Source organism: Actinoplanes subtropicus (assembly GCF_000721705.1).
GTDB lineage: Bacteria > Actinomycetota > Actinomycetes > Mycobacteriales > Micromonosporaceae > Actinoplanes > Actinoplanes subtropicus.
The window spans coordinates 1-51,242 of record NZ_JOJL01000049.1 but is presented as its reverse complement, the minus strand read 5'-3'; the positions used below and the strand labels follow the sequence as shown (position 1 = coordinate 51,242).

General features: G+C 72.1%; 41 protein-coding genes and 3 pseudogenes. 19 read left to right on the top strand and 25 right to left on the bottom strand.

Annotated elements, in window-relative coordinates:
- Both IH26_RS0146685 and IH26_RS0146680 read left to right on the top strand, forming a co-directional pair.
- Positions 1-298: pseudogene (locus IH26_RS0146685) on the top strand (hypothetical protein); the annotation flags it as partial.
- 115 nt (positions 299-413) lie between these two features.
- On the top strand, positions 414-1,337 hold the full coding sequence (locus tag IH26_RS0146680; protein WP_030442764.1) for a DUF4037 domain-containing protein: 924 nt from the start codon (positions 414-416) through the stop codon (positions 1,335-1,337).
- Here IH26_RS0146680 and IH26_RS0146675 read toward each other — a convergent pair.
- The 3 genes and pseudogenes from IH26_RS0146675 to IH26_RS54870 all read right to left on the bottom strand — a co-directional run bounded on the left by IH26_RS0146675 (position 1,334) and on the right by IH26_RS54870 (position 3,110).
- Positions 1,334-2,005 carry a lysophospholipid acyltransferase family protein gene (locus IH26_RS0146675; RefSeq protein WP_245665996.1) on the bottom strand — a complete coding sequence of 224 codons (672 nt, stop codon included), beginning with the start codon at positions 2,003-2,005 and terminating at the stop codon, positions 1,334-1,336. The two genes, IH26_RS0146680 and IH26_RS0146675, sit on opposite strands and share 4 nt — an antisense overlap.
- A gap of 1 nt (position 2,006) precedes the next feature.
- On the bottom strand, positions 2,007-2,534 hold the full coding sequence (locus tag IH26_RS0146670) for a TetR/AcrR family transcriptional regulator (protein WP_245665995.1): 528 nt from the start codon (positions 2,532-2,534) through the stop codon (positions 2,007-2,009).
- 205 nt (positions 2,535-2,739) lie between these two features.
- Positions 2,740-3,110, bottom strand: a pseudogene (locus tag IH26_RS54870) (VOC family protein).
- A gap of 178 nt (positions 3,111-3,288) precedes the next feature.
- Between IH26_RS54870 and IH26_RS0146660 the strand changes: the two are divergent.
- Positions 3,289-4,464, top strand: coding sequence for an alginate lyase family protein (locus IH26_RS0146660; RefSeq protein ID WP_030442761.1), 1,176 nt, complete (start codon positions 3,289-3,291; stop codon positions 4,462-4,464).
- A gap of 6 nt (positions 4,465-4,470) precedes the next feature.
- On the opposite strand, the gene IH26_RS0146655 is transcribed toward IH26_RS0146660, so the two are convergent.
- Positions 4,471-5,370, bottom strand: coding sequence for a quinone oxidoreductase family protein (locus IH26_RS0146655; protein ID WP_030442760.1), 900 nt, complete (start codon positions 5,368-5,370; stop codon positions 4,471-4,473).
- 78 nt (positions 5,371-5,448) lie between these two features.
- Here IH26_RS0146655 and IH26_RS0146650 point away from each other — a divergent pair, with 78 nt between their 5' ends.
- Complete coding sequence (locus tag IH26_RS0146650) at positions 5,449-5,916, top strand: MarR family winged helix-turn-helix transcriptional regulator (protein WP_030442759.1); 468 nt, start codon at positions 5,449-5,451, stop codon at positions 5,914-5,916.
- A 23-nt stretch (positions 5,917-5,939) separates the two neighbouring features.
- On the opposite strand, the gene IH26_RS0146645 is transcribed toward IH26_RS0146650, so the two are convergent.
- The gene (locus IH26_RS0146645) at positions 5,940-6,536 is read right to left on the bottom strand and encodes a TetR/AcrR family transcriptional regulator (RefSeq protein WP_030442758.1); all 597 of its coding nucleotides are present in this window, start codon (positions 6,534-6,536) and stop codon (positions 5,940-5,942) included.
- A gap of 49 nt (positions 6,537-6,585) precedes the next feature.
- Here IH26_RS0146645 and IH26_RS0146640 point away from each other — a divergent pair, with 49 nt between their 5' ends.
- Positions 6,586-8,256, top strand: coding sequence for an FAD-binding dehydrogenase (locus tag IH26_RS0146640; RefSeq protein WP_030442757.1), 1,671 nt, complete (start codon positions 6,586-6,588; stop codon positions 8,254-8,256).
- On the opposite strand, the gene IH26_RS64145 is transcribed toward IH26_RS0146640, so the two are convergent.
- A complete protein-coding gene (locus tag IH26_RS64145) occupies positions 8,257-9,162 on the bottom strand; it encodes a ricin-type beta-trefoil lectin domain protein (protein ID WP_030442756.1) in 906 nt (301 codons plus the stop codon).
- 303 nt (positions 9,163-9,465) lie between these two features.
- Between IH26_RS64145 and IH26_RS0146630 the strand changes: the two genes are divergently transcribed.
- Positions 9,466-11,202 carry an alpha/beta fold hydrolase gene (locus IH26_RS0146630; RefSeq protein ID WP_030442755.1) on the top strand — a complete coding sequence of 579 codons (1,737 nt, stop codon included), beginning with the start codon at positions 9,466-9,468 and terminating at the stop codon, positions 11,200-11,202.
- A 56-nt stretch (positions 11,203-11,258) separates the two neighbouring features.
- Here the strand turns inward: IH26_RS0146630 and IH26_RS0146625 are convergent, their stop codons facing one another.
- Both IH26_RS0146625 and IH26_RS0146620 read right to left on the bottom strand, forming a co-directional pair.
- A complete protein-coding gene (locus tag IH26_RS0146625; protein ID WP_030442754.1) occupies positions 11,259-13,646 on the bottom strand; it encodes a VIT domain-containing protein in 2,388 nt (795 codons plus the stop codon).
- Complete coding sequence (locus IH26_RS0146620) at positions 13,643-14,260, bottom strand: MerR family transcriptional regulator (protein WP_030442753.1); 618 nt, start codon at positions 14,258-14,260, stop codon at positions 13,643-13,645. The genes IH26_RS0146625 and IH26_RS0146620 overlap by 4 nt, the downstream gene beginning before the upstream one ends.
- A gap of 96 nt (positions 14,261-14,356) precedes the next feature.
- Between IH26_RS0146620 and IH26_RS0146615 the strand changes: the two genes are divergently transcribed.
- Entirely contained in the window at positions 14,357-15,166 is an 810-nt protein-coding gene (locus IH26_RS0146615) for a cyclase family protein (RefSeq protein WP_030442752.1), read from the top strand.
- On the opposite strand, the gene IH26_RS0146610 is transcribed toward IH26_RS0146615, so the two are convergent.
- The 4 genes from IH26_RS0146610 to IH26_RS0146595 all read right to left on the bottom strand — a co-directional run bounded on the left by IH26_RS0146610 (position 15,150) and on the right by IH26_RS0146595 (position 19,499).
- Positions 15,150-17,336, bottom strand: coding sequence for a M6 family metallopeptidase (locus IH26_RS0146610; protein ID WP_245665994.1), 2,187 nt, complete (start codon positions 17,334-17,336; stop codon positions 15,150-15,152). The genes IH26_RS0146615 and IH26_RS0146610 overlap by 17 nt on opposite strands.
- Positions 17,337-17,383: 47 nt before the next feature.
- Complete coding sequence (locus IH26_RS0146605; RefSeq protein ID WP_030442750.1) at positions 17,384-17,653, bottom strand: hypothetical protein; 270 nt, start codon at positions 17,651-17,653, stop codon at positions 17,384-17,386.
- Between the two features lie 259 nt (positions 17,654-17,912).
- Entirely contained in the window at positions 17,913-19,163 is a 1,251-nt protein-coding gene (locus tag IH26_RS0146600) for a dipeptidase (RefSeq protein ID WP_245665993.1), read from the bottom strand.
- A 138-nt stretch (positions 19,164-19,301) separates the two neighbouring features.
- Complete coding sequence (locus IH26_RS0146595; RefSeq protein ID WP_030442748.1) at positions 19,302-19,499, bottom strand: hypothetical protein; 198 nt, start codon at positions 19,497-19,499, stop codon at positions 19,302-19,304.
- Positions 19,500-19,651: 152 nt separating this feature from the next.
- On the opposite strand from IH26_RS0146595, the gene IH26_RS54865 reads away from it, so the two are divergent.
- Positions 19,652-22,207, top strand: a complete 2,556-nt coding sequence (locus IH26_RS54865; protein ID WP_051809780.1) for a putative bifunctional diguanylate cyclase/phosphodiesterase — start codon at positions 19,652-19,654, stop codon at positions 22,205-22,207.
- Between the two features lie 12 nt (positions 22,208-22,219).
- On the opposite strand, the gene IH26_RS0146585 is transcribed toward IH26_RS54865, so the two are convergent.
- The gene (locus IH26_RS0146585; protein ID WP_030442746.1) at positions 22,220-22,855 is read right to left on the bottom strand and encodes a DUF998 domain-containing protein; all 636 of its coding nucleotides are present in this window, start codon (positions 22,853-22,855) and stop codon (positions 22,220-22,222) included.
- Between the two features lie 103 nt (positions 22,856-22,958).
- Between IH26_RS0146585 and IH26_RS0146580 the strand changes: the two genes are divergently transcribed.
- Both IH26_RS0146580 and IH26_RS64340 read left to right on the top strand, forming a co-directional pair.
- Positions 22,959-23,279 (top strand): YciI family protein, encoded by a 321-nt coding sequence (locus IH26_RS0146580; RefSeq protein WP_030442745.1) that lies wholly within the window; start codon positions 22,959-22,961, stop codon positions 23,277-23,279.
- A 6-nt stretch (positions 23,280-23,285) separates the two neighbouring features.
- Positions 23,286-25,247, top strand: a complete 1,962-nt coding sequence (locus tag IH26_RS64340; RefSeq protein WP_030442744.1) for a DUF6596 domain-containing protein — start codon at positions 23,286-23,288, stop codon at positions 25,245-25,247.
- Here IH26_RS64340 and IH26_RS0146570 read toward each other — a convergent pair.
- The 6 genes from IH26_RS0146570 to IH26_RS0146545 form a co-directional block, all read right to left on the bottom strand.
- Positions 25,208-26,128 carry an alpha/beta hydrolase gene (locus tag IH26_RS0146570; protein WP_030442743.1) on the bottom strand — a complete coding sequence of 307 codons (921 nt, stop codon included), beginning with the start codon at positions 26,126-26,128 and terminating at the stop codon, positions 25,208-25,210. The two genes, IH26_RS64340 and IH26_RS0146570, sit on opposite strands and share 40 nt — an antisense overlap.
- A 1-nt stretch (position 26,129) precedes the next feature.
- Positions 26,130-27,239, bottom strand: coding sequence for an NAD(P)-dependent alcohol dehydrogenase (locus tag IH26_RS0146565; RefSeq protein ID WP_030442742.1), 1,110 nt, complete (start codon positions 27,237-27,239; stop codon positions 26,130-26,132).
- A 29-nt stretch (positions 27,240-27,268) separates the two neighbouring features.
- Positions 27,269-28,723, bottom strand: a complete 1,455-nt coding sequence (locus IH26_RS0146560) for an aldehyde dehydrogenase family protein (protein WP_030442741.1) — start codon at positions 28,721-28,723, stop codon at positions 27,269-27,271.
- Between the two features lie 85 nt (positions 28,724-28,808).
- A complete protein-coding gene (locus IH26_RS0146555; protein WP_030442740.1) occupies positions 28,809-31,073 on the bottom strand; it encodes an ATP-binding protein in 2,265 nt (754 codons plus the stop codon).
- 9 nt (positions 31,074-31,082) lie between these two features.
- Positions 31,083-32,315 (bottom strand): benzoate/H(+) symporter BenE family transporter, encoded by a 1,233-nt coding sequence (locus IH26_RS0146550; protein WP_051809778.1) that lies wholly within the window; start codon positions 32,313-32,315, stop codon positions 31,083-31,085.
- A 65-nt stretch (positions 32,316-32,380) separates the two neighbouring features.
- Complete coding sequence (locus tag IH26_RS0146545) at positions 32,381-34,309, bottom strand: glycosyltransferase family 39 protein (protein ID WP_030442738.1); 1,929 nt, start codon at positions 34,307-34,309, stop codon at positions 32,381-32,383.
- Between the two features lie 148 nt (positions 34,310-34,457).
- Here IH26_RS0146545 and pgi point away from each other — a divergent pair, with 148 nt between their 5' ends.
- From pgi to IH26_RS56740, 7 genes are all read left to right on the top strand, one after another.
- The gene (gene pgi, locus IH26_RS0146540) at positions 34,458-36,086 is read left to right on the top strand and encodes a glucose-6-phosphate isomerase (RefSeq protein WP_030442737.1); all 1,629 of its coding nucleotides are present in this window, start codon (positions 34,458-34,460) and stop codon (positions 36,084-36,086) included.
- Between the two features lie 45 nt (positions 36,087-36,131).
- The gene (locus IH26_RS0146535; protein WP_030442736.1) at positions 36,132-37,202 is read left to right on the top strand and encodes a winged helix DNA-binding domain-containing protein; all 1,071 of its coding nucleotides are present in this window, start codon (positions 36,132-36,134) and stop codon (positions 37,200-37,202) included.
- Positions 37,203-37,955: 753 nt separating this feature from the next.
- Positions 37,956-38,504: a hypothetical protein gene (locus IH26_RS0146520; RefSeq protein WP_030442734.1), complete on the top strand. Its 549-nt coding sequence runs from the start codon at positions 37,956-37,958 to the stop codon at positions 38,502-38,504.
- Between the two features lie 137 nt (positions 38,505-38,641).
- Positions 38,642-39,631 carry an ABC transporter ATP-binding protein gene (locus IH26_RS0146515; protein WP_211268888.1) on the top strand — a complete coding sequence of 330 codons (990 nt, stop codon included), beginning with the start codon at positions 38,642-38,644 and terminating at the stop codon, positions 39,629-39,631.
- Positions 39,628-40,434 carry an ABC transporter permease gene (locus tag IH26_RS0146510; RefSeq protein WP_030442732.1) on the top strand — a complete coding sequence of 269 codons (807 nt, stop codon included), beginning with the start codon at positions 39,628-39,630 and terminating at the stop codon, positions 40,432-40,434. Before IH26_RS0146515 ends, IH26_RS0146510 begins: the two co-directional genes overlap by 4 nt.
- Before the next feature lie 2 nt (positions 40,435-40,436).
- Positions 40,437-41,225, top strand: coding sequence for an ABC transporter permease (locus tag IH26_RS0146505; protein WP_030442731.1), 789 nt, complete (start codon positions 40,437-40,439; stop codon positions 41,223-41,225).
- Positions 41,226-41,311: 86 nt separating this feature from the next.
- The gene (locus tag IH26_RS56740) at positions 41,312-42,070 is read left to right on the top strand and encodes an SHOCT domain-containing protein (RefSeq protein ID WP_030442730.1); all 759 of its coding nucleotides are present in this window, start codon (positions 41,312-41,314) and stop codon (positions 42,068-42,070) included.
- A gap of 16 nt (positions 42,071-42,086) precedes the next feature.
- Here the strand turns inward: IH26_RS56740 and IH26_RS0146495 are convergent, their stop codons facing one another.
- The 5 genes from IH26_RS0146495 to IH26_RS0146475 form a co-directional block, all read right to left on the bottom strand.
- Positions 42,087-42,449 (bottom strand): MmyB family transcriptional regulator, encoded by a 363-nt coding sequence (locus tag IH26_RS0146495; RefSeq protein WP_245665992.1) that lies wholly within the window; start codon positions 42,447-42,449, stop codon positions 42,087-42,089.
- Positions 42,450-42,507: 58 nt separating this feature from the next.
- Positions 42,508-43,467, bottom strand: a complete 960-nt coding sequence (locus IH26_RS0146490) for a hypothetical protein (protein WP_030442728.1) — start codon at positions 43,465-43,467, stop codon at positions 42,508-42,510.
- A complete protein-coding gene (locus IH26_RS0146485) occupies positions 43,460-43,987 on the bottom strand; it encodes a SigE family RNA polymerase sigma factor (protein ID WP_030442727.1) in 528 nt (175 codons plus the stop codon). Before IH26_RS0146485 ends, IH26_RS0146490 begins: the two co-directional genes overlap by 8 nt.
- 11 nt (positions 43,988-43,998) lie before the next feature.
- The gene (locus IH26_RS0146480) at positions 43,999-44,946 is read right to left on the bottom strand and encodes an endo alpha-1,4 polygalactosaminidase (RefSeq protein WP_030442726.1); all 948 of its coding nucleotides are present in this window, start codon (positions 44,944-44,946) and stop codon (positions 43,999-44,001) included.
- Positions 44,947-45,047: 101 nt separating this feature from the next.
- Positions 45,048-46,568 (bottom strand): hypothetical protein, encoded by a 1,521-nt coding sequence (locus IH26_RS0146475; RefSeq protein WP_030442725.1) that lies wholly within the window; start codon positions 46,566-46,568, stop codon positions 45,048-45,050.
- 85 nt (positions 46,569-46,653) lie between these two features.
- On the opposite strand from IH26_RS0146475, the gene IH26_RS0146470 reads away from it, so the two are divergent.
- On the top strand, positions 46,654-47,184 hold the full coding sequence (locus tag IH26_RS0146470; RefSeq protein ID WP_030442724.1) for a hypothetical protein: 531 nt from the start codon (positions 46,654-46,656) through the stop codon (positions 47,182-47,184).
- Between the two features lie 3 nt (positions 47,185-47,187).
- On the opposite strand, the gene IH26_RS0146465 is transcribed toward IH26_RS0146470, so the two are convergent.
- Positions 47,188-49,188, bottom strand: coding sequence for a WD40 repeat domain-containing protein (locus IH26_RS0146465; protein ID WP_157437760.1), 2,001 nt, complete (start codon positions 49,186-49,188; stop codon positions 47,188-47,190).
- A gap of 239 nt (positions 49,189-49,427) precedes the next feature.
- Between IH26_RS0146465 and IH26_RS0146460 the strand changes: the two are divergent.
- Positions 49,428-50,402: pseudogene (locus IH26_RS0146460) on the top strand (carbohydrate-binding protein); the annotation flags it as partial.
- Positions 50,403-51,242: the final 840 nt, after the last annotated feature.

Sequence of the window (51,242 nt, the reverse complement as noted above, 5' to 3'; positions counted from 1 at the left end):
CGGCCTGACCTGGCCCGGCCTGACCCGGCCCGGCCTGACCTGGCCCGGCCTGACCCGGCCCGGCCTGACCTGGCCCGGCCTGACCCGGCCCGGCCTGACCTGGCCCGGCCTGACCTGGCCCGGCCTGACCTGGCCCGGCCTGACCTGGCCCGGCCTGACCCGGCCCGGCCTGACCCGGCTCGGCGACGGGTTCGGCGCCCGCGGCGGTGGCCGGGCCCAGGAGCGCGAGCGAGGTGGCGGCCGCGACCGCCGCGAGGCGCCTTCCGAACGAGAAGCTCTTCATGGGACCTCTGCCTGATGTCGTGGACGGGCGTCGGCCGGACAGATCGGTCATGCGGGTGCGATCACTGACGCTTCACTCCGGTTCGCAACCGAAGACACACCCGTTGTGCGGTCTGATAGGTCTTGGTGCCATGAACGGCATCGAGATCTCCCGCCGCTACTACCTGTCGTCGGTGGCGCCCGGCCTGGCCGGGGTGCCGCATGCGGCGGCGCTGCTCGGGCCCGGGTCCGAGGTGCTGGGGTACGACGACGAGGTGTCGCCCGATCACGACTTCGGCGAGCGGGTGCAGATCTTCTACCCCGGCCGGGAGACGGTGGGCGAGTTCTTCACCGCCTGGCTGGGCGTCGACCCGCTCGGCGGGATGACGGTCGCCGACTGGCTGCTGACGCCCACCCAGATCCTGGCGAGCCTGACCCGCGGCGCGGTCTTCCACGATCCTGACGGCGAGCTCGCCCGGCGGCGGGCGGCGCTCGCCTGGTATCCCGACGACGTGTGGCGCTACGCGCTCGCGGCCGGCTGGCTCAAGGTGCGGCAGGAGGAGTCGTTCGTCGCGCGGGCCGGCTCGACCGGGGACGACCTGGGCTCCCGCGTGCTGGCCGCCCGGCTCGTCCGGGAACTGATGCGACTGGCGTTTCTGGCGGAACGGCGCTGGGCCCCGTACGGCAAATGGTTGGGGAAGGGTTTCGGTGAGCTGAAGCTCGCCGCCCGGCTGAACCCACCGCTGGCCGGTGCGCTCAGCGCGCAGACCTGGCGGGAGCGGGAGGCGATGATCGGTACGGCCGGGAGCCTGCTCGCCGCGGCCACCAACGAGCTCGGCCTGTGCCCGCCGCTGGACCCTTCGCCGCGCCGGTACTACACCAGGGACAGCCACGTACTCTTCGCCGACCGGTTCACGACCGCGCTGGCCGCGGAGATCGCCGACCCGGTGCTGCGTGGCCTCCTCGACCGGGTCGGTGTGCATCTGCCCGGCACGATCGACCAGGCCGTCGACTCCACCGACATCCTCGGCGACACCGCCCGGCGCCGAGCCGCCGCGCCGATGCTCGGCCTCTAGATTCCGCCCGAGGAGAGCTCGTTGTAGCCGGGCGCCACTTCCTGACCGGAGAGCTCGGCGATCGCGGCCATGATGCGGTCGGTCGCCGCGCGCCGGGCCGGGGCGAGCCGGCCGTCCGCCGGCCTTGGAAAGATCATCGGCTCGCCGAACCGGACCACCAGCTTGCCCGGTTTCGGCAGGCGGGCGCCGACCGGCTGGATCCGGTCGGTGCCGAGCAGCGCCACCGGCACCACCGGCGCGCCCGAGGCGATCGCGAGCCAGGCCACGCCGGTTCGCCCGCGATACAACCGGCCGTCCCGCGAGCGGCTGCCCTCCGGGTGGATGCCGAACGCTCCGCCGCCCTCCAGCACCCGCAGCGCGGCCTCGAGCGACTCCTGCGCCGCCCGGTAGCCGCCGCGGGGCACCGGGATCGCGTCGATGCCCTCGATGAACGCGCGGGTGACCCACTGCCTGGGGTTGCCCGCGCGGAAGTACTCCTCCTTGGCCAGGAACGACACCCGACGCGGCGTGACCAGCGGGATGAGGAAGCTGTCCACGAACGACAGGTGGTTGGCGGCGAGGATGACCGGGCCGACCCGCGGCACGTTCCCGGCGCCGTGCACCTCGGGCCGGAAGGCGAGCCGGGACAGCGGCAGCAGGACCGGCCGGAGCATCGGGGAGAGGTGCACGTCAGCCTTCCAGGTGCGCGTCGACGGCGGCGACCAGCAGCGGCTCCGGCGTGTCCAGACCGGTCACCACCTGCAGCGTTCCCCAGTGCCAGAGCTGCGCGATCCCGTGCAGGGCCGCCCAGAGCGCCGCGGCGTTGGCCGTGGGTTGCAAAAGCCTTTCGAGTACGCCGAAGAGAGGCGTGCTCTCGTCCCGGAGTCCGATGTTGTTCCCGCGCAGCAGGTCGTGCCGGAACATGAGGGCGAACATGCCGGGTTCGTCACGCGCGAACTCGACATAGCGCCGGCCGAGCGCGAGCAACGCCTCCCGCGGGTCCGCGCCGGCCTCCCCGATCGTCTCGGCGACCAGGCGGCCGAGCTTGCGGTACCCCTCCCGCGCGATGGCGGCGAGCAGCGCCTGATGGGTCGGAAAGTAGCGGCGCGGCGCCCCGTGCGAAACCCCGGCGCGGCGAGCGATCTCCCGCAGCGAGAGCGCATCCGTCCCGGCCTCGGCGAGCAGCTCCACGCCCGCTGCCACGAGGCGCGCTTCCACGTCGCTTTGCATAGACACTGTCTACCAGAGCGAGTAGACACTGTCTACGACGCCCGTGCTTGTCCTGTGTAAGCTTGCGCTATGACACCGGTGCTCGACAGCTGAGGGCGGATCCTCGTCGTGCTCGCATCCTTTGGCGGCCGCTGGATGGCACTCGCGCTCGACCCGGCGAGACGGCGGCTGAGCTCCGGGCGATCCGGGCCGGTCAGCCGACCGGGGGTGCCCATCCGGGGCGGGGGATCAGGCAGAAGGGGTGGCCGGCCGGGTCGGCGTAGACGCGGTCGCCGCTCAGGGGCGTGGCGCCCAGGGCGAGGACCTGGTCGTGGGCCGTATGGAGGTCGTCGACCATGACGTCGAAGTGGATCTGCTGGGGGATCGCCGGGTCGGGCCAGGTGGGTGGGCGGTGGCCGGGGGAGCGCTGGAAGGCGATGCCGGAGGTGTGGTCGTTGGGGCCACCACGGCGAAGTCCCCGTCGGTGTAGGTGATCGGGTGGCCCAGCAGGTCGCGGTAGAAGGCGGCCAGGGCTACGGGGTCGGGGCAGTCGAGGATCACGTGGTGGAGGCGGCCGATGGGCATGGTCACCATCGTCGTCCAGGCCAAGATGCCTAGCCTCCTAGGACGTGTTGCCCGCTGTGATCGGTTCGGAATATTTACAAATACTTAAGTCGATGGAGCATGGCTTGACCGGGTGGTTGTCGGCGAGAACTGTTAAGCCACTTTCCGGTTTTCCCATCCCCACCCGGGAGACATCCCCATGCGCAGACGCGCCCTTCTGGCGGCCTTCCTCGCCCTCGTGGCGGGGGTCGCGGCCTTCGGTGTCCACCTCGTGACCGCCGATGCCGCGCCGATCAAGTTCAACCACCCCGGCGTCCTGGTGAGCCGGACCCAGCTCGACTTCGTCAAGGGCCGGGTCGCCGCCAAGGCCCAGCCCTGGCTGGCCGCGTACAACCAGATGCTGGCCAGCCCGTACGCCTCGCTCTCGCGCACCCCCAAGCCGCGGGCGACGGTCGAGTGCGGCTCCTACTCCAACCCGAACAACGGCTGCACCGACGAGCGCGGCGACGCGATCGCCGCCTACACCGACGCGCTGGCCTGGTATCTGAGCGGCAACGCGGCGTACGCGAGGAAGTCGATCGCGCTGATGGACGCCTGGTCGGCCACCATCAAGAACCACACGAACAGCAACGCTCCGCTGCAGACCGGATGGGCCGGGTCGGTCTGGCCGCGGGCCGCCGAGATCATCAAGTACACCTACTCCAGCTGGCCGAACCAGGCCCGGTTCGCGACCATGCTGCGCACCGTCTACCTGCCGGTGGTGATCGTCGGGAGCGGCGGCAACGGCAACTGGGAGCTGTCGATGATGGAGGCCGCCGTCGGGATCTCGGTGTTCCTCGACGACCGGGCGAGCTACGACCGGGCGATCGCCAAGTTCAAGGCGCGGGCGGCGGCCTACATCTATCTCTCGGCCGACGGCGCGCAGCCGAAGTATCCGCCGACCGGCAGCGTGAACACGCCCAGCGAGCTGGTCACCTACTGGCACGGGCAGAGCACCTTCGTCGACGGGCTGGCCCAGGAGACGTGCCGGGACTTCGGGCACACCGGCTACGGCATCTCGGCGATCAGCCACGTCGCGGAGACCACCCGGATCCAGGGCGGCGACCTGTGGCCGTCGCTGCAGGAGCGGATGCGGCAGGCGCTCGGCTTCCACGCGAAGTTCGAGAACGGGGCCGCGGTGCCGTCGACCATCTGCGGCGGCAAGGTGAACAAGGGGCTCGGGCCGGTCACCGAGGTGGCGTTCAACGCGCTGCACAACCGGCTCGGGATCGCCATGGCGAACTCGCAGCAGTACACCGAGTCGCACCGGCCGCAGGGGACGGACAACCATATGGCCGCCTGGGAAACCCTGACCCACGCCGACAACCCGGCCTGAGTCCGCTCAGGGAATCAGGACCGTACGCTCGCCCGGCGCGTCCTGGTGGGCCCACGCCCGCTCGACGTCGGACAGCGGAACCGGGCGGGGCGCGATCGCGATCGTGCCCCGCCCGATCTCGTCGATCAGGGCCGGCAACTCGGACAGATACGCCCGGGCCGAGACCGCGCCCTGCCCGTTGCCCTGCAGCCGGAAATTCGCCGAGCGCAGAGCCGCCGACGGCAGCTGGACGGTCGGCCCGGCGACCGAGCCGATCTGCACCCAGTTCAGCTCGCGGCCGCGGTCGGCCCGGTCGGTCAGGATCGCCACGATCGCCTCCTGGGCCGGCTCGCCCCACAGGTAGTCGAGGACCAGGTCGACCTCGGCGGCCTTGGCCACCTCGTCGAGGGCGAGCAGGCCGTCGCCGGGGCGGCGTGCGGCGCCGAGCACCTCGCCGGCGCCCAGCAGCTTGGCGATGCGCATGGCCATCGACCCGGCGTTCCCGGCCGCGCCGAGGACCAGCACGCTCTGCCCGGGCCGGAGCGGCACCCGGCGGCGCAGCGCGACCCAGGAGGACATCGCCGGGTTCATCGCCGCGGCGATCCGGGCCGGGTCGGCGCCCGCGGGCAGTTCGATCGTGCGGCGCGGGTCGACCGCCACCCGCTCGGCCATGGTGCCGATCACGTCGTCCTCGGCGACGAAGTAGACCAGCCTGCCGTCGGCGCGGCGGCCCACGCCGTCGACGCCCGGGATCATCGGCAGCTTTCCGCTGCTCGTGTAGTGCTGACCGGCCGCGCCGCTGCGGGTGCGGGGGTGCAGGCCGACGGCGACCACGTCGAGGGTGATCTCGCCGTCGCGCGGCTGGGGCACCGCGAAATCCTGGTAGTGCGGGGGCTCGGCGTACGAGGTGACGACTGCGGCCTTCATGTGCGGATTCCTCCATTTAGTTGGTGACACGAACCAATGTAGTTGGTGCCACGTACTAAAACAAGTAGGATCTTCCGCATGCCAAGCCTCAGTCCCGTCGACGGCCTCGCTCAGCTGTCGTTCCTCGTCCTGGGCACGCTCGAGCGCCGTGCCGCCGAGCACGACGTGTCGATCGTGCAGACCCGGCTGCTGGGCGTGCTCCGTGATCGCCGGCCCACCATGCAGGAGCTGGCCAAGCTGCTGGGGCTGGACAAGTCGAGCGTCTCCGGCCTGGTCGACCGCGCCGAGCGGCGAGGGTTGGTCGCCCGGGTCCCGTCGGCCGCCGACCGCCGCTCGGTGCTGGTGAGCCTCACCGACGCGGGCCGGCGACTGGCGGCCACGGTCGGCGCCCAGTTCGAGGCGGACGTGACGGCGCTGCTCGAGTTCCTGCCGGCGGCCGACCGGGCGAGGCTGTCCGGGCTGGTCAGCGGCATGCTGGTGGCGCACGCCGCGGCGCACGGCGTGGACCTTTTCGACACCCTGCCACCGACTGGTCGTCCAGATTGACGCCGCGCGAGGAGTGCTGGCGGTCAGCGGACGAGCAGGGCGGTCAGCAGCTGGGTCAGCCAGTCCCGGGCGGCGGGGAGGTCGCCGTCCAGCAGGAGTTGGACGGTCACTCCGTCGTAGGCGGCGACCACCGCGTGGGCGGCCGCCGGCACGTCGGCGACGCCGGGCGGGAGGGCCAGCCGGCCCTGCACGGCGCGCAGCCGGGACTCGATCGCGGTGCGCAGGTCGGCGCGGTGCGCGGCCAGGCGGGTCGCCACCTCGGGGTGCCGGGCGGCGTACAGCAGGAAGTCGGTTTTGACCAGGAGCCAGTCGCGGTCGAGCAGCAGTGTCGCGGCGGTGCGGGCGATGACCGCGTGGATCGAGGGCTCGATCGGCGCGGTGGCCTCCGTTGTGAGGGCGTCGGTCACCTGGCGGGCGATGATCGCGGCGCGTTCGTCGTAGAGGGCGAAGAACAGCTCGTCGAGCGTGCCGAAGTTGGAGTAGAACGCGCCGCGCGTGTAGCCGGCCGCCTCGCAGACGTCGTCGATCCGGGCCGGGCCGAAGCCCTTGGCCGCGAAGACCCGGAACGCGGCGTCGAGCAGCCGGGCCCGGGTCTCCGCCCGTCGCTTGGTGATCCGCATGCGGCGAACCCTATCCAATACGTTCCTGCATCCGATACATTTCTGAATCGTGAATGCGGACGTGATCGTCGTCGGCGCCGGCCTCGCCGGTCTGGCCGCCACCCATGAGCTCACCGCGGCCGGCAAGCGGGTCGCCCTGGTCGATCAGGAGAGCGCGGCCAACCTCGGCGGGCAGGCGTTCTGGTCGTTCGGCGGGCTGTTCCTGGTGGACACGCCCGAGCAGCGGCGGCTCGGCGTGCGCGACTCGTTCGACCTGGCCTGGCAGGACTGGCTGGGCAGCGCGCAGTTCGACCGGCTCGATGATCAGGACGCGTGGGCGGTCAGATGGGCCCGGGCGTATGTCGAGTTCGCGGCGGGGGAGAAGCGCTCCTGGCTCGCGTCGCTCGGGATGAGCTGGCTGCCGACCGTGGGCTGGGCCGAGCGCGGCTCGCTGCGCGCCGACTCGCACGGCAACTCGGTGCCCCGCTTCCACGTCACCTGGGGCACCGGCACCGGCGTGGTCGCGCCGTTCGCCGCGTCGGTCAAGCGGGCCGCCGACGCCGGACTGGTCACCTTCCATCACCGGCATCGGGTGGATGAGCTGGTCGTTTCGGCGGGAGCGGTGTCGGGCGTACGGGGAAAGGTGCTCGCGCCCGACGCCGGCGCGCGCGGGGTCGCCTCGAATCGCGACGAGATCGCGGATTTCGAGCTCACGGCCCAGGCGGTCGTCGTCACCACGGGCGGTATCGGCGGCAATCATGACCTGGTGCGACGGTTCTGGCCGTCCCGGCTGGGTTCGCCGCCGCAGAGCATGATCACCGGGGTGCCGGAGTATGTCGACGGGCGCATGCTCGACATCGCCGGCGTGGCCGGGGCGCGCCTGGTCAACCGGGACCGGATGTGGCACTACACCGAGGGCATCCGCAACTGGGACCCGATCTGGCCCGGGCACGGCATCCGCATCCTGCCGGCGCCGTCGTCGATGTGGTTCGACGCGCTCGGTCGCCGGCTGCCCGACCCGTGCCTGCCCGGTTACGACACCCTTTCGACGCTGCGTCACCTGCGCACGACGCCGGACATCGCCGCCTACGACCACTCCTGGTTCATCCTCACCCAGAAGATCATCCGCAAGGAGTTCGCGCTGTCGGGGTCGGAGCAGAACCCGGACATCACCGCCAAGGACCGGCGGGCGTTCATCCGGTCGCGGATCCTCGGCAAGGGGGCGCCCGAGCCGGTGGAGGCGTTCAAGCGGAACGGCGCCGATTTCGTGGTGTCGGGCGACCTGGACGAGTTGGTGGCCGGGATGAACAAGCTGACCGATCAGCCGCTGCTCGACGCGGGCCGGATCCGGGAGCAGATCGAGGCCCGGGACCGGCAGGTCCGCAACCCGTTCAGCAAGGACTCGCAGATCCAGGGGATCCACAACTCGCGCCGGTACCGGGGCGATCGGCTGGGGCGGACGGTGGCCCCGCACCGGCTGCTGGACCCGGCGGCCGGCCCGCTGATCGGGATCAAGCTGCACATCTTGACCCGGAAGTCACTCGGCGGCATCCAGACGGACCTTTCGTCGCGCGCCCTGGCACCGGACGGCAGCGTCCTGCCGGGTCTGTACGCGGCGGGCGAGGTGGCCGGCTTCGGCGGCGGCGGGGTGCACGGGTACAACGCGCTGGAGGGCACGTTCCTGGGCGGCTGCCTGTTCAGCGGTCGCGCGGCGGGGCGGGCGCTGGTCGCTTCGCTCTAGTCAGGGTAGTGACCAGCGTTGGCTCGCGCCGCCGCCGCACGGGGTGACCTCGACCGTGGTGCCGGGGTGGGTGCCGGCGGAGGGGTCGGTGAGGCATTCGCCGTTCGCGGCGTTGATCAGGAGTTGGCCGTCGGCGCGCCACTGGGCGGTGGTGCGGGTGTCGCAGGTGCTGATGTGGACGGTGTCGTCGCCGACGATCAGGGCGCACATGCCCTCGACGCGCAGCGTGCCGTCGGTGGCGAGGGTCCAGGTCTGCGCGGCGGCTCCGTTGCAGCCGGCGACCTGGATCTGGTTGAAGGCGACCGCCGCGCCGCCGGTGAGGTCGAGACAGAGGCCGTTCTGACCGCGGATCGTGCCGGTGCGGGCGATGGCCGGCTTCAGGTCCGCGGACGGCGAACCGGTCTTGCGGCCGCTCGCGCCGGCTCGCGTGGACGGCTTCGCGCTGGTCTTCGCGCCGGTCGCGGGCGCGGAGGACGACCGGTGGGCCGACGGCTTGTGCGTCGGGGTGACCGCGACGCTGCTCGGCTCGGCGGCCGGAGCGGCGGGGGAGGCGGGGACCAGGCCGGTCAGGGCCGGGAGCGGGGCATCGGGCTGCGGGGCGGAGATCGCCGGGCGGGCGGCGCGCATCGCGGCGAACCCGGCGGCGGTCGCGGCCAGCAGCACGGCGGCGCAGGCGGCGAGCACCAGGACCAGGCGGCGCGGGACACGGCGGCGGGTCACCTCCGGCGGCACGATCGGGATGATCGCGGTGGGGTCGTCCGCGCCCTCGAGAGCGCGCTGCGAGCGGACCTCGCGGGTGGTGGCGGCCGGCCAGGTCTGGGCGGAAGTGTCGGCGTCGGCGTCGTTGTGCAGGTAGGGACGGACGAGCAGGGGGTCCCGCACCTCGCCGTGGTCGTCCGTCACCATCCATCGCCACCAATCGAGCCGCCACACGATCGACCGCCCAACCTACCCCGGCCCCGGCGCGACACGCTGACCCCCGAAGTTCCGACTTTCCGCGCGATGCGGCCGTTGGGGCCGTTGAGGCGGTTGGTGGACACGTCGACCGGCGGCGATGCGCCGGTGGCGGGACAGGCGGTCGGATAGGCGACATCGGACGGAAGCGGCAACGCAGCCGCACCACGACGGCGAACCGAGCGGATCCACCGCGAACCTACCTTTCTGTACATCCGGAGCGACACGGGCGCCGGCCTACCAGGAAGGTCACGCATGCCGCTCCCCTCCCGTCTGCTCGCGGCCGGCGCCGCGGGCCTCGCCCTGCTCGTCGCTCCGCCGGCGGCCGGCGCCGTGCCCGCTCGCGCCGCCGTCTCGATTTCCGCCACCGCCGCCCGGACCAGCGCGTTGGAGGCGCGCCGGGTCGATGCGGTGCCCACCCCGAAGCTGGGTTGGTACTCCTGTTACGGCTGGGCGGAGTGCGCGACGGCGAAGGTGCCGCTCGACTACGACCGGCCGCACGGCAAGCAGATCTCGCTGGCGCTGCTGCGGGTGAAGGCGCGCGACCAGAAGCACCGGATCGGCAGCCTCTTCGTCAACCCGGGCGGGCCGGGCGGCTCCGCGGTCACCATGGCGCTGTCGGCGCCGTACTTCCTGAGCGACGCGCTGCTCGACCGCTTCGACGTCGTCGGCATGGACCCGCGCGGCATCGGATACAGCCAGCAGGTCGACTGCTTCGGCAGCGCCGCGCGGCAGATGCCCACGCTGGCGGCGCTGAACATGGGCTTCCCGTGGGGCGCCGCGCAGGAGAAGGCCTACGTGAGGGCGGCCGGCCAGGAGGCGCGCGCCTGCTCGACCACCGGGCGGGAACTGGCCGGCGCCATGTCGACGGCCGAGGTGGCCCGCGACATGGACGTCATGCGCCGGGCGGTCGGCGACAAGCAGCTGACCTACCTGGGCTTCAGCTACGGCACCGCGCTCGGGCAGTACTACGCCGACATGTTCCCGGACCGGTTCCGGGCGATCGCCGTCGACGGCGTGATCGACCCACAGGCGTGGGTGGGCAGCGCCGCGACCGCCGGCCAGATCCAGGACGACCGCCTCCGGTCGGCCGACGGGGCGTGGAAGGCGCTCGCCGAGATCCTGCGCCGCTGCGCCGCGGCCGGCCCGGACTACTGCGCGTTCAGCGAGAGCCCGCTGCGCCGCTTCGCGGAGCTTTCGGAGCGGCTCCAGCGGCAGCCGATCACCGTGGGCACGACGACGGTGACCTACGCGTCGTTCATCGGGATGGTGCTGAGCGCCCTCTATCTGCCGAACGCCGGGGCCGAGGTCACCGAGCTGGCGGCCGAGCTCTACGAGCACGTCACCTCGGGCTCCGCGGCCGGTCTGCCGGACCGGATCGGCCGGCTGCGGCAGGGCCGGGCCTTTCCCTACGACAACAGCTTCGACGCGTACGCCGCGGTGATGTGCACCGACGGCCGCCACCCGGCCGGCGCCGCCTCCTGGCCGAAGGCCGTCGCGCGGGCCGACAGGCGGGCCACCTACTTCGGCCGCGCCTGGGGCTGGGCGAGCGTGCAATGCGCCCGGGACAACTGGACGGTGCACGACGAGGACGCCTACACCGGACCGTTCACCAGACACACCAGGTACCCCGTTCTGTTCGTCGGAAGCTACTGGGATCCGGCCACCAACTACGCCGACGCCGTCTCGTCGTCGAAGCTGCTGCCGACCGGCCGCCTGCTGTCGAGCGACAACTGGGGCCACACCGCCTACGGCACGTCGGCCTGTGCAACGGGTGCGACCGACCGTTACCTCCTCTACCGCTCATTGCCCGCCGCGGGCACCGTCTGCGTCGGCGACAACCAGCCATTCCGGACGCCGCTGAGCTCCCCGGCATCCCCGGCGGCGCAGGCGGCCGGAGTGATCGACCTGGCCAGGGCCACGGCTCCGGAGATCGCGGCGCAGGGGCTGCCCGCGCCGGGCTCGCCGAAGGTGCTGCCGCCGGCGCTCTGACGTCCCTCCCCGCTTGGATGCCCGTCCCCGGTCCTGGGGGCGGGCATCCGCCGTCCTCAGCGTTTCCAGAACTGCTTCCGGCTGGGCTGTTCGGCCGCCGATGCCGCTGGTGCCGCCGTCGCTCCGCCGCCGAACGCGGTCAGCGTGGCCACGGCCGCCGCCCACTTCTCGTCGAGCGAACCGTCGCCGCCGAGCTTCGCGATCAGGTCACGCAGCGGGGCGAACTCGTCGCCCTGCACCGGGCCGAGCAGGACGGTCAGGCGGCTGGCCAGGTCGTCGAGCAGGTCGCGCCGCTCGTACCCGGGCAGCCCGGCCGCCTCGCGCAGCCGGCCCGCCTCGACGGCGGCGATCTCGCGCACCTGGTCGAGCGTCGGCACCGCGCCGCCCGCGACGATCGCCTTGCCGGCCCGCATCGCTCCGGTCACCGCCGCGAAGGGCATCGGCCCGCGAGGGGCGCGTCCCGCGTCCCCGGCGTCGGCCCGCATCGGCGCGAACCTCGCCCGGCCCGGCGCGGCCGCTGCCGGCGGCACCGGCGCGGCCGAGGCCAGCCGCATCATGGCCGGGGCCGCGCCGCCCTCCGCGGGCTCCCACCCGGACGGCAACTCGACCGGCTGAGTCACCCGGCGCGTCTCGCCGCCCTCGTTGACCACCCGGCTGTCCACGGCCACGAACGCGGTGAACCGGCACAGCACCCCGTACCGCAGCGAGGTCGCGACGATCCGCTTCTCCAAGCCGCGGTCGCCGGCCGCATACGCGTCCTCGAGGTCACGCAGCCGCGCCCGCGCCCACTGGGCCGTGATCGCCGGCTCGGTGCGCTCGCGCACCTCCACCGTGGTGCGGAACTCGCGGTCGTCCCGGGTGCGGCCGGTGACGGTCAGGCTGCCGCCGGGCTTGCCCGCGAATCGGCCGGCCACCACGAGCGGCACGCCCGGGTAGAGGCCGGGCAGCCGGGCCGGGGTGCGCTCGTCGTCGAGCAGGCGCAGGCCGGACGCGGTCACCGTCAGGTCGGTGACGACCGGCGCGCCGATCCGGCGGTGGATCTGCTCCATCGCGGCGTCCAGCCGGTCCTCGCTCTCCACCAGCTCGGCCCGGCCGGCGCCGAGCGCGGCGAGCCGGCCGAGGAAGCCCGCGTTGACCGCCCGGTCGATGCCGATGGTGTGGACGCGGGTCCGCCCGATCATCGGGGTGACGTCGTGGACGATCTGGTCCTCGTTGCCCACCTGGCCGTCGGTGACCAGCACCAGCACCCGGTCGCGGCCCTCCACCGCCCGCAGCAGGCTCAGCCCGGCGGTCAGCGGGGCGAGCAGCTCGGTGCCGCCCCGGGCGTCGGCGCGGGCCAGATGCTCCACGGCGCGGAACCGGTTGCGGTCGGTCGCCTCGACCAGGCCCTCACCCAGCCCCTCCGGCCGCTCGACGACGTGGTCGAAGGTGAGCACCGCGAACCGGTCGGCGATGGTGAGCGTGTCGATCACCCGGGCCGCGGCCCGGCGGGCGGCCACCATCTTCCAGCCGCCCATGCTGCCGGAGCGGTCGAGCAGCAGCACCACGTCCTTGGGCCGGGCGGTGGCCGTGTCGTCGGGCGGGAGCACCACCAGCTGGTAGACGCCCTCGGGCTCGTCGGCGGACTCGTCCGGGACGGCGATCGCGGCCTGGCCGCCGCCCTCGTACCCGATCCGGAGGATGAAGTCGCGGTCGGCCCGCTCGCCCGGCGCGATGTTCAGCGTGCCGTCGTGGTCGGTGACCGTGTGCAGGCTGGAGTGCACCTCGCCGAGAGTGAGCCCGGCCGGATCGATGTCGACGCCGATGGACAGGCGCAGCGGGTTGGGGAAGCCGGGCAGCAGCACCGGCGGCGTGATGCGCGAGGCGTCCGGCACGGCGTCGGTGTCCGGCGTCTGGCCGTCCCCGACGTACGGCCCCGGCAGCGGGAGGCCGGGAACGTAGCGGGGCGCGACGACCAGCGGGAAGCGGAAGGTGGCCGCGCCGTCCTCGAACGGGAGCGGGCCGACCAGGCTCAGCTCGATCACCACGCGCTCGCCGGGCAGGATGTTGCCGACCCGCATGGTGAACACGTCGGGCCGCTCCTCCTCGGCGATCGAGGCGCGCTGACCGGCCGCGATCGCCCGGTCGTACGCCTCCCGGGCGGCGCCGCGCTCCTGCAGCTCCGCCTCGACGGTGCGGCCGTCCGCGGTCATCGTCATCGCGGTGACGGCGGCCCGGTCGGGCAGCGGGAAGACGTACGTGGCCTCGAGCGCGTCATCGTGCACGTTGAGGAACTCGGTGACCACGACGGTGCGGGCCACCAGGCCACTGATCTTGGCGCGGACGTCGAGCCGGTCGAGCGGCAGGTTGCCCCGGTCGGTCCGCAAGTTGCCGAAGCCGGCGTCGGGCAGGACGCGGACGCGGCCGAGCTCACCCGGGCTCATCGGCGTGACGGTGAAGGTCATGACGTACTCCCATCGATCAGTCCACGGGTCTCGAGCAGGCTCATCAGCGGTGCGGCGGCTGCGGCGATGTCGGCGCGGTCTTTGTCGGTGACGGGGCGGGGGAGGAGCAGGATGGCGCCGCCGCCGAGCGTGACGCCGTGCACGGGCGCGGTCTCGACCGGCCGGCTCTCCACTGCCGGCAGGTCGGCAACCCGTACGTCGGTCTGCGTTGCCGGTCTGTCTGTCTGAGTTGCCGGCCGGTCGGCCCAGAAACGTGGCCGGTGCACCACATCGGGGACGCTCGCGGGCGCGTCGTCGGCCAGCAGGTGCTCGGGGACGCGGGAGGCCTCGGTCAGGTCTCTCGGGGTGAGGAAGACGAAGTCGGCCTGGATCTGGGAGAGGCTGCGGCCCTCGGCCTGCCAGCGCTTGATCGCCACCAGCTGCTGCAGGTGGCGGGGGCCGTAGAGCGCGGTGCGCCCGCGCATGCCGAGCGGGCGGTCGACCAGGCCGATCGTCGTATACCACCGGATGGCGCGGCGGTCGGGGACATCGCGGACACGGCCGTTGGGGGCGCCGGGATATTCCGCCGCCAGGGCCTCGCGCACTCGCTCGACCAACTCGTCCAACGTCCACATGCCGACGAGTTTGACACTGTCATCGTGACAGTGTCAAGGTGGCTCCGGGAAATGGTGCATTGACGAGGGTGCCCACGAGCCGATAAGGACAATGGCATGCGACGACGCGAGATCATGGGCGCGGCCGCGGCCGGGCTGGCGGGGGCGATGATGACCGGGCAGGCGGCCGAGGCGGGCGGGCGCGACGACGTCCGGCTCGACCGGTTGCGGCTGGTCAACCTCTCCCACCTCAACGACCCCGCCACGACCAACGTCTTCCCGGGCGACCCGCCGTTCGAGTTGGAGACCATCGCCACCATCGAGCACGACGGCTACTTCCTGCAGTTCGTCCGCGAGGGCGAGCACACCGGCACGCACTGGGGCGCGCCGGGCCACTTCAACGCGGGCCAGCCGCTCGCCGACGAGCTCGACCTCGAGGATCTCTTCCTGCCGGCCGTGAAGATCGACGTCCGGGAGCAGAGCGCCAAGAACGCCGACTACGAGGTCACCATCGCCGACATCAAGGCCTGGGAGCGCCGCCACGGCCGCATCCCCGACGAATCCATGGTGATCATCTGGACCGGCTGGGACGCCAGGTGGGGCACCAACGCCTACTTCAACTTCGACGCCGACGGGGCGATGCACCAGCCCGGCTTCGCGCTGGACACGGTGCGGTGGCTGGTCGACACCGGCCGGCTGGGCCGACGCGGCGGCACCGGCACCGACACGTTCAGCCCCGACGTCGGCACCGACACCACCTACGCCGTCTCGCTGCTGGTCTACCAGCGGCACCGGATCAGCCTCGAGGTGTTGGCCAACCTGGCCGCGCTGCCACCGACCGGGGCGCACATCCTCTGCGGCGGCCACATCAACAAGAACGGCGCCGGCTCGACGGCCCTGATCTACGGCATCATCCCGCCGGGCTGACCGGTTTGGTGGAACTGGCCGGCCGGGGGTCCCTGGCCGGTTGGCTGTCACTGACCGGATTGGTGGCACCGGCCGATTTCGGGTCGGTGCCACCGCCGGGCTGAAGCACGCCGTTGACCACCAGGCGATAGGGGGCGTACTGGGAGTACTGCTCGGTCGGCTCGTCGTAGGCGACGATCGCGACCACCGTGGGATATCCCTTGAGCTGGGCGAACTGCTTCACCGGCACCAGCCGCGCCCGCTTGCCGCCGATGCCGACCAGCGACACGTGCCAGGCGTGCACCGGGGTCGGGACGATCATCGTGGGCGACCGCCAGCCCTCGAGGCTGGTGCCGTCGCTCACGACCTGGTTCCCGAGAGTGATCCTGCCGATCCGCCAGCCGCCGCGACTGACCGCGCCGTCGGTGACGTAGCGCAGACCCAGAAGGACCTTCTTCCCGGCGTACGCCTTGAGGTCGTAGCCGGCCGTGACCACCGTCCCGCCCGTCCCCGTGCCGCTGGTCCCGGTCAGCCCGGGGCCGAGCGGGCCCGCCGTGGTGCGGTCGCCGGTGACCGTGGTGTAGGACTTGCCGCCGTCGGTGGAGATCATCACGTACCCGAAGTCGTAGGCGTCCTCGATCGCGTAGGACGTCTCCAGGCGCAGGGTCGCCGATGCGGCGGCCGGCACGGTGACCGGGAGGACGGCCTGCGAGTCGAGGTCGTCGGCGTTGCCGGAGAAGAGCGTCCCGTCGGCGACGCTCCAGCCCATCGCCAGCGGCGGCAGCGTCCTGGACCCGGTGAACTCGACCGAGGTCACCGGCGTGGGCAGCGGCACGTAGTCGGCGCCGTTCGGGGCGGCGCCCGGCCAGTCGTAGTCGTCCTCGTTGGTGAGGTTGATCGTCGAGCGCAGGCCCGGCGCGGTGACCCGATCGATCGGCACGCCGAGCATCCGGCCGCCGCGCTGTCCGACGATCTTGTCGACCAGGGTCATCGTCTGGTAGTCGTGCAGCACGTCGTAGAGGTTCGTCCCGGCCGGCAGCGCGGCCTGCACCCCGGCCAGCCCCTGCCGCAGGCCGTCGCGGTGCAGCATGGAGATCGTGCCGAGGCCGAAGCGGTCGCTGAGGTAGATCATGAACTCGTACGCGTTGCCGTAGTCGGCGAGCACCTCGCTCGGCGCGCCCTCGTTCCACAGGGTCAGTGAGTTCTGCGGGCCGCCGCAGTGGCGCGGATTGGCGTTGTACTTCGTCTTGACAATGCCGAAGCCCTGGTAACAGATCAGGTGGCCGTCGTTGCCGCGGTCGTAGACGGTCGCCCGGCCGTCGACGTAGCCGACGAGCGTCTGCGCGAAATCGGACAGCCCCTCGTTGACCCAGGACACCTCGGCCGGATCGGCGTAGTACTCCAGCAGGTGCTGCCACTCGTGCGCGAACGTCCCCTCGTACATCCGCGGCCGGGCCGGCCGGCTGGTGCACAGCTGGCCGGTCGGGTCGTCGGCCGGGTCGGCGCCGAGGCGGTGCTTCCAATCGTACGCGTCGATGGTCATGACATTGCGATCGAAGAGCTCGTTGAGCTGCGGCGAGAAGAACCCGGCCACGTACGTCTCGGTCTTGGGGAAGGTGAAGTAGTTGTCGTCGCGGATGTTGTCGACCAGGGTGACCGTCTTGTCGCCGTCGCCGGTGAAGTCGCCGGCCATCCCCGCGTTGGTCCCGTCCCGGTTCGGCGGGGTGCTGAAGGTCGCCGTCTCCTTCGGGTAGATGGTCTCGTCGAAGTCCTTGATCAGCTCGGCGATCTCGGGGTCGGTGACGTCGAGGGCGTCCTTCCGGCAGTCGTTCTTGGGAAAGGCCAGGTCGTCGGCGACCCACACCTCGATGTGCTTGCCGACCGCGCGCAGTTCGTACGTCTTCGGGTAGTACCTGCCCGTGGTGTCGTCGAGACCGAGCCACTTGCGCTGGGTGCCCACCGGCGGGGTGGCGACCGCGGCACGCGTCTCGGGCTGCCGGTGCGGGTGGTAGCGCGGATGGTCGGGCAGCGCCTTGCCGCCGAGGGTGAAATGCGTGCGATCGAGCTCGCGTATGTCGGAGGCCGCGCCCGGCCGCGCGGAGTCGGTGCCGGGGGCGGCCGAGGCCGGAACTGACATAAGCGGCGGCACCAGAGCGATCACCGCAAAAGCTGCGAAGCGGACGCGATCCATGAAAAAGGACGCTACCCGCCGTTTTACCAGGGGAAAGGCAACACGCGCTATTCGAAGAGGGAGTGGTGACTGTCGCCGCCCTCGGCGCGGCGCCGGGCCCGCCGGCGCAGCTGCACGATCACCATGTCGACCACCGCCACGGCGGCCCAGGCGAGCAGCAGCCAGCCGGGCACGGCCCAGCCCATGTGGAAGAGCCAGATCGCCAGCAGGGTGCAGACCACGAAGCCGAACGCGGCCAGGACCAGCCGCAGGTTCAGCGCGCTGTACGGCTCGTCGACCGTCCCGCGGCGGCCGGGCGGCTGAGCTCCGATGGGCATGCCGGAGCGTACCCGGTGCCATCAGGCGCCAAACAAGGGCGGGGCGGAGGCGTCGAATCATGCCGCTCAGCGTTCCGGGACGCGCCGGGGCGCCGCGTCGGCCGGAGGTCGACGGCGGCGGACTTCGGTCTGTCGAACCGTCGACTTTGGTCGGTATCGGCGCCGGCGCCGCCCGGCGTAACGTCGGCGGCACCTCGGGAACGCGGCAAACCTTACGGAGGCGGCGTCCCTGGGGCACCCCGGGAAGACGCTCGTGCGGTCAGCGAGCGGGGGTGCGGGGCCACAGTGGCTCCTGAGCAAGACGCTCGCTATCACGCAGCACGCGAAGGACGTTGCGGCCGGACAGCTTGTCCAGGTCGGCGCCGGACCAGCCGCGGGACGAGAGCTCGGCCAGCAGCCGGGGGTATCCCGACACGTCGGACAACCCCTCCGGCAGATCGGTCGTGCCGTCGAAGTCGCCGCCGAGGCCGACGTGGTCCACGCCGGCCACCTCCCGGGCGTGCTCGACGTGGTCGGCGACCTGGGCGATGGTCACGACCGGCCGGGGGTTGGCCGCGAGCCACGGGCGGAAGGCCGCCTCGGCCGCCACGTCGACGCCCACGCGCGGCGGGACGGCGGCCGGGTCCTCGGCCGGGCGCGGGGCGCGGGGGAAGGGCGGGTACGGGTCGGGCAGGCCGAGCCGGGCCCACTCGGCCTCGGCGGCGTCCTGCCAGGCGCCGAACTCGGCGGAGACGAAGGGGGAGACGAAGGTGAGGTGAAGGACACCGCCGTTGTCCCGGAGGCGGGTCAGGACGTCGTCCGGGACGTTGCGGCGGTGGTCGTGGAGGGCGCGGGTGCCGGAGTGACTGAAGAGGACGGGAGCGAAGGCCGTGTCCAGAGCTGCGTGCATGGTGATGGGAGCTACATGGGAGAGGTCGACGAGCATGCCGATCCGCTGCATCTCGCGGACCACGGCGCGTCCGTCGTCGTTGAGGCCGTCGACGGCGGGCTCGGCGGCCGCGGAGTCGGCCCAGGAGGTGTTGTGGTTGTGCGTCAGGGTCAGGTAGCGGACGCCGAGACGGGCGAAGGCACGCAACACGCCCAGCGAGGTCGCGATGCTGTGGCCGCCCTCGATGCCGATCAGCGAGGCGATCCGGCCCTCGCCGATGACGCGCTCGACGTCGTCCGCGCTGCAGGCGATCGCGAGGTCGCCGGGGTAGGCGGCGGCCATCCGGTACACGGCGTCGATCTGCTCCATCGTCGCCACCACGGCCTCGGGCTCGGGCAGGTCGGAGGGGACGTAGACCGACCAGAACTGGCCGCCGACCCGGCCCGCGCGCAGCCGGGGGATGTCGGTCTGCAGGCCGGGGCGGGAGCGGGTGAGGCCCTCGACCCGGTAGCCGTAGCGGGCGCGCAGTTGCATGGGGAGGTCGTTGTGCCCGTCGATGATCGGCATCATGACGACCTGGCTACTCCGCCGCGTGGTGTCGCGCAACTGGTTCGCGCGATCGGCGCCCGCCCCGAGCGGCATGCCCTGCCCATTACCGGCCCCGCGAGTGCGCTGGCTTTCTTGCGTCCCTTTGCGGGGTGCTCAACCGGGTTTGACCCTGATCATCTCAGCGTTTGTTCATCTTGGGACGCATACAAGACAGCTGGCATTTCCGTAGTGTTAACCCACGGCCGCCGCCGGCTCGGCGGCCCGCGCGTTGCGGAATCCGTTGTCGCGCAAGGCCGGCCGGGAGGCCGACAGCGTCGGAGGGAGGCCCACCATGGCGAAGAAGTCGAAGAAGTCGAAGAAAGACAAGAAGAACAAGAAGAAGAAGTGACCCCATGCGGGGCGGCGCCCGGCGTCCGGCACGCCCCGCATGCCTTCCACCCGTCCTCGCCCGCGCCGCTCGTGCCCCCGCGCCGGGTGCCAAGACCGGTGCAGAACTTCTCAAGTGTTCGAGGGGCGATCCGATTCTCCAGCCGACGGCTTGTCAGTGGCACGTGCCGCACACCGCATCGGGGAGGGAACGGATGACCCTCAGGCGTCCTCTCTCCGTTGCCGTCCCGGTGGCGTTCGCCCTTGCCGTCGTGCTGGCGACTGCTGCCGGCCCCGAGGTCACCGCTGTCGTCACCACCGTGGTTGCCCTGTGTGCGACCGTGGCCTGCCTGGTTCGGGCAGGGCGGCGGCGTGGCCGGATGCGGGTCGTTTGGGCCGCCTTCGGGCTCGGGGCCCTGGCCGGTGGCACCGCCGCCGACCACACACCGGGCTATCTGGTGATGATTCCGCTGGTGGCCGTCGGGATGTTCCTGGTGCCGATGCCGCCGCGGACCGGTCTCGAGAAGATCCGGGGAGTCGTCGACGCGCTGCTGATCACGTCCGCCCTGGTGGCGCTCAGCTATCACCTGCTGCTCGACCCCCGGCTGCACACCGGGCCGGTCTGGTCCACGTATGCGATCGCCGACATCGCGCTCGCCAACGTCGCCCTCGTCGGCATCTCCCGGCTGCGGCGGGGTGTGCCGGACGTCCGCGCCCTGACGATCGCCGGCGGCGGGCTGGCCACCCTCGCCGTGGCGAGCGGATGCGCCTTCGCCGGACACCACCGGATGGCGGCCGCCGGCTGGCTGGCCGGGTTCGCGCTCCTCGGCCTCGCCGCCGCGCGGGAGCCGGTGCGCGCCGAGCCGCAACCCACCCACGGCGAGCGCTCCGACGTCCTGCCGTACATCATCGTGGTTATCGGTCTTGTTGTCGGTTTTGTTCGGCTGGCGCTCGGCGGCACGCCCAGCGCCGTCGGCACCTGGACCCGCTCCATCTGCGTCGGGCTGATCATCTTCCGGCAGGCGCTGCTCATGCTGGAGACCCGGCGGCTCACCCGCGACCTGGAGGACCGCGTCGGCGCCCGCACCGGCGACCTGCAAGCCCGGGAGCAGCGCTTCCGTGCCCTGGTCGAGCAGAGCACCGACTCGATGGCGATCCTCGAGGCCGACTCGACCGTGCGCTACCAGTCCGAGTCGGTCGAGCGGATCTTCGGCTACCCCGCCGAGGTGCTGGTCGGGCGGCGGTTCTGCGAGCTGGCCGGGCGCAAGGTCGGCGGCCGGGTCGCGGCGGCCATCGACGAGGTCAAGGACACCCCGGGCGCCACGACCGTCTTCGAGATCATGCTGTACCACGCGGACGGGCAGGCCCGGCTCGCCGAGATGACCATCACGAACCTGCTGGACGACCCGTACGTCAATGGCCTGGTCTTCAACACGCGGGACATCAACGAGGCGCAGGAGTTGCAGGCGAGCCTGCGCCGCGAGGCCTATCACGACGCGCTGACCGGGCTGGCCAGCCGCGCCGGCTTCCGGGAGCAGCTGGCCGACGCGGTCGGGCGCAACTCCCCGGACCGGGTGGCGATCCTCTTCCTCGACCTGGACGGCTTCAAGGAGATCAACGACAGCCTGGGGCACGACGCCGGCGACCACCTGCTCGTGCACGTGGCCGAGCGGCTGCGCCGGCTGCTGCCCGCACCCCGGGTGGTGGCCCGGCTGGGCGGCGACGAGTTCGCGGTGATCGTGGAGGCGGAGAACGCCCGCGACGAGGCCGAGCTGATCGCCATGGAGATCATCGCGGCGCTGGCCGAGCCGATCGGGGTGGACGATCGCGAGCTGCACGTGAGCGCCTCGATCGGGATCGCCGCGGACGAGGCGGCCGGCGCCGGAGATATCGAGCGGTTGATGCGCGACGCGGATCTGGCGATGTACCGGGCGAAGGACGCCGGCGGCAACGGTTATGCCGCGTACGAGGCGAAGATGCACGACGCGGTGGTGCGCCGCCTGGAGCTCGCCACCGACCTGCGGCTCGCGCTCGAACGCGACGAGCTGGTGCTGCACTACCAGCCCAAGGTGGACCTGCGGACCGGCGAGATCGTCGGCTTCGAGGCGCTGGTCCGCTGGCTGCACCCGACCCGCGGGATGGTGCCGCCGCTGGAGTTCATCGGTGTCGCCGAGGCGACCGGCCTGATCGTGCCGCTCGGCCGCTGGGTGCTCGCCGAGGCCTGCCGGCAGTCGGTCGCGTGGGGCCGTCCGCTGAAGATGGCCGTCAATCTCTCGGTCCGCCAGTTCGAGGCGGGCGACGTCGCCGGGATGGTCGCTGCCGTGCTCGCCGAGACCGGCATGCCGCCGGGCCGGCTGGTGCTGGAGATGACCGAGAGCGTGCTGCTCACCGACACCGACGACAACCTCGAGCGGATCGTCAGCCTCAAGGCGCTCGGCGTGCAGCTGGCGATGGACGACTTCGGCACCGGCTATTCGTCGCTGGCGTACCTGCGCCGCTTCCCGATGGACGTGCTCAAGATCGACCGCTCCTTCGTGGACCGGCTGGGCGGCGAGTCCGAGGACGAGGCCCTGGTGCGCACGATCGTCCGGCTGGGCCAGCGGTTCGGCATGCGCACGGTCGCCGAGGGCATCGAGAACGAGACCCAGCTGTCGATCCTGCGCGAGATGGGCTGCGACTTCGCCCAGGGCTTTCTGCTCTCCCGCCCGCTGCCGGCGCCCGACGCCACGGCCCTGCTGGAGCGCGGCCTGCCGTTCGCCATCGCCGCCTAGAACCATCGCCGCCTAGAACCACCGCCGGCGCGTGGCGCACACCGCGGAGACCCACAGCATCGCCCAGATCGCGCCGATCGCGAGGGTCAGCGAGCCCGCCCGGCCGCCGGACATCGCCCAGCCGTCGCCGAGCAGCAGCGCCGTGCCCGCGAGCGCCGACCCCAGGGCCCGGCGCCGGTCCCCGGTGCGGGCGAAGTAGCGGGCCAGCACGTAACAGCCCGCGATCAGCGTGCCGAAGGTGACCGTACCGCTGGCGAAGTGCGCATAGCTGTGCCAGCTCAGCGTCCCCGGCCCGGCCGGGGTGCCGGCCGGAAAACCGTCGCCCGGGTCCATCGTGAACACCCCGGCCGCGACCATCCCGAGGCCGCTGACCGTCAGCAGCCGGGGCGCCCAGACGCTCGCGAGAGTGCGGCGGAGGCCGATCGCGCCGGCCGCCATCAACACCCCGGCGACCAGGAAGTTGGCGATCTGCAGCCAGCCCAGCGAGCCGGTGCTCAGCAGGCTCAGCGGATGACGGGTGAGGTCGAAGCCCGCGCGGGTGGCGGCCTGGGCGAGCGAGACGGTCGCCCACAGCGGCGCGGCGACGGCGCCGGCCAGGAGGAGGGTGCGAGTGCGGACGGGGGCGGTGGTGATCGCGAAGGTAGTCATGCCCCTTCGTCGGCCCGGTCATGTGACAGGGAATGCTACCGTTCCCTGTCACTTGGCCGGACCGACGAAGGGGTGTCCGCTACCCGGAGAAAGGCAGCTCACCATGCGATTCCTGATGATCCAGAAGCCGGCCGACACCCAGCCGGACGAGAAGCTGTTCGCCGAGATGGGCGCGTTCGTCGAGGAGCTCACCGCGGCCGGCGTCCTGCTCGCCACCGGCGGCCTCGAGCCCGGCGGCCTCCTGGTCTCCTCGCACGGCGACGAGATCACCGTGACCGACGGCCCGTTCGCCGAGGCGAAGGAGGCCGCGGCCGGCTTCGCGCTGATCGAGGTCGGCACCAAGGAGGAGGCGATCGAGCTGGCCCGCCGCTTCCGCAAGATCGTCGGCGACGGCGAGAGCACCATCCAGCAGGTCTTCGGCTGATCGGCGATGCCCGAGGTCCGCCGCACGATCGACGCCGTCTGGAAACTCGAGTCGGCGCGGATCGTCGGCGGGCTGGCCCGGCTCGTCCACGACGTCGGCCTCGCCGAGGAACTCGCCCAGGACGCTTTGGTCGCCGCCCTCGAGCAGTGGCCCACGGCGGGCATCCCCGACAATCCCGGCGCCTGGCTGACCACCGTCGCCCGGCGCCGGGCGATCGACCACCTCCGCCGCTCGTCCCGCACAACCGAGATCAACACCGAGATTGCGTACGCCGAGCAGCCGGCCCAGGCGCAGGACGACGTCCTGCGCCTGATCTTCGTCTGCTGCCACCCGGCCCTGCCGCGAGACGCCCGGGTCGCCCTCACCCTCCGCCTGGTCGCCGGGCTGAGCGCAGCCGAGATCGCCCGCGCGTTCCTGCAGGACGAGCCGCAGGTGGTGCGCCGGATAGCCGCCGCCAAGCAGACCCTCGCCGAGGAGGGCGTCGGCTTCGCCCAGCCGCCCGGCGCGGCGCTGCCCGGCCGGCTCGCCTCCGTGCTCGAAGTCCTCTACCTGGTCTTCAACGAGGGCTACTCGGCGACCGAGGGCCAGGACCTGATCCGCGCCGACCTGTGCCGCGAGGCGCTGCGGCTGGGCCGGATGCTGGCCACCCTCGCGCCCGACGAGGCCGAGGCGCACGGCCTGGTCGCCCTGATGGAGTTGCAGGCGTCCCGGTCGGCGGCCCGCACCGGCCCGTCCGGCGAGCTGATCCCGCTGCACGAGCAGAACCGGGGCCGCTGGGACCAGCTGCTCATCAAGCGCGGCTTCGCGGCGATGCTGCGGGCCCGGGCGTTGGGTGCCCCGCCCGGCCCGTACGTGGTGCAGGCGGCGATCGCGGTCTGCCACGCCCAGGCCCGGACCGCCGCGGACACCGACTGGGCCCGGATCGCGACGCTGTACGACGCGCTGGTGCGGTTGCTGCCGACCGCGGTCGTACGGCTGAACCGGGCCGTGGCGATCGGCTTCGCGCGGGGCCCGGCGGCCGGTCTCGCCGAGGCCGACGCGCTGCTGACCGACCCGGCCCTGCGCGACTACCACCTGCTGCCGGCCGTCCGCGGCGACCTGCTGTCCCGCCTGTCCCGGCACGAGGAGGCACGCCGCGAGTTCGAGCGGGCCGCCGTGCTCACCCGCAACCACGCCGAGCGGGAGTTCCTCCGGCGCCGGGCCGCCGAGAGCCGCCGGGCGGCCGAGAGCCGCTGGGCGGCCGAGTCGACGCCCGGCGCCGCGCCGGCGACTCTCGGGACGGCCGCCGCCGCGTTCCTCAGCCGGGACGACCTGGACCGGGCCACCGTGCGGTCCTATGGGCAGACCCTCACCCGGCTACGGCGAGCCCTCGGCGACAGCCTGCCCGTGGCCGAGCTCACCCCCGATCGCGTGGCCACCGTCTTTACGACCGCGTGGGGGAGTGCCGCCGCCAAGACCTGGAACCGGCACCGGGCCACCGTCCGCTCGTTCGCGGCCTGGTCCTCCCTGCCCGCCCTGGCCGAGGCCCTGGACCGCCGCCCCGAGACGGCCCAGCCCCCGCCGGCGACCCCACCCGAGCTCCCCGAGTCACCCGCCGCCTCGTTGCGCGAGCGCACCCTGTGGCGCCTGCTCCACGAATCCTCGGCGCCGGTGACCGCGGTGCTCGCCCTCAACGTCGAAGACCTCGACCTCGAGGACCGCCGCGCCCGCTCCGGCGACCGCTGGGTCACCTGGCGCTCCGGAACCGCCCGCCTGCTGCCCGAACTGGTCGCCGGACGCACCTCGGGCCCGCTCTTCCTGACCGATCGGCGGCCGCCCCCCTCCGGGACGGCCGACCGGTGCCCGCACACCGGCCGGGCGCGTCTCTCCTACGAGCGGGCCGAGTACCTCTGCAAGCAAGCCACCGGCCGTACGCTGAGCAGCCTCCGTCAGCGGGGGAACAGCCGGTCCAGGCTCTCCACCAGGTAGTCGACGCCCTCGGCGCTGCCCGGCAGGATGTTGACCATCTGGAAGAAGGCGTGCATCTGCCGCTCGAACCGGCGTGACTGCACCGGCACGCCGGCCGCCTCGAGGCGCGCCGCGAACTCCTCGCCCTCGTCGCGCAGCGGGTCGAACTCCGCGGTCAGCACCACCGCCGGCGGCAGCCCGGCCAGCGATTCGGCGCCGCCCGGCGAGGCGTCCCGCTCGCCCCGCCGCTCCACCGGGATGTAGTGGTCGAGGAACCACCGCATGCTCTCCGCACTGAGCAGCAGCTGGTTCTCCGGTTCGTGGTACGACGGGAAGTCCCCGTCCAGCCGCGTCGCCGGATAAACCAGCACCTGGGCGTCGATCCGCGGCCCGCCGGCGTCGCGGGCCCGCAGGGCGCAGACCGCCGCGAGGTTGCCGCCGGCGCTGTCGCCCGCGATCACCAGCGGCGCGTCCTCCGCGGCCAGCTCGGCGCGGTGCCGGTCGGCCCAGTCGAGCGCCGCCCAGGCGTCCTCGACCGCGGTCGGGTACGGGTGCTCGGGGGCCTTGCGGTAGCCGACCAGCACGGTGGTCATGCCGGTCTGGTCGGCCAGGATCCGCCCGAGGGTGTCGTACTCGTCGATCGACCCGATCACCCAGCCGCCGCCGTGCAGGTAGAGCAGCACACCGCGGGGCGCGAGCGGCCGCAGCACCCGGAGCTCGATGGTGCCGCCGGCCACGGCGAGTTTCACGTCCTCGACGGAATCCGGTTCCGGTCCTTCCCCGTACATGGGCTTCAGCGCCCCGGTGACCGCCCGCGCCGTCGGCGCGTCGAGCTCGTGCACCGGCGGTCCGGCCTGGGCCATCGCGGCGAGGAAGCCCGCGGTCGCTTCGTCGATCGGCATCTCAGACGTCCATCCTGATCACTGGTTTGACGGTCTGGCCGCTGTGCATGTCCTTCGCGGCCGCGTCGAGTTCGGACAACGAGTAGTGCCGGACGAGCTTCTCCAGCGGCAGCCGGCCGGCCCGGTGCAGCTCCACCAGCTGCGGGATCAGCGTCTCGGGCTCGCCGTCGCCGAGGGTGACGCCGACGATCCGCTTGCCCGGCAGCAGGCTCTGCACCTCGAAGGAGACCTCGGTGCCGGCCGGCGGGGCGCCGACGATCGCGCAGGTGCCGCGCACGCCCAGCGCGTCCACCGCGGTACGCACCACGGCGGGCACCGCGGTGGTGTCGATCGCGTAGTCGAGCCCCCGCCCCTGCGTCGCCTCGGCGATCACCGCGGCCGCGTCCTCGGCCCGGGTGTCGATCGTGTGCGTGGCCCCGAGCTCGCGGGCCAGCTCGAGCCGCTCGGTGACCCGGTCGACGGCGACCACCGCGCCCAGCGGCAGGCCGGCCGCCGCCATGACCGCGGCCAGCCCCACCGCGCCCGCCCCGAACACGGCCAGCGTGCTGCCGGGCTCCGGCGCGAGCACGTTCCACACCGTGCCGAAGCCGGTCTGCACCCCGCAGCCGAGCGGGGCGAGCACGTCCAGCGGCGCGTCGGCCGGAACCTTCACCAGGCTGCGCTCGTCGGCGATGGCGTGGCCGGCGAACGACGACTGGCCGAAGAACCGGCCGCCGATCGGCTCCCCGGCGCGGGTGATGGTCGGCTCGCCGTCGGAGCGCCGGCCGATGATGAGGTTCTGCGGCACCCAGGTGTCGCAGTAGGCGGGGTGCCCGCCCCGGCAGGAGCGGCAGGTCCCGCACGAGGTGAAGCTGAGCAGCACCTGGTCGCCGGGCGCGACCCGGGTGACCGCGGCGCCGGTCTCGACGACCACCCCGGCGCCCTCGTGACCGAGGACGCCGGGCAGCGCGAACGGGATGCCGCCGGCCTGGACGCCGAGATCGGTGTGACACAGTCCGGCCGCGACGATCCGTACCAGGACCTCGTCCGGGCGGAGGTCGGCGAGCTCGACCTCCTCGACGGTGAACGGGGCGCCGGGTCCCTCGACCACGGCCGCCTTCGTCTTGATCATTGCTGGAGTCCTTTCCGCGGGAGGGAGCGTCACGCCAGGTTGATGACGACCGATTTCGTACGCAGGTATCCGTCCAGCCCCTCGGGCCCGTTCTCCCGCCCGTAGCCGGAGGCGCCGACCCCGCCGAAGGGCATCGCCGGGTCGAGCAGCGCCCAGCCGTTGACCCAGACGATCCCGGCGTTCAGCGCCCCGGCGACCCGATGCGCCCGGGTCACGTCCTTGGTCTGCAGCCCGGCCGACAGCCCGTACCGGGTGCCGTTGGCCATCCGGATGGCCTCGTCCTCGGTGTCGAACGGCTGCACCGTCACGACCGGGCCGAAGACCTCCTCCTGGATGAGCGGCGAGTCCTGCGCCACGTGCGACAGCACGGCCGGCCCGATGAAGAAGCCGGGGCCGTCCGGGCGCTGCCCGCCGACCAGCTGGGCGTCGGAGGACGCCGCCTGGTCCAGGTACGAGACGACCTTCGCGAGGTGGTTCGGGCCGGCCATCGGGCCGACCACGACGCCCTCGCTGAACGGGTCGCCGACCGGCACGTGGGTCGCGGCGCCGCCGAGCGCGTCGACCACGGCCTGGTAGACCGGCCGCTCCACCAGCACCCGGCTGCCGGACATGCAGAATTGGCCGGTGTTGAAGACGAACGCCCCGACGGCGGTCTCGATCGCGGCGCCCAGGTCGGCGTCGGCGAAGATGATGTTCGCGCCCTTGCCGCCGAGCTCCACCGTGACCTGCTTCAGGCTCGCCGAGGCCTGGGCGGCGACCTGGGCGCCGACCGCCGAGGAGCCGGTGAACGCGATCTTGTCGACGCCCGGGTGGGCGACCAGCGCCGCGCCCGTCGGCCCGTCCCCGGTGATCAGGTTGTAGCCGCCCTCGGGCACGCCCGCCTCGGCCAGCAGCTCGGCGAAGAGCAGCGCGCTCAGCGGGGTCTCCGGCGCGGGCTTGTGCACGACGGTGTTGCCCGCCGCGAGCGCCGGCGCGAGCTTGGTCGCCGACAGGATGGCCGGGAAGTTGAACGGGGTGATCGCGGCGACGACGCCGATCGGCTCCCGCCGGGTGTAGGCGAACGACGGCGCCGCGGTGGCCCGGGTGGCGCCCTCCAGCCCGGCGACCAGGCCGGCGTAGTACTCGAAGGTGTCGATCACGGTCGGGATGTCGACGGTGGTGGTGAACATCAGCGGCTTGCCGACGTCGAGCGACTCCAGCCGGGCGAATTCGGTCGCCCGGGCCCGCAGCAGGTCGGCGACCCGCCACAGCACCCGGCCGCGTTCGCGGGGCGTCATCCGGGACCAGGGGCCGTTGTCGAACGCTTCGCGGGCGGCGCCGACCGCGCGGTCGACGTCCTCCGGCCCGGCGACCGCGACCTGGGTGAGCTCCACCCCGGTGGCCGGATCCAGGATCGGCGCCGTGCGCCCGTCGGCGGCCGGCAGCAACTTTCCGCCGATGTGCAGGAGCCCTTGAGGTAGCGGCACGGAGCGGGTGATGGTCATCCGCTGGCCTCCTTGTCGAAATGTGACGGGTGGCGAGCGTCACATGTTCGTAACAAGGCGGGGGAGGGTGGTTTCACCCCATCGACTACCCGTTCCGGGCCACCCACACGGCGACTTGGGTACGGGAGGTGAAGCCGAGCTTGGCCAGGATCCGCTCGACGTGGCCGTCGACCGTGCGGGGCGAGATCACCAGCTTGGCCGCGATCTCCCGGTTGCTGAGCCCGTCGGCGAGCAGCTGGGCGATCTGCCGTTCCCGGCCGGTCAGCACGTCCTTGCTCTTGGCCGTCGACGGTTCGGGATCCGGGTGCAGGACCGCGTCGATCGCGTCGTGGACGCTGGTGAAGCGAACCGGCTTGCGGGCCGCCGGATCGAGCCGGGACCGCAACGAGGCCTCGCACGCCAGCCGGTGCTCCTGCAGCGGCGGCCCGAACGCGGTCAGGCGGGTGCCGATCGACTCCCACACCGCGTCGGCCACCGACAGGAACCGGGCCGACCTGGTGGGCTCGCCGCGGGTGTCCGCGATCCAGGCCGCCAGCTCGATCAGCAGGGCGACCCCGACGGCGTCGTGGAAGTCCCGGTGCCCGGCCAGGGCCTCGCCCACGATCTGCTCGGCGCGCCGGGCGTCGCCGCGCCGCCAGGTGTCGAACGCCAGCACCCACAGCGCGTACGAGCGGCACAACCGCTCCCCGGTCGCCTCGCTCAGCCCGATCGACTCCCGGCAGATCCGTTCCGCCCGGGCACTGTCGCCCTGGTGCGACGCGGTGATGGCCAGCTGGAAGAGGGTCCACAGCAGGCCCTCGGTGTCGCCGATCGCCCGGAAGACCTCGGCGGCCTGTTCGTACGCGGCCTGCGCCTGCGGGAGAAGGTTGCGGAACAGCAGCGAGGTGCCGCGCAGGGCGCTCGCGTACCCGGCGGCCCGGTCCGGCCCCGGCTTCTCCGCCAGCGACTCGCACTCCTCGATCCGGGCGGCGGCCCGCGCGTGGTCGCCCTGCAGGAGGGTCACCCACGCGGCGACCCACAGGGCGTCCGCCCGCGCCCGCCGATCCTCGGGGGTCTCGGTGAAAGGCGGCGCCGCCAGGACCCGGTCCAGCCACTCGCGCCCCTCGCCGAGGTAGGCGTCGGCGTACCACAGCTGGCGCAGGGCGGTCACCAGCTCGAGGGCGCGACGGCCGCCGGTCGCCTCGGCCAGCGCGTAGTCCAGGGCGGCGCGCAGGTTCGCGTGCTCGGAGCGCAGCCGCAGCAGGCCCGCGCGCTGCCCGGGCGTGGCCCAGCCGGCCGCCACCTTCTGCGCCGTCGCCAGGTAGTGGTCGAGGTGGCTCTCCCGCAGCTTGTCCAGCTCGCCGATCTCGGCCAGCCGTTCCCGGCCGTACTGCCGGATGGTCTCCAGCAACCGGAACCGCACCGTGCTCCCGGCCGGCTCGGCGACCACCACCGACTGGGCGACCAACTGGTCGAGCTCCTCCAGCACCTCGTCCCGGGGCAGGCCGTCGCCGGCGCACACCGCCTCGGCCGCGCGCAGGTCGAAGTTGCCCGCGAAGACCGACAGCCGGGCCCAGAGCAGCCGTTGCCGCGGCGAGCACAGCGAATGGCTCCAGTCCATGACCGCGCGCAGGGTGCGCTGCCGCGGCCGGGTGCCCGGGCCGGTGAGCAGGTCGAAGCGGTTCTCCAGGCGCTCGGCCAGCTCCTGGAGGGAGAGGCTGCGCAGCCGGGTGCCGGCCAGCTCGATGGCCAGCGGCAACCCGTCGAGCCGGACGCAAAGGCGCGCGGCGGCGGCCTGGTTCTCCTCGGTGACCGCGAACTCGGGCTGGGTCGCCTGCGCCCGGTCGACCAGCAGGTGCATGGCGTCGACGGCGTCGAGGGGGCGTACCGGATAAAGGTGTTCCCCGCGGACGCCGAGCGTACGGCGGCTGGTCGCCAGCACCCGCACCTGCTCGGTGTGCTCGAGGATCTCCTCGACCAGCGCCGAGCACTCGTCGGCGACGTGCTCGCAGTTGTCCAGGATCAGCAGCATCTGCCGGCCGGCGAGATGGCCGATCAGCTTGCTCTCCGGCGTGCTGGTGGACCGGTCGATCACCGCGAGCGAGGTGACTGCCGCCTGCGCCACCCGACCGGCCTCGCCGACCGCGGAGAGATCGATCAGCCGTACGCCGTCGGGGAACGCCCGCCCGAGCGTCCGGGCCAGCTCGACGGCCAGGCGGGTCTTACCGACGCCGCCGACCCCGGTCAGCGTCACCAGGCGGCTCTCCGCGAGGCGCCGCCGGACATTCTCCAGATCGGTGCGGCGGCCGATGAACCGGGTGGTCGGCACCGCCAGACCGTGCTCGGTCGCGCCGGCGGATCTGGACGTCATGGAAGGCGATCATACGGCCGCTTTCGGGTCTGTCCGGTCGGCCACGGGTGCGGCGGGCGGAGCGGATTTCCGGAACCGGATCGCGCCCGTGGCGACGGCCGTCACCAGGCCCGCGACCAGGCCCCAGAAGGCCGATCCGATGCCCAGCAGCTTCAGCCCCGACGCCGTGGCCAGGAAGGTCACCACCGCCGCCTCGCGCCAGCGGTCGGTCAGCAGCGCCGAGGTCAGCGAGCTGCCGATCGTCCCGAGCAGCCCGATCCCCGCGATGCCCAGCACCAGGGCGCTCGGCAGGGCGGTCAGCAGCGAGCCGACCGTCGCGCCCAGCAGGCCGATGGCCAGGTAGAACACGCCCGCCCAGACGCCGGCGACGTACCGCTTGCGCGGGTCGGGGTGGGCCTGCGGGCCGGTGCAGATCGCGGCGGTGATGGCGGCCAGGTTGAGGCCGAAGGCGCCGAACGGGGCCAGCACCAGGTTGGCGGCGCCGGTCCAGGCGATCAGCGGGGAGACCGGCACCCGGTCGTAGCCGTCGTTGCGCAGCACCGCCACGCCGGGCAGGTTCTGCGACGCCATGGTGACGACGAAGAGCGGGAGGGCGACGCCGAAGGCGGCCGGCACCGAGAACGCCGGGACCGTGAAGACCGGCTTCGCCAGGGCCAGGTGCACGCCGGCGAGGTGCAGCGAGTGGCCGAGCGCGGCCACCAGGACGCCGGCGGCCAGCGCGGCCAGCACCGCGTAGCGGGGGAGCAGGCGCCGGCACAGCAGGTAGGTGCCGAACATGGCGAGGACCAGGGCCAGGCTGTGCTGCATCTGGGTGAACAGGCCGATGCCGAACTGGACCAGGACCCCGCCGAGCAGCGCCGAGGCCAGCGGGACGGGGACCCGGTCCATCACCCGGGCGAACCAGCCGGTCACGCCGGCCAGGGTGATCAGCGCGGCGGAGATGAGGAACGCGCCGATCGCCTGGCGCATGCCGAAGCCGTTCAGCCCGGTGGCCAGCAGCGCGGCGCCCGGGGTGGACCAGGCGGTGACGATCGGGGCCCGGTAGCGCAGCGAGAGGCCGATGCAGGTGACGCCCATGCCGGTGAACAGGGCGAGCATCCAGGAGCCGAGCTCGGCGTCGCTGGCGCCGGCCGCGTGGGCGGCGGCGAACACGATGGCGGCGGAGCTGGTCACGCCGACGATCATGGCGAGCAGGCCGGCGGTCACGGCCGAGAGCGGGAAGGCCGAACGCAACCAGGTCATGTGCCGCGATGCTAACGGAAGGAGCCCCGCGCCTGGCTGGCGCGGGGCTCCGGGAGGCAGGCCAATCAGCTGGTGGTGGCCTGCGTCAGGTCGTAGACGGTGGTGTTGCCGACCGTCGTGGACTTGTAGTGGGCGGCCACCCAGGTGGCGATCTGCGAGCTGTCGGTGGACGAGCCGCCCGCGCCGCCTCCGCCGCCCATGCCGCCGCCGGCGATGAAGTAGTGGATCTGGCCGGCCTTCACGTACGCCTGGAACTCGGCGAGGGTGGGGCTCGGGTCACTGCCGTTCCAGCCGCCGAGGGCGATCACTGAGGTGCCGCTGTCGAGCTCGAGCTCGGCGGCCGACGTGGCGCCGCTGATCGCCGCGGACCACTTGGTGGTGCTGGCCTTGAGCAGGGCGGTCAGCGCGCTGCTGCTGGTCTGCCCACCCATCCCGCCGGGCCCACCCTGCGTCGACGAGGACGCGCTGGTGCTTCCGCCCATGCGGTTGGCGCCGTTCCCCGGCGTACCGCCGCCCGTGCCACCTTGGCCCGACGGACCGGAAGAAGGAATCGAACCGTTGTGGGCCACCGAGGCCGTGGATGCCGCGTAGGCGGCGCCGGAGGCGCCGGCCGAAAGGATGGCGGCGACCAGGGCGACCATCGCGAATCCCGTCCGCCTGGTGGTGGGTGCGAGCAAGACCAGAGCGGTGAGTACGCCGAGGGCCAGCGAAGCCCAGCGCAGCGCCGGCAGCCAGTCCGCCCGGCCGATCAGCACCGAGCCCCAGACGGCGGTCGCCAGGACCATCGCGGCGAGCACGGCGCGTCCCCAGAACCGGGACCGGTAGAGCCAGAGCACCCGGCCACCGATCGCGACGAGCGCGGCGATCGCCGGGGCCAGCGCGACGGTGTAGTAGGGGTGGATGGTGCCGCTCATGTAGGAGAAGGTGAGGCCGGTGACCAGCAGCCAGCCGCCCCACATCAGGACCGCGGCGCGGGCCCGGTCGGTGCGCCGCGCGGTGAAGGTGATCGCCAGGACGGCGACCATGCCGATCAGCGCGGCCGGCAACAGCCAGGAGATCTCGGTGCCCATCGCGGTGCCGAAGAGCCGGCCGATGCCGGTGGCGCCGCCGAAGCCGGTGTTCTGGCTGCCGCCGCCCCCGCCCCCGCCGTTGCCCGAACCGCCGAAGATCCGGCCGAGGCCGTTGTAGCCGAGCGCCAGCTCCCACAGCGTGTTGTTGGTGGAGCCGGCGATGTACGGCCGGGACGAGGCGGGCCACAGCGACACCAGCGCGACGTACCAGCCCGCCGAGACGATCAGCGCCAGCCCCGCGATCAGCAGGTCGCGAATCCGCTTGCCCAGCCCGGTCGGCGCGGCCACCAGGTAGATCAGGGCGAAGCCGGGCAGGACCAGGAACGCCTGCATCATCTTGGTGAGGAAGCCGAAGCCGAGCAGCACGCCGGTCAGCGCCAGCCACCTCCAGGAGGCCTTCTCGACCGCCCGGGTGGTGGTGTACGCGCCGGCCGTCATCAGCAGCACGAGCAGCGCGTCCGGGTTGTCGAAGCGGAACATCAGCACGGCGACCGGGGTCAGCGCGAGGGCCGCGCCGGCCAGCAGCGCCGTGTTCTGGCCGAACCACCGCTTCACGGTCAGGTACAGCAGGTAGACGCTCGCCACGCCGATCAGCGCCTGCGGGGCGAGGATCGACCAGCTGTTCACCCCGAAGATCCGCGCGGACAGGCCCATCACCCACATCGCGGCGGGCGGCTTGTCCACGGTGATCGCGTTGCCGGCGTCCAGCGAGCCGAAGAGCAGCGCCTTCCAGCTCTTGGCGCCGGCCTGCGCGGCCGCGGCGTAGAAGCTGTTGCCCCAGCCGGAGGCGCTCAGATCCCAGAGATAGAGCGCCGCGGTCGCGGCCAGGAGGACCAGGACCGGCCATCGCCGCGAGCGGGGCGGCGATGGCGGTGCTTCGTGTCTCGGCGAAGCCACCCGCGGGCGTTCCATCAAGGTCGTCATGGGTGACAACCCTGCGGGGAACGCCTACGGCCGGTCTGTGGCCGCCCTGTGTGAACTCTATGAGGCTATGCGCTGGTCGCGCGGTGACCCGCGCCGGTTCGTGCCAGGATGGGAACGAGAGTCCGGGTTCGAGGGAGAGACTGGGGCAATGAGCGAACACGTTTCCGACAGCGCCGAGTGGCAGGCCCTGCAGGGGCATGCGGAGAAGTTCTCGGCCGTGCACCTGCGCGACCTGTTCGGCAGCGACCCCGGGCGCGGCGAGCGCCTGACCGTCAAGGTCGCCGACCTGACCGTGGACTACAGCAAGAACCTGGTGACCGACGAGGTCATGACCGCGCTGCTGGCCCTGGCCACCCGGGCGCGCCTGCCCGAGCGGACCGCGGCGATGTTCGCCGGCGAGCACATCAACGTGACCGAGGACCGCGCGGTGCTGCACACCGCGCTGCGGCTCCCTCGTACGGCGAAACTGGTGGTCGACGGCCAGGACGTGGTGGCCGAGGTGCACGAGGTGCTGGACCGGATGGGCGCGTTCAGCGACAAGGTCCGCTCCGGCGAGTGGACCGGGCACACGGGTCAGCGGATCAAGACCGTGGTCAACATCGGCATCGGCGGTTCGGATCTCGGCCCGGTGATGGCGTACGAGGCGCTCAAGGCCTACAAGACGCCCGAGATCGAGTGCCGCTTCGTCTCGAACATCGACCCGACCGACCTGTACCAGAAGACCCACGACCTGGACCCGGCGTCGACGCTGTTCATCATCGTTTCCAAGACCTTCGGTACGCAGGAGACCCTCACCAACGCGACCGAGGCCCGCAACTGGCTGCTCGCGTCGCTGAAGGACGACGCGGCGGTCGCCAAGCACTTCGTCGCGGTCTCGACGAACGCGCAGCGGGTTGCCGACTTCGGCATCGACACCGCCAACATGTTCGGCTTCTGGGACTGGGTGGGCGGCCGGTATTCGCTGCCCAGCGCCGTCGGCCTGTCGGTGATGGTGGCGATCGGCAAAGAGCAGTTCGCCGAGATGCTGGGCGGCTACCACGCGGTCGACGAGCACTTCCGCACCGAGCCGCTGGAGTCGAACGTGCCGGCCCTGCTCGGCCTGATCAACGTCTGGTACGACACGTTCCTCGGCGCCCAGTCGCACGCGATCCTGCCGTACTCGCAGTACCTGCACCGGTTCGCCGCCTACCTGCAGCAGCTGACCATGGAGAGCAACGGCAAGTCGGTCCGCCTGGACGGCTCGCCGGTGAGCTTCCAGACCGGCGAGGTCTACTGGGGCGAGCCCGGCACCAACGGCCAGCACGCCTTCTACCAGCTCATCCACCAGGGCACCAAGCTGATCCCGGCGGACTTCATCGGCTTCGCCCAGCCCAACCACGACATCGGCGGCATGCACGACCTGTTCATGTCGAACTTCTTCGCGCAGACCGGCGCGCTCGCCTTCGGCCGTACGCTCGACCAGGTCCTCGCCGAGGGCTCGTCGCCGTCGGTGGCGCCGCACCGGGTCATGCAGGGCAACCACCCGACCACCACGATCCTCGCGGACAAGCTGACGCCGGCGATCCTCGGGCAGCTGATCGCGCTGTACGAGCACATCACGTTCACCGAGGGCACCTGCTGGCAGATCAACTCCTTCGACCAGTGGGGCGTGGAGCTCGGCAAGGTGATGGCCAACCAGCTCGCGCCGAAGCTGACCGCGTCGTCGGCCCCGGTGCCGGACGACGACTCGTCGACGAACAACCTGATCCGCCTCTACCGGGCCGCCCGCGGCCGCTAGCCTTTGCCGTACGTTTTTGTCGTACCCGAGGCCTAGGGTCGTCGCATGGATTCGCGGACGGCCCTGGGCCTACGACTTTCGAGCCTTCTCCTGCGTGCCCCCGCGCGGTCGGTCGAGGAGATCGTCTCCTGGTTCGGAGCGCTGCAGGCGCAGGATGTGAACAGCGTGCTGTGGTCGCTGGGCGCCCGCCTGCCCGGCTGGACGCTGGAGGATGTCAACGCCGCGCTGGAGAAACGCGAGGTCCTGCGCACCTGGCCGATGCGCGGCACGGTCCACCTGGTGCCGTCGGCGGACGCGCACTGGATGCTCGACCTGATGGGCTCGCGCCAGCTGGCCGGCGCCGAGAAACGCCGCGCCCAGATCGGCCTCGACCGGCAGACCGCCGAGCGGGCCGTCGATCTGCTCGGCTTCGCCCTGGCCGGCGGCCGCCGCCTCACCCGCTCCGAGTGCCTGTCCACCCTCACCGAGGGCGGCATCGACGTGACCGGCCAGCGCGGCTACCACCTGCTGTGGTATTCCTCCCAGCGCGGCGTGTCGGCCATCGCCCCCCACGTCGGCAAGGAACAAACCTTCGTGCTGCTGGACGACTGGGTCGCCGCACCCCGCCGCCCGTCCCGCCCGGAGGCGCTCGGCCTGATCGCGCTCCGCTACTTCCAGAGCCACGGCCCGGCAACCCGCAAGGACTTCGCCGGCTGGACCGGCCTGCCCATGGGCGACTGCAAGATCGGCATCGCCGAGGCCGGCGACGCCCTGTCGGCAATCGACGTCGACGGCGTCGAGATGATCGCGTCAACGGCCCTGCTCGACGATGCGTCGCCCTGCCAGGGCTGGCTCGCTTTGCCCGGCTTCGACGAATACCTGCTCGGCTACAAGGACCGCTCCCTGATGGCGTCCCCGGACGACCTGGCCGCGATCATCCCGGGCGGCAACGGCGTGTTCCAGTCCACCCTCGTCCGGGACGGCCGGGTGGTGGCCACCTGGAAACGCGTCCTCGGGCCGAAGGGCGTCACGGTCACCGTTCAGCCGCTTTCGTCGGCGCCCCCTTCCGCCGTCGAAAAAGCGCTGAAGCCGTTTGCCGCCTTCCTCGGGGTCCCGCTCACCGTCAAGATCGCGTAGGTCCTTCGGCGGCTCCGATAAGGTTTGCCGAGGCGACGGCTCACCAGCGGAACGGTGATGGCGGTCGGCAGGCTTACGCCGGCCGCGACCGAGCTCGAGTACGTCCAGGCATGGGTCGGCGCCGGTCAGGCAGGCGGCGACCGATTGCAGGCCCTGCTCGACGAGGCAGCCCGCGCACCGATCACGTAACCCTCGCCGGATGCGCTCCGGCCGGCGCGCTGTTCCCGTCGCTTCGGCGCAGCGGCTCAGGGCATCCGTTACGCCACGCGCCGTGGCTCACGTTCTCGCCCGGTTGACCGGCTTCGGGATGACGCTCATTCCGAACTGGCCCTACTCGTTCGAACGGGAACGGGAACGGGACGGCTCGGATGCGGTACGAGTACCCGCTGGACTTCTGCGGGACCAGCACAGACGCTGATCGCGCCCGGCCGCCCGGTGGACGGCGCAGACATCGTCGACGTCGCGAACGGAATGAACCTTTCCAGCTGGTTGATCGAGACGTCCGTCTTTCGTGTGCCGTGGCCCGCGGTTTCACCATTGGTTCGCCCCAGCACGCGGGTGACGGCACGCCGTTCTACCTGCACGGGCCGGGCCAAGCGACCATTTTCCCGCAGGGCCCCGTGGAGAGCTCGCGGCTGGCCGCCCCGGATGCTCTCGTGGCCCCCGGCCAGTCGGTCCCGGCCCGTCCGCGGCGATGCGCGAGGTGGGTCACGTCCGTCGTGGACGGTTGACGCTTTCGGGGATTCTGGAGCCATGACTCAGGTGCTGCTCGCGTTTCTCTCGGTGGCCGGCGCGTTGGTCGGTGTGATGCTGGGATCGCTGCTCAATGCTCGGGTGCAGCGGGCTTCCTGGCAGCATCAGGAGCGCACGATGTCGATCCGGGACCGGCGTGCGACGTACGCCGCCTTCGTCGCTGCCTGCCGGGAGTGGCGGGCGACGGTGCTGGGCCCGGATGTGCGGATCCTCCGGGGGTCCTCGGTCTCCCGCGAACCGCATGCCGACGGCGGTCAGGCGCGTACCCAGGTCGTCCGGTACCGGGCCGAAATCGGCCTGATCGCGCACACCACGGCGACGGTCCAGGCCGCCGCCGCTCTGATGCTCGCGGTGGGGCGGTTGTCCGAGGCGAGGGCCGATCATGAGGCCGGCCAGGTTCCCGAGCCCTTCATTCAGGCGTGCCGGGACGCGGAACGCGAGTTCAACTGGGCCGCTCGGGCGGAACTAGGTAGCCCGGAGATCAACCTGGAGACCCCCACCGGCCTCCCACCGGCCACCGCGCCCGAGGGAGCGCAGGAGGTGAGGTGACCGCGAGCCTGGGAATCCGCTTTCCCGGCGGCGGTGTTCCTGGCTAGTGTCGATCATCACGGGGATGGGTGGTCGTCGATGGCCGGCGCCGTCCTTCGTGCCGGCTGACGGCGGGTCGATGGGGGACAGGTGGTCGTGTGGGCGAGCTGGTGATCGAGGCGCTGGGTCTTCGGAAGGTCTTCCGTGGCACCGCGCGCCGGCCCGGGTTCGGGGGCGCCTTGCGATCGCTGGTCGCGCCCGAGCGGGTGACCACGGTGGCCGTCGATGACGTCTCCTTCGGCGTGCGGGCGGGTGAGTTGCTCGCGCTGCTCGGCCCCAACGGTGCCGGCAAGTCCACCACGATCAAGATGCTGTCCGGTGTGCTCGTTCCCAGTGCTGGGCGGGCCCTGGTCGCCGGTCACGTGCCGCACCTCGACCGGCCGGCCAATGCCCGGCGGATCGGCGCGGTCTTCGGCCAGCGCACCCAGCTGTGGTGGGATCTGCCGGCCCTGGAGTCGTTCGCCATGCTGCGCGACATCTTCAAGGTCGAGGAGGCCGCCTATCGGCTGCGCCTCGACGAGTTGGCGGGTCTGCTCGAGCTCTCCAGCTTCTGGAAGCAGCGGCCCCGGCAGATGTCGCTGGGCCAGCGGGTGCGCTGCGACCTGGCCGCCGCCCTGCTGCACGACCCGCCGATCATATTCCTGGACGAGCCGACCATCGGGATGGACGCCGTCGTCAAGGAGCAGGTCCGCGAGTTCATTCGCTATCAGACGGCCGAGCGCGGCCGCACGATCATCCTCACCACGCACGACATGGCCGAGGTGTCCCGGCTGGCCTCCCGGGTGGTGCTGATCAACGAGGGCCGGGTGGTGTACGACGGTAGCCTCGCCGACCTGCAGAAGGAGTACGGCTCCGGCTGGAAGGTGCGCGTCACCTTCGCCCACGGTGCGGTCCCGCCCGCGCTGCCCGGCCTGGTCGGCACGGCCGGCGGCGAGCACCTGTTCGCGGGCACCGACCCGGCCGCGCAGCGACACCTCCTGCGCGAGCTCCTCGACCGGGACGACGTGGAAGACCTGCAGGCGCACGGCGACGACCTGGAGGACGTCATGGCCGCGGTCTACCGCAAGCGGGCGGAAACGACCCGATGACCGAGCTCCGCCAGGCGGCGCGGATCGCCCGTACGTCCGCGCTTTATGAGGTCCTGCAACCGGGCCGCCTCGCCGGGGCCGGCGCCCAGCTCGGCGTGCAGATCTTCCTGACCTGGTGCCTGTGGCGGGCGCTGTACGACGCGGTCCCGGCCAGCAGCGGCCTCAGCCGGGAGCAGGCGGTCAGCTACGCGGTGCTGGCCACCCTCTACGGCCGGCTGCGCGGGCCCGACCGGGACGTGGCCGGGGACACGGTCCGGCAGCACGTCTGGTCCGGCAGCATCGTCTACTGGTACCTGCGCCCGGTTACCCCGCGGCGCTACCACTGGCTGCGGGCGGCCGGCGACCAGGCGTACGGGCTGGCCTGGGCCGCCGTGACCTACGCGGTCTGCCGGGCGCTCGGGCTGATCGGCCCGCCCGCCTCGGCCGGGGGCGCCGCGCTGTTCGGGCTCACCCTGCTGCTCGGCCAGTTCGTGCTCTACTACCTGCTCGCGCTGGTCGACGTCGCCTGCTTCTGGACCTTGCGGAACTTCGGCGTCCTGGCGATCATCCGGCTGGCGTCGAGCCTGTTCGCCGGCGCGATCGTGCCCCTCTGGTTCTTCCCCGGCTGGTTCCGGGCGATCTCGTCCTGGCTGCCGTTCGAGAGCTCCCTGCACGTCCCGCTTTCGCTCTACATCGGACGGATCGCGCCGGCCGACGCCGGGCGGTACCTGCTCGTGCAGGTCGTCTGGATCGTGCTGCTGGCGCTCGCGCTGCGCCTGGCCTGGCGCCGCGCCGACCAGCAGATCGTCGTGCAGGGAGGCTGACCATGCTCACCTGGCGGTTCATCACACTGTCGCTCAAGTCGGCCATCGAGCACCGCGCCGACTTCTTCTTCATGATCCTCGTCGGGGCGATCTGGCAGGTCACGGTCGTCGCGTTCGCCACCGTGCTGATCACCCGGTTCCCCGGGATGGGTGGCTGGACACCCGGCGCCGTCCTGCTCATGACGGCGGTCCGCAGCGGCGGGCACACCCTGGCCGGCTCGTTCTTCATGGGCGCCCGGCAGATCGCCGAGCTGACCCTCGAGGGCCGTATCGACGCCTTCCTGCTGCGGCCGATGCCCGTCTACCGCCAGGTGATGCTCAACTACTTCCACGTCCCGATGCTCGGCGACCTGGTGGTGACCGGCGTGATGTTCGCGATCGCCGCGCGGTACCTCGACCTCGACTGGACCCCGTGGCGGGTGGTCTACCTCGTCGCCGCCGTGCTCGGGGCCATGTTCCTGGAGGCGGCCGTGCAGACCTTCCTGGGCTCCTTCGCGCTGCGCCACCCCACCGCCAAGCAGTGGCAGGAGTGGACCGAGGACCTGATGGCCACCTTCGGCAGCTACCCGCTCAACATCCTGCCCGACCTGGCCCGGGCGGTCTTCGTCTTCGTGCTCCCGATCGCCGTCTGCGGCTACCTACCCGTCGCGTTCCTGACCGGACACACCACCGAGCTGCCCGTACCGGTCTGGGCCGCCGCCGCGTCGCCCGCCATTGGCGCAGTGCTCTTCGCGGCCGCACTCCGCTGGTGGACGACTCGGCTGAGACGATACGAAAGTGTCGGTGGATGAGCCGGCGGCCCGCGTCAGCCGAACGGCGGGCCACTCGGGCTGATCCTCCGTTGATCAACGTCTTCGCGGTTGACTACGTTTCCGCCATGAACAAGGGCCGCCGCGCGCTCTGGGCCGCCGTCATCGGCCTCATCGCCTGGTTCGTGCTGATGATGCCGGTGGGGGTGCTCGGCTCGTCGAACCTGGTCTGGGGGGAGCCCAACCAGTACGGCCGGGTCGACGTCCCCGGCACCGCCGTGCTGCACCTGCCGGCGGGCACAGTGGACATCACAGCCGCCGTCTACATCCCTGGCAAGGGCAACGAGACCGTCACCCTGCCCATCCCGTCCGGTCTTTCGGTCTCCGTCGCGCCGGTCGACGGCGGTGCGCAGCCGGTCGTCACCGAGGCGATCGGCACGAGCGACAACACCACGGACAACACCACCAATGCCATCCGTACGGTGTGGAAAGCCACCATCACCAGGGACGGCCAGTACCGGATCACCACCGGCGGCAGCTTCACCGGCATCGGGATCCACCCCCAGTTGTGGTTCGGGCACGGCCCACCGCTGCCCGGCGTCTACGTTCCGGTCGTCGCCGCGGTGCTCGTGGTCCTTGGTGCCCTGGTGTGGCTGCCCGTGCGCCGCTGGTCCAAGCGCCGCAAGAGTGCGGCCGCCATGCCCGCCGACCATCCGGTCCCGCCGGCCGCCCGGGTCTCCGCCGGCCCGGCCGTCCACGGTGGCGGCGCCGGGCTGAGCGCCGACCAGCTCGCCCGCCTGACCCAGCTGACCGACCTGCACCAGCGAGGCACCCTCAGCGACGCCGAGTTCCGCGCCGAGAAGGCGAGAATCCTCGACCGCCGCTGACAATCAGCGCGGTCTCTCATCGGTCAGGTACGGGCGCCGCGGCGAGGTCCTGGAGGTCGACGACCGCCAGCAACCGCAGCTGCTCGACCGCCGGGCTGCCCGGCGGGGCCGTGAAGAACTGCAGGCGTTGGCGGCCGTCCTCGCTGAACAGGTTCTGGCGGTTGATGTCGAGGACGCCCAGCGCGGGGTGATTGATGCGTTTGCGTTCGCCCCGGCGGACGGCGACATCCCCGCTGTCCCACAACGCCGTGAACTCGGCGCTGGCGCGGCGTAGCTGGGCGACCAGCGACGTGGCCGGGCCCGTCGTGGTCGCGGCGGGCGACCGCGGCCGGAGGTCGGCGACCAGGACCCGGGAGTGGTGCTGAGGCGAGGTGCTCACCCTCGCCAGGATCCGGCAGCACTCGTGACCGGCGTACTCACGAAGGGATCGGGCGTACTCAAGAAGGGTTTGAGCGGTTGAGGATGTGCACGCCGGCGGCGTAGCGCAGCAGGTCGGCGTCGGTGATGGTGCGGCCGGCGCCGACCGTGATCTCCAGGGTGGCGTTCCAGTCGGTGACGTCGACGTCGAGCGTCACCCGGCCGGAGCTGTGGACCAGCGACGCCCGGTAGCCGCCGACGGTCCGGTCGGGGTTGCTGAGCGGCCGGCGTTTGCGCAGGACCGTCCGGAAGTCGCCGCCGAAGCTCACGGTCGAGTCGGTGACAGTGTCGACCGGCAGGCCGGCCGGGGCGAGGTCCAGCGTGAACGGGGGCGGCACGGCGATCGACGCGGGGGAGAGCGCGGCGGCGAGGCCGACCACCTGGCCGATCGTGTACGTGTCGTCGGTCGCCAGCTGGATCCACCGGCCCGCGGACTCCGGCCAGTAGAGCGTGTACTGCCTCGCGGGCTGGACGTCGACCGTACGCAGAAAGCCGGCGTGCCCGCGTACCCGGATCGGAGTCTCGGCGGCGGCCGTGCTGAAGGCCGGTTTCCGGGTCGACACGGTGACGGTGATGTCGGCGTGGTGCTTCTGTTCGGTCGCCTCGAACAGGGCGATCAGATTGCCGTCCCGCATCGAGGTGGCCGGGGCCTTCAGGCCAGCAGAGGCCGGGAGGGTGTACGGGAAGACCGGCGCGGTGTAGCCGGCGACCAGTTGCAGAGACGCCGGCCGCGCGGAGGCCGAAGCGACGGGCGACGACCCGACCGGCTCGAGCGGCGCGGACGACCGTGGCCCGGCCGCCAGCACCACCACGAACGGGATGCCGGCCGCGAGAACCGCGACCGCCCCCAGCGCCGCCGCCTGGCGCCGCCGATACCGCCGCGACCGCTCCCGCACCGTGCCCAGCAGCCCGGCGTCGGAGGGCGCGCGCGAGGCCGCGTCGTGCAGCGCGTCGGCGAGCAATCGGTCCAGTTCATCCATCGCCGATCATCCCCTCCTCCACCATCATGGTGCGCATCCGGGCGAGGGCGCGCGAAGCCTGCGACCGTACGGTCGACTCCGCCCGCCCCAGCAGCGCGGCGATCTCGTCGTCCGGCAGATCGCAGTAGAACCGCAGCACGAGCACCGCCCGCTGCGCCCGCGGCAGCCCGCCCAACAGCCGCCACATCTGGTCGCGGGCCAGCACCCGCTGCTGCGGCTCGTCGAGGCCGGCCGGCTCGGGCACCTCGGGGAGGATCGCCTCCGTCGAGGCCCGGCGCCGCCGCCAGGACAGGAACTGCCGCACGATCGCCGCCCGTACGTAGGCCTCGGGGTGCTGCATCGCGGTGATCCTGCCCCAGCGGCGGTGCAACCTCGCGAGGACCTCCTGCACGAGGTCCTCCGCCAGGTGGGCGTCGCCCGACAACACGTACGCGAAGCGCAGCAGCGCCCGCCCCCGGCCGTGCACGAACTCGTCGAAGTCGGCGGCGGTGGAGGTGCGGTCGAGGGCGACGTCGGGCATCAACCGGTGGCTCAGCAGGTCTTGAACACGTACGAGCCCGAGCCGGGGACCGCGACGTCGACGTCCCGCAGCACGATCGAGAGGCTGCTGCCGTAGCCCTTGCAGGCCTTGGTGAAGCCGCTCTGGCTGTATTCGATCACGATCACGTGATTACCGTACGTGGCGGTGTAGGCCTGGCACTCGTCGAAGTCCGCGCATTCCTCGGCGACCGCGAAGTCGAACCCGATCTGGCGGGACTGCGCGGTGCTGAGCTCGGCGGTGTTCTTCTGGCCGATGGCCAGACCCTTGCCATGGGCGTACGCGGACAGCGAGGTCGCATACGCCACCGCCTGGGCCTCGGTCAGCAGGCCACCGGAGCGGGTCCACGAGTCGAGGTTGTCCGGCTCGACGGCCTTGAAGCCCTTGCTCGCGCACCCGTTCAGCCAGCCGCCGACGATCGTGGTCAGCGCCGAGCGCTTGGCGGCGGTCGAGATGTCCAGCAGCATCTCGTTCCAGTCCTTGTCGACGACCACGTTGCCGTTCTTGTCGTGCAGCAGCAGGTCGGGGTGGTTGGTCTGCCACCACGAGGCGGCCTCGGTCTGCGCCTGGAACGCGTTGACGTAGCAGATGTTGTAGATCCCGGCCGCCGGGCTCGCGTCGTGATCGCGGCTGACCACCTTGACGCCCGCCGGCGGCGTGTACGGTCCGCCGATCTGGTAGTCGAAGGGTGCGTTGGCGGGCGGCGGCGCCCAGGCGGCCGCGCCGGCGGTGGCCGACTTGACGGGCGTCGCGGAGGGGGAGACCGACGGCGACGGCGACTTCGAACGCGACTTCGTAGCGCTGGGCGACGGGTGCTCCGGCTTGACCCACGGCCTCGTGCCCGCGTCGGCCGTGCCGAACCCGGCCGCGAAGGTGGCCGCCACGACGGCCACCACCGCCAAGCCCACCACGACCCGTTTGCGATTCCGGCTGGACGCCATCGATGCGACTCCTTGCGCGTTGAGGGAACTCCACCCCCTGAACGCGCTGAGCCGTCCCGGACGCTGCCGCCGATTCCGCAATTCTTTCCGTCACGTCCCGACTACCTGCTGTTGAGGCGTCGGTTGATCTCGTCGCTGACCCGGCGGTTCAGCTCGGCCAGTTGCTGGTCGGTCAGCTTGGTGAGGTCGCCGGTCTGGCCGCTCGCCTGGGCCGCCTGGTCCTTCTGCTTCTGCTCCGCCATCTGTTTGAGCTGCTGCTCCTCGGGCGAGCCGGGAGCCGCGTACGCGCACCGGACGAGCACGTCGTCGGCCGTCTTCAGGCAGGTCGCCTCCCGGCCGCCGATCTGGCCGCGGCCCTCCACCCGGTACTGGATGTTCTGGTCGCTGCCGACCGTGGCCATCCACGTGCTGCCGCCGGTGGGGATCACCTCGAACACCCGGTCGTCGTTGTAGCAGCAGACGTCCTTGTAGTCGGCCTTGATCAGCGCCACGATCGCCTCCGGCGAGGACCACACCGGGTTGAGCCGGTGCACGACCAGCGGGGCGAGCCCCAGGCCGGCCTGCCGGGTGGACACCGTGGACACCGCCACGACCGAGCTGGCCTCGCCCTGCGGGGTGAGCGGCGTGACGTACGCGCTGGCACTGCCGTCCTTGTACCGCAACGTGAACTCGGAGTCGTTGCCGTCGTTGGCCCCGTCCTGGGAGGCGTCCCACCCGCTGCGATCGAACCACCAGTCGGCGAAGCTGCCCACCGCGACCATGCCCTCCCGCTGCCGGGCGGCGAGGCTGATCGGGTACGTCGGGCCGGGCACCGCGGCCGTGTCGGTGGTGACGGTCAGCTTGCCGGTGTGTCCGTTGTAGAGGGCGACCCCGGCCGGCCGCTCGGTGGTCACCAGGATGCCGGTCTGGCGCTTGAGCGGCACCACCACGATCGGCGTGTCGCCCTGGCAGGTCACGTACACGTCCTTGGCGTCGAAACGCACCCACCGCTTGACGTCCGAGATCTTCCGCCCGAGGTTGTGCCCGAACCAGCCGCCGACCCGCGCGTCCGCCCGGTTCAGGTCGAAGGCGCAGCGTTGCGAACTGCGGCTGTCGCTGCCCAGCGGGATGTCCTGCACCAGCCCGACCTCGTACCCGGAAAGCCAGCCGCGCCGCGTCACCAGCGTCGCGAACCGGTCCGCGTCCGGCAGGTACGTGACGTCGGAGATCTCGCCGGTGACGTCGCCGAGGTTCGGCCCGGCCTGCGCCTTGCCCACCAGATACGGGGCCCGGGGCGCGAGATCCGGTACGGGCAAGTCGACCACCCGCATCGAGGCGGCGTACGCCCGGTCCGCCAGGTACGAGTGGTAGACCAGCCAGCCGATGCCGAGCACCAGCCCGGCCACCGCCCCCGCCCAGCAGAGCGCGACCACGCCGCCGGGCACCTCGTGCTTGCGGCGCCCGCGCAGCGCCCGGTGCGCCAGATACGGCGCGGCGGCCAGCAGCGCGACGAGCACCGGCAGCGTCAGCCACGGCACCGCCTTGCGCAGCTCCCACACGAAAATCGTCGTCGCGTATGACGCCCACCAGATGAACAAACCGAGCAGAACCAGCGGAATCCCCCACCGCAGCGCACGCATCATGCCTTGATTCTGTGGCACGGTGTCACCCGCCCCACTTCGACGGGTGCCTCTGGCGGATCTTGACAGGATTGATCAGAATTCGGAGGTGAATCTTGGAACGAGCAAACAGGTCTTCGGGTACGACGTCGGTGCGGCGACCCGCTACATGATCGGCATCATCCTGGTGCCGTTCCTCCTGTTCCTGGCGATCGCCGGGATCATGATCGCTTCGACCTCTCTCGAACAGCGCCAGCAAGACAACGGCCCGGTGACCTGGCTGCTCCGGCTGGTCTGCTTCGGGATCCTGGCGGTCGGCGGATACTTCTACTGGTTCCTCCGCGTCGTGCGCACCGACCGCATCGCGGTCTACCGGGTCTACGACAACGGCCTGGCCTACGGCACCACGGCGGACGCCTTCACCATGCGGCTGGCGGTGGACCATCGCGCGGTGATCGCCTGGGGCGACATCGCGGAGCTGCGCGAGCACGGGTCGCGGTCGGGGCTGCGGGTGCTCCTGCCGCCGGGCAAGCGCTACCGGCTCGACGTCGTCACGCGCGACGGCGAGGTGTTGCGGATCACCGGAGCCATCCAGGGCGTCGCCGAGCTCACCGCCATGATCCGGGCCCACGTCGGCTGACCCCTAGGCAGCGGCTTCCGCCAGGTCGAGGAGGGCGAGGCCGTCCGCACCTCCGACGGCCAGCCGGGAGCCGGTCGCGGCGAGCGCCAGGACCTCGGTTCCCATCCGGCGGGCGGCGAGGCGGCGGCAGCCGATCGGATCCCAGAACTGGACCTCGTCCTGGCGGGCGACGGCCAGCACGAGCCGGCCGCCGGGCGCGGTGAGCAGGCACGGGTGCTTGCCGGCCAGCTCACCGAGCAGCTCGCGGCCGATGACATCGTGGATCCGGACCGTGCCGTCCCCGGTGCCGACCGCCAGCAGGACGCGGTCGTGCCCGGGCGGCGTCGCCGCCAGCGACCACACCCGGATCTGCTCCTCGAACGGCTCGCCGACCGGTTGACCGGTCGCCGGATCCCAGAGCCGGGCCGCCCAGCTGCCGCCGCGAGCCGGGGTGGCGTTGCCGGCCGCCAGCAACGTACGGCCGTCGGGCAGGGGCACCGCGGCGAGCGCCCGCAGCGGCGGCCGGTCGAGCCGGGTGAACATGTCGCCGGCGCTGCCTCCGGTCGCCGGGTCGCGCAGCCGCAGAACGTTCATGTCGTTGCCGGTGGCCAGCAGCGTCCGCCCGTCCGGCAGGCCGACGGCCGTCATCGAGCGGACCGCGTTGGCGCGGGCGGTCGGCGTCTCGGCGAGAAGCCGCCCGGTCACCGGATCCCACGAGCGGATGGTGCCGGCCGCGTCGCACGTCACCAGCGCCATCCGCCCGTCGGGCAGCGGCGCCGGCGCCATCGCGGTGACGCCCCCGGCATGGCCGGTCAGCGGCCGCGCGGCCGGCTCGCCGGTGAGCGCGTCCCAGAACCGGACCGCGTCGTCCACGGGACCGCCGATGCTGATGACGCCGGAGGTGGCGAGCAGCGTGCGGCCGCCGGGCGGCGTCACCGGCGTCAGGAGGCCGACCGGGCCGACCCGCTCGGTGGCCGGCAGGGGCCGCACCGCGGCGGGATCCCACAGCCAGAGCGTGCCGTCCGGCCCGGGGCCGGCCAGCAGCGTCGGGCCGCCCGGGGCCGGCACCGCCGCCAAGGGCCGGGGCACGCCGTTCGTACCGGCGTCACCGACCCGCCGGCCCGAGCCCGGATCCCACAGTCCGTCGCCGGCCGCCAGCAGCGCGACCGTGCCGTCGGCACCCGGCACGGGCAGCAGGCCGTCGCCCTCGATGGGATCGCCGATCGGGCCGCCGGTCGCCGCGTCCCACAACCGCACCACGAGCCCGTCGTCCTCGTCGCCACGCGACAGGGCCAGGACGAGGCGCCCGTCCGGCAGCGTCAGCGCCGCCAGCCGGTACGGGTTGGCCTCGTCGTGCCGGGTCCGCAGCACCGTGCGCAGCGGCTCCCCGCTCACCGGATCCCACGACCGGACCACGGCCTCGTCCTCGTCGCCGTGCAGGGTGATCAGCAGCGGGCGGCCGTCCGGCCCGGTCGTGGCCGCGACCGCCCAGGTGTCGCCCGGTTTCGGCGCCGGGCCGGGCACCGGCCCACCCGTGGCGGGATTCCACAGTCGCAGCGCGCCGTCGGTCTCGTCGAGGACGGCGAGCAGGTGGCGGCCGCCCGGCACCGGCACGGCGGCGAGGCCGGAGCCGTCGTACGGGCCGGGCAGTGGCTCGCCGACCGGCTCGCGCGCCACCGGGTCCCACACCTGCACCAGCGAGCCGTCGGCGTCCCGGTAGGCGATCGCCAGCAGGGCCGCCCCGCTGGGAGCCGGCAGCACGATCATCGCCACGACCGCTTCGGCCGGATGGGTCAGGGGCTCGCCGGCCCGTTCGCCGGTCGCCGGGTCCCACAAGGACACCACGGCGGGCGGGCCGTCCAGACCGGCGACCGCCAGCAGCGTACGGCCGTCGCCGGCCGCGACGGCGACCGCCACCTCGGCGTCGACGTCGAGCGTGACGCCGGGCCGCAGCCTTCGTCCCGGCCGCTCCCACAGCGGGCGTACGCGAACGTCGCCAGGCCGTTCGATTCCCGCATCATCCATACCGGCGCCCTCCCGATCCGAGCCGACCGCCAGGCTACACATGATCTTCGACGTCCCGATCGCACCGCGGCGGACCAGTACCGGATCAGCCATGCGGACGGCCGCCGCCCCGGCCGAACTGTTAAGAACCCTTGATATTTACGAATGTGAACGCCACGATGTGGAGATCAGGGCACGTTCGTCGATGAGAGGGGACTGTCGTGGGAGTCCGTCGTCGGTTGTTGGCGCTGGTCGCAGGGGTGGCGGTGGCGGCCGGGGCGTTTGCTGTGGCCCTCTCCGGGGAGGGCACGTCGTTCGCGGCGGTGGCGTGCTCGGGCACGGTTTGGGCCGAAGGTGTTACGTACACAGCCGGGCAGCAGGTGACCTACAACGGGCACCTGTATCAGGCGCTCGTCACGCACACGGCCTATGTGGGCGCGGGATGGAATCCGGCCGCGACGCCGTCGTTGTGGAAGGACCTCGGCGCCTGTACGGGTGGCACAACGACTCCACCCACTACCGCTCCTACGACGACGCCTCCTACGACGACGCCTCCTACGACGCCGCCGACCACCGCTCCGACCACGACGCCGCCGACCGGGTCCACCTGCGCCGTGAAGTCCCGACCGGCGGGGAAGGTGTTGCAGGGCTACTGGGAGAACTGGGACGGCGCGGCCAACGGCGTACACCCTGGGTTGGGTTGGATTCCGATCAATGACAGCCGGATCCTGCAGCACGGCTACAACGTGATCGCCGCCGCGTTCCCGGTGATCCGGTCGGACGGCACGGTGCTGTGGGAGAACGGCATGGACGCCGGGGTCAAGGTGTCCACGCCCGCCGAGATGTGCGCGGCCAAGGCCTCCGGCGCGACCATCCTGATGTCGATCGGCGGCGCGGCGGCCGGCATCGACCTGTCCTCCAGCGCGGTCGCCGACCGCTTCGTCGCCACCGTCGTGCCGATCCTCAAGGCGTACAACTTCGACGGCATCGACATCGACATCGAGACCGGGCTGACCGGCAGCGGCAGCATCGGCACGCTCTCCACCTCGCAGGCCAACCTGGTCCGGATCATCGACGGGGTGCTGGCCGCGATGCCGTCGAACTTCGGGCTCACCATGGCGCCGGAGACCGCGTACGTGACCGGCGGCAGCGTCACCTACGGCTCGATCTGGGGCGCCTACCTGCCGATCATCAAGAAGTACGTGGACAACGGCCGGCTCTGGTGGCACAACATTCCCGCACCTGAGAAACGGACCACGTAAGAAGCCCCGCCTGGGTGGCGACCCGCCGGGGCTGGACAGCCCCTCGGAGGCCATCTCGTGAGCACCAAACCTAGGGCATTCGGGCAGCTAGCGCGATGAGCGTCGAAGCCCTGAGCTGGGCTCTGGCCCAGGCGCCAAACGTCCAGCCGCAGGGCGTCGCCGCCCTTGGCAGGCTGGCCTGTCGACGACGCCTCAGTTTTGGCGCGTCCTTGACACTGGCCATCCACGCCGGGCTGGACGGCATGAACGCTTACCTCGCGGTTGCCAAGCCGGCCGGCTACGTCCGGAAGTCCGAGCGCTCAATCCAGCGAGATCTGATGCAGCTCCAGGAGGACGGGCTCGTTCCGTGGTGCCATACAACTTGCAAGGGAAGTAGTCCCGGTGCGGGACAAGCTTGAAGGCAACAGGGCTGAACCCGGCGGGTCGCGGACCGCTCCTCCTGGCCGAGGCTCTCCCGCATGCGGAGCGACCTTCGCCAGGTACCGCCGCCGATCGGGCCGCAGAGCGCGCTGCGGAGGCGGGCGCAGTGCGGTTCGGTTCACGGAGATCTTTTGGCTCGGCTTGGTACCACCAGGTGGCCGTATGCCCGCGCAGCGAGTGTGGCGTCCGGGTGTTGCCAGAGCGTTTCCGCGGCGGCCGTGGGGCCGGTCACGGTGCGGCTGCGGCTGTCTGCTAATGGTTCGGTCGCTGCCGCGGCTGGTGACCGGTGAGGGCTGAAGTTCCACCCTTGAGCCGGACACCCTGAAACCAGACAGTGGTCTGGGGGAAGGATGTTCCGGTGCCCCGCCCTTCGAAGTACTCCGAGGATTTCCG

Coding starts and splice junctions, on each gene's coding strand:
- IH26_RS0146520 (WP_030442734.1), top strand. CDS start 37,956: ATGACTCAGGTGCTGCTCGCGTTTCTCTCGGTGGCCGGCGCGTTGGTC.
- IH26_RS0146615 (WP_030442752.1), top strand. CDS start 14,357: ATGCGACGACGCGAGATCATGGGCGCGGCCGCGGCCGGGCTGGCGGGG.
- IH26_RS0146545 (WP_030442738.1), bottom strand. CDS start 34,309: ATGACGACCTTGATGGAACGCCCGCGGGTGGCTTCGCCGAGACACGAA.
- IH26_RS0146580 (WP_030442745.1), top strand. CDS start 22,959: ATGCGATTCCTGATGATCCAGAAGCCGGCCGACACCCAGCCGGACGAG.
- IH26_RS0146555 (WP_030442740.1), bottom strand. CDS start 31,073: ATGACGTCCAGATCCGCCGGCGCGACCGAGCACGGTCTGGCGGTGCCG.
- IH26_RS0146620 (WP_030442753.1), bottom strand. CDS start 14,260: ATGTGGACGTTGGACGAGTTGGTCGAGCGAGTGCGCGAGGCCCTGGCG.
- IH26_RS0146560 (WP_030442741.1), bottom strand. CDS start 28,723: ATGACCATCACCCGCTCCGTGCCGCTACCTCAAGGGCTCCTGCACATC.
- IH26_RS0146595 (WP_030442748.1), bottom strand. CDS start 19,499: ATGCGGGGCGTGCCGGACGCCGGGCGCCGCCCCGCATGGGGTCACTTC.
- pgi (WP_030442737.1), top strand. CDS start 34,458: ATGAGCGAACACGTTTCCGACAGCGCCGAGTGGCAGGCCCTGCAGGGG.
- IH26_RS0146585 (WP_030442746.1), bottom strand. CDS start 22,855: ATGACTACCTTCGCGATCACCACCGCCCCCGTCCGCACTCGCACCCTC.
- IH26_RS0146510 (WP_030442732.1), top strand. CDS start 39,628: ATGACCGAGCTCCGCCAGGCGGCGCGGATCGCCCGTACGTCCGCGCTT.
- IH26_RS64340 (WP_030442744.1), top strand. CDS start 23,286: ATGCCCGAGGTCCGCCGCACGATCGACGCCGTCTGGAAACTCGAGTCG.
- IH26_RS0146680 (WP_030442764.1), top strand. CDS start 414: ATGAACGGCATCGAGATCTCCCGCCGCTACTACCTGTCGTCGGTGGCG.
- IH26_RS0146475 (WP_030442725.1), bottom strand. CDS start 46,568: ATGATGCGTGCGCTGCGGTGGGGGATTCCGCTGGTTCTGCTCGGTTTG.
- IH26_RS0146605 (WP_030442750.1), bottom strand. CDS start 17,653: ATGCCCATCGGAGCTCAGCCGCCCGGCCGCCGCGGGACGGTCGACGAG.
- IH26_RS56740 (WP_030442730.1), top strand. CDS start 41,312: ATGAACAAGGGCCGCCGCGCGCTCTGGGCCGCCGTCATCGGCCTCATC.
- IH26_RS0146490 (WP_030442728.1), bottom strand. CDS start 43,467: ATGGATGAACTGGACCGATTGCTCGCCGACGCGCTGCACGACGCGGCC.
- IH26_RS0146565 (WP_030442742.1), bottom strand. CDS start 27,239: ATGATCAAGACGAAGGCGGCCGTGGTCGAGGGACCCGGCGCCCCGTTC.
- IH26_RS0146485 (WP_030442727.1), bottom strand. CDS start 43,987: ATGCCCGACGTCGCCCTCGACCGCACCTCCACCGCCGCCGACTTCGAC.
- IH26_RS0146570 (WP_030442743.1), bottom strand. CDS start 26,128: ATGCCGATCGACGAAGCGACCGCGGGCTTCCTCGCCGCGATGGCCCAG.
- IH26_RS0146535 (WP_030442736.1), top strand. CDS start 36,132: ATGGATTCGCGGACGGCCCTGGGCCTACGACTTTCGAGCCTTCTCCTG.
- IH26_RS54865 (WP_051809780.1), top strand. CDS start 19,652: ATGACCCTCAGGCGTCCTCTCTCCGTTGCCGTCCCGGTGGCGTTCGCC.
- IH26_RS0146655 (WP_030442760.1), bottom strand. CDS start 5,370: ATGAAGGCCGCAGTCGTCACCTCGTACGCCGAGCCCCCGCACTACCAG.
- IH26_RS0146465 (WP_157437760.1), bottom strand. CDS start 49,188: ATGGATGATGCGGGAATCGAACGGCCTGGCGACGTTCGCGTACGCCCG.
- IH26_RS0146610 (WP_245665994.1), bottom strand. CDS start 17,336: ATGGATCGCGTCCGCTTCGCAGCTTTTGCGGTGATCGCTCTGGTGCCG.
- IH26_RS0146505 (WP_030442731.1), top strand. CDS start 40,437: ATGCTCACCTGGCGGTTCATCACACTGTCGCTCAAGTCGGCCATCGAG.
- IH26_RS0146550 (WP_051809778.1), bottom strand. CDS start 32,315: ATGACCTGGTTGCGTTCGGCCTTCCCGCTCTCGGCCGTGACCGCCGGC.
- IH26_RS64145 (WP_030442756.1), bottom strand. CDS start 9,162: ATGGTGACGGACGACCACGGCGAGGTGCGGGACCCCCTGCTCGTCCGT.
- IH26_RS0146630 (WP_030442755.1), top strand. CDS start 9,466: ATGCCGCTCCCCTCCCGTCTGCTCGCGGCCGGCGCCGCGGGCCTCGCC.
- IH26_RS0146645 (WP_030442758.1), bottom strand. CDS start 6,536: ATGCGGATCACCAAGCGACGGGCGGAGACCCGGGCCCGGCTGCTCGAC.
- IH26_RS0146625 (WP_030442754.1), bottom strand. CDS start 13,646: ATGACCTTCACCGTCACGCCGATGAGCCCGGGTGAGCTCGGCCGCGTC.
- IH26_RS0146480 (WP_030442726.1), bottom strand. CDS start 44,946: ATGGCGTCCAGCCGGAATCGCAAACGGGTCGTGGTGGGCTTGGCGGTG.
- IH26_RS0146660 (WP_030442761.1), top strand. CDS start 3,289: ATGCGCAGACGCGCCCTTCTGGCGGCCTTCCTCGCCCTCGTGGCGGGG.
- IH26_RS0146650 (WP_030442759.1), top strand. CDS start 5,449: ATGCCAAGCCTCAGTCCCGTCGACGGCCTCGCTCAGCTGTCGTTCCTC.
- IH26_RS0146600 (WP_245665993.1), bottom strand. CDS start 19,163: ATGCCGCTCGGGGCGGGCGCCGATCGCGCGAACCAGTTGCGCGACACC.